This window comes from Pseudomonas sp. JS425, from assembly GCF_018223845.1.
Taxonomy (GTDB): domain Bacteria; phylum Pseudomonadota; class Gammaproteobacteria; order Pseudomonadales; family Pseudomonadaceae; genus Aquipseudomonas; species Aquipseudomonas asiatica.
The window spans coordinates 5,122,636-5,178,879 of sequence record NZ_CP073661.1; the positions used below are offsets into that span (position 1 = coordinate 5,122,636).

General features: G+C 62.7%; 54 protein-coding genes and 1 other RNA gene (2 of these 55 cut by a window edge). 15 read left to right on the plus strand and 40 right to left on the minus strand.

The features are described 5' to 3' along the window. Positions 1-371, plus strand: the 3' end of a protein-coding gene (locus KDB76_RS23595; RefSeq protein WP_013974101.1) for an ATP-binding protein. Its footprint begins 1,660 nt before the window's first position; 371 of the gene's 2,031 nt are visible here — the last part of the coding sequence; the start codon falls outside the window, past its left edge; its stop codon occupies positions 369-371. A 1-nt stretch (position 372) separates the two neighbouring features. Then, on the plus strand, positions 373-939 hold the full coding sequence (locus KDB76_RS23600; RefSeq protein WP_013974102.1) for a cob(I)yrinic acid a,c-diamide adenosyltransferase: 567 nt from the start codon (positions 373-375) through the stop codon (positions 937-939). Between the two features lie 125 nt (positions 940-1,064). On the opposite strand, the gene KDB76_RS23605 is transcribed toward KDB76_RS23600, so the two are convergent. The 4 genes from KDB76_RS23605 to secA form a co-directional block, all read right to left on the minus strand. Further along, positions 1,065-2,009: a Nudix family hydrolase gene (locus tag KDB76_RS23605; protein WP_013974103.1), complete on the minus strand. Its 945-nt coding sequence runs from the start codon at positions 2,007-2,009 to the stop codon at positions 1,065-1,067. Further along, positions 2,006-2,638, minus strand: a complete 633-nt coding sequence (locus KDB76_RS23610; RefSeq protein ID WP_013974104.1) for a glutathione S-transferase family protein — start codon at positions 2,636-2,638, stop codon at positions 2,006-2,008. Before KDB76_RS23610 ends, KDB76_RS23605 begins: the two co-directional genes overlap by 4 nt. Positions 2,639-2,781: 143 nt before the next feature. Continuing rightward, the gene (gene argJ, locus KDB76_RS23615; protein ID WP_023662147.1) at positions 2,782-3,999 is read right to left on the minus strand and encodes a bifunctional glutamate N-acetyltransferase/amino-acid acetyltransferase ArgJ; all 1,218 of its coding nucleotides are present in this window, start codon (positions 3,997-3,999) and stop codon (positions 2,782-2,784) included. 174 nt (positions 4,000-4,173) lie between these two features. Further along, positions 4,174-6,909, minus strand: coding sequence for a preprotein translocase subunit SecA (secA, locus tag KDB76_RS23620; protein ID WP_015271704.1), 2,736 nt, complete (start codon positions 6,907-6,909; stop codon positions 4,174-4,176). Positions 6,910-7,299: 390 nt separating this feature from the next. Between secA and KDB76_RS23625 the strand changes: the two genes are divergently transcribed. Further along, on the plus strand, positions 7,300-7,755 hold the full coding sequence (locus KDB76_RS23625) for a DciA family protein (RefSeq protein ID WP_023661964.1): 456 nt from the start codon (positions 7,300-7,302) through the stop codon (positions 7,753-7,755). A 47-nt stretch (positions 7,756-7,802) separates the two neighbouring features. Here the strand turns inward: KDB76_RS23625 and lpxC are convergent, their stop codons facing one another. From lpxC to rsmI, 18 genes are all read right to left on the minus strand, one after another. Then, complete coding sequence (gene lpxC, locus KDB76_RS23630; RefSeq protein ID WP_003260771.1) at positions 7,803-8,714, minus strand: UDP-3-O-acyl-N-acetylglucosamine deacetylase; 912 nt, start codon at positions 8,712-8,714, stop codon at positions 7,803-7,805. A 112-nt stretch (positions 8,715-8,826) separates the two neighbouring features. Continuing rightward, entirely contained in the window at positions 8,827-10,023 is a 1,197-nt protein-coding gene (gene ftsZ / locus KDB76_RS23635; protein ID WP_003260772.1) for a cell division protein FtsZ, read from the minus strand. 55 nt (positions 10,024-10,078) lie between these two features. Further along, positions 10,079-11,335 (minus strand): cell division protein FtsA, encoded by a 1,257-nt coding sequence (gene ftsA, locus KDB76_RS23640; RefSeq protein WP_015271706.1) that lies wholly within the window; start codon positions 11,333-11,335, stop codon positions 10,079-10,081. A gap of 14 nt (positions 11,336-11,349) precedes the next feature. After that, positions 11,350-12,219: a cell division protein FtsQ/DivIB gene (locus KDB76_RS23645; protein ID WP_012274056.1), complete on the minus strand. Its 870-nt coding sequence runs from the start codon at positions 12,217-12,219 to the stop codon at positions 11,350-11,352. Between the two features lie 4 nt (positions 12,220-12,223). Continuing rightward, positions 12,224-13,180: a D-alanine--D-alanine ligase gene (locus KDB76_RS23650; protein WP_023661967.1), complete on the minus strand. Its 957-nt coding sequence runs from the start codon at positions 13,178-13,180 to the stop codon at positions 12,224-12,226. Beyond that, the gene (gene murC, locus KDB76_RS23655) at positions 13,177-14,625 is read right to left on the minus strand and encodes a UDP-N-acetylmuramate--L-alanine ligase (RefSeq protein WP_013974110.1); all 1,449 of its coding nucleotides are present in this window, start codon (positions 14,623-14,625) and stop codon (positions 13,177-13,179) included. Before murC ends, KDB76_RS23650 begins: the two co-directional genes overlap by 4 nt. Continuing rightward, positions 14,618-15,697 (minus strand): undecaprenyldiphospho-muramoylpentapeptide beta-N-acetylglucosaminyltransferase, encoded by a 1,080-nt coding sequence (gene murG, locus KDB76_RS23660; RefSeq protein WP_013974111.1) that lies wholly within the window; start codon positions 15,695-15,697, stop codon positions 14,618-14,620. Before murG ends, murC begins: the two co-directional genes overlap by 8 nt. Continuing rightward, positions 15,687-16,898, minus strand: coding sequence for a putative lipid II flippase FtsW (ftsW, locus tag KDB76_RS23665; protein WP_169774641.1), 1,212 nt, complete (start codon positions 16,896-16,898; stop codon positions 15,687-15,689). Before ftsW ends, murG begins: the two co-directional genes overlap by 11 nt. Continuing rightward, entirely contained in the window at positions 16,898-18,244 is a 1,347-nt protein-coding gene (gene murD / locus KDB76_RS23670) for a UDP-N-acetylmuramoyl-L-alanine--D-glutamate ligase (RefSeq protein ID WP_038410490.1), read from the minus strand. The genes ftsW and murD overlap by 1 nt, the downstream gene beginning before the upstream one ends. A 6-nt stretch (positions 18,245-18,250) precedes the next feature. Then, complete coding sequence (gene mraY, locus KDB76_RS23675; protein ID WP_023661969.1) at positions 18,251-19,333, minus strand: phospho-N-acetylmuramoyl-pentapeptide-transferase; 1,083 nt, start codon at positions 19,331-19,333, stop codon at positions 18,251-18,253. Further along, entirely contained in the window at positions 19,333-20,700 is a 1,368-nt protein-coding gene (gene murF, locus KDB76_RS23680; RefSeq protein ID WP_023661970.1) for a UDP-N-acetylmuramoyl-tripeptide--D-alanyl-D-alanine ligase, read from the minus strand. The genes mraY and murF overlap by 1 nt, the downstream gene beginning before the upstream one ends. After that, positions 20,693-22,180 carry a UDP-N-acetylmuramoyl-L-alanyl-D-glutamate--2,6-diaminopimelate ligase gene (locus tag KDB76_RS23685; protein ID WP_024087705.1) on the minus strand — a complete coding sequence of 496 codons (1,488 nt, stop codon included), beginning with the start codon at positions 22,178-22,180 and terminating at the stop codon, positions 20,693-20,695. Before KDB76_RS23685 ends, murF begins: the two co-directional genes overlap by 8 nt. Continuing rightward, positions 22,180-23,922 carry a penicillin-binding protein 2 gene (locus KDB76_RS23690; RefSeq protein ID WP_162150115.1) on the minus strand — a complete coding sequence of 581 codons (1,743 nt, stop codon included), beginning with the start codon at positions 23,920-23,922 and terminating at the stop codon, positions 22,180-22,182. Before KDB76_RS23690 ends, KDB76_RS23685 begins: the two co-directional genes overlap by 1 nt. Beyond that, positions 23,922-24,215 carry a cell division protein FtsL gene (gene ftsL / locus KDB76_RS23695; RefSeq protein WP_003260787.1) on the minus strand — a complete coding sequence of 98 codons (294 nt, stop codon included), beginning with the start codon at positions 24,213-24,215 and terminating at the stop codon, positions 23,922-23,924. The genes KDB76_RS23690 and ftsL overlap by 1 nt, the downstream gene beginning before the upstream one ends. After that, positions 24,212-25,153 carry a 16S rRNA (cytosine(1402)-N(4))-methyltransferase RsmH gene (gene rsmH / locus KDB76_RS23700; RefSeq protein ID WP_169774642.1) on the minus strand — a complete coding sequence of 314 codons (942 nt, stop codon included), beginning with the start codon at positions 25,151-25,153 and terminating at the stop codon, positions 24,212-24,214. Before rsmH ends, ftsL begins: the two co-directional genes overlap by 4 nt. 2 nt (positions 25,154-25,155) lie before the next feature. After that, entirely contained in the window at positions 25,156-25,611 is a 456-nt protein-coding gene (gene mraZ, locus KDB76_RS23705; RefSeq protein WP_004575120.1) for a division/cell wall cluster transcriptional repressor MraZ, read from the minus strand. 308 nt (positions 25,612-25,919) lie between these two features. After that, positions 25,920-26,279: RNase P RNA component class A (gene rnpB / locus KDB76_RS23710), an RNA gene on the minus strand. A gap of 67 nt (positions 26,280-26,346) precedes the next feature. Next, complete coding sequence (gene rsmI, locus KDB76_RS23715; RefSeq protein ID WP_230397085.1) at positions 26,347-27,141, minus strand: 16S rRNA (cytidine(1402)-2'-O)-methyltransferase; 795 nt, start codon at positions 27,139-27,141, stop codon at positions 26,347-26,349. Between the two features lie 267 nt (positions 27,142-27,408). Here rsmI and KDB76_RS23720 point away from each other — a divergent pair, with 267 nt between their 5' ends. From KDB76_RS23720 to KDB76_RS23740, 5 genes are all read left to right on the plus strand, one after another. Beyond that, positions 27,409-29,226 carry a penicillin-binding protein activator gene (locus KDB76_RS23720; protein ID WP_024087708.1) on the plus strand — a complete coding sequence of 606 codons (1,818 nt, stop codon included), beginning with the start codon at positions 27,409-27,411 and terminating at the stop codon, positions 29,224-29,226. Further along, entirely contained in the window at positions 29,226-29,597 is a 372-nt protein-coding gene (locus KDB76_RS23725; RefSeq protein WP_013974121.1) for a YraN family protein, read from the plus strand. The genes KDB76_RS23720 and KDB76_RS23725 overlap by 1 nt, the downstream gene beginning before the upstream one ends. A gap of 86 nt (positions 29,598-29,683) precedes the next feature. Further along, positions 29,684-30,277: a phosphoheptose isomerase gene (locus KDB76_RS23730; protein WP_012274070.1), complete on the plus strand. Its 594-nt coding sequence runs from the start codon at positions 29,684-29,686 to the stop codon at positions 30,275-30,277. Then, positions 30,274-30,852 carry a BON domain-containing protein gene (locus KDB76_RS23735; protein ID WP_023662826.1) on the plus strand — a complete coding sequence of 193 codons (579 nt, stop codon included), beginning with the start codon at positions 30,274-30,276 and terminating at the stop codon, positions 30,850-30,852. Before KDB76_RS23730 ends, KDB76_RS23735 begins: the two co-directional genes overlap by 4 nt. A gap of 164 nt (positions 30,853-31,016) precedes the next feature. Further along, positions 31,017-31,235: a YgdI/YgdR family lipoprotein gene (locus KDB76_RS23740; protein ID WP_013974122.1), complete on the plus strand. Its 219-nt coding sequence runs from the start codon at positions 31,017-31,019 to the stop codon at positions 31,233-31,235. Positions 31,236-31,284: 49 nt separating this feature from the next. Here the strand turns inward: KDB76_RS23740 and KDB76_RS23745 are convergent, their stop codons facing one another. The 7 genes from KDB76_RS23745 to rplM all read right to left on the minus strand — a co-directional run bounded on the left by KDB76_RS23745 (position 31,285) and on the right by rplM (position 36,150). Further along, positions 31,285-31,716 (minus strand): ClpXP protease specificity-enhancing factor, encoded by a 432-nt coding sequence (locus KDB76_RS23745; RefSeq protein WP_024087709.1) that lies wholly within the window; start codon positions 31,714-31,716, stop codon positions 31,285-31,287. Positions 31,717-31,726: 10 nt separating this feature from the next. Beyond that, positions 31,727-32,350 (minus strand): glutathione S-transferase N-terminal domain-containing protein, encoded by a 624-nt coding sequence (locus KDB76_RS23750; RefSeq protein ID WP_023662824.1) that lies wholly within the window; start codon positions 32,348-32,350, stop codon positions 31,727-31,729. Between the two features lie 117 nt (positions 32,351-32,467). Beyond that, positions 32,468-33,247: a cytochrome c1 gene (locus KDB76_RS23755; protein WP_013974125.1), complete on the minus strand. Its 780-nt coding sequence runs from the start codon at positions 33,245-33,247 to the stop codon at positions 32,468-32,470. Continuing rightward, a complete protein-coding gene (locus KDB76_RS23760) occupies positions 33,247-34,458 on the minus strand; it encodes a cytochrome bc complex cytochrome b subunit (protein ID WP_003260795.1) in 1,212 nt (403 codons plus the stop codon). Before KDB76_RS23760 ends, KDB76_RS23755 begins: the two co-directional genes overlap by 1 nt. After that, on the minus strand, positions 34,458-35,051 hold the full coding sequence (gene petA, locus KDB76_RS23765) for a ubiquinol-cytochrome c reductase iron-sulfur subunit (protein WP_015271723.1): 594 nt from the start codon (positions 35,049-35,051) through the stop codon (positions 34,458-34,460). The genes KDB76_RS23760 and petA overlap by 1 nt, the downstream gene beginning before the upstream one ends. A gap of 263 nt (positions 35,052-35,314) precedes the next feature. Further along, positions 35,315-35,707, minus strand: a complete 393-nt coding sequence (gene rpsI / locus KDB76_RS23770; protein ID WP_003260797.1) for a 30S ribosomal protein S9 — start codon at positions 35,705-35,707, stop codon at positions 35,315-35,317. Positions 35,708-35,721: 14 nt separating this feature from the next. Beyond that, positions 35,722-36,150: a 50S ribosomal protein L13 gene (gene rplM / locus KDB76_RS23775; protein ID WP_003260798.1), complete on the minus strand. Its 429-nt coding sequence runs from the start codon at positions 36,148-36,150 to the stop codon at positions 35,722-35,724. 257 nt (positions 36,151-36,407) lie between these two features. Here rplM and KDB76_RS23780 point away from each other — a divergent pair, with 257 nt between their 5' ends. Further along, positions 36,408-37,448, plus strand: coding sequence for an NADP(H)-dependent aldo-keto reductase (locus KDB76_RS23780; RefSeq protein WP_038410127.1), 1,041 nt, complete (start codon positions 36,408-36,410; stop codon positions 37,446-37,448). A 262-nt stretch (positions 37,449-37,710) separates the two neighbouring features. Beyond that, complete coding sequence (locus tag KDB76_RS23785; protein WP_169774643.1) at positions 37,711-38,631, plus strand: GlxA family transcriptional regulator; 921 nt, start codon at positions 37,711-37,713, stop codon at positions 38,629-38,631. Positions 38,632-38,748: 117 nt separating this feature from the next. On the opposite strand, the gene zapE is transcribed toward KDB76_RS23785, so the two are convergent. The 3 genes from zapE to KDB76_RS23800 form a co-directional block, all read right to left on the minus strand. Then, positions 38,749-39,843: a cell division protein ZapE gene (zapE, locus tag KDB76_RS23790; protein WP_013974130.1), complete on the minus strand. Its 1,095-nt coding sequence runs from the start codon at positions 39,841-39,843 to the stop codon at positions 38,749-38,751. Between the two features lie 164 nt (positions 39,844-40,007). Further along, complete coding sequence (locus KDB76_RS23795) at positions 40,008-41,357, minus strand: tryptophan--tRNA ligase (RefSeq protein ID WP_003257163.1); 1,350 nt, start codon at positions 41,355-41,357, stop codon at positions 40,008-40,010. Between the two features lie 25 nt (positions 41,358-41,382). Beyond that, positions 41,383-42,018 carry an alpha/beta fold hydrolase gene (locus KDB76_RS23800; RefSeq protein ID WP_023662821.1) on the minus strand — a complete coding sequence of 212 codons (636 nt, stop codon included), beginning with the start codon at positions 42,016-42,018 and terminating at the stop codon, positions 41,383-41,385. Between the two features lie 135 nt (positions 42,019-42,153). Between KDB76_RS23800 and KDB76_RS23805 the strand changes: the two genes are divergently transcribed. Then, positions 42,154-42,588 carry a DUF1043 family protein gene (locus KDB76_RS23805; RefSeq protein WP_003257164.1) on the plus strand — a complete coding sequence of 145 codons (435 nt, stop codon included), beginning with the start codon at positions 42,154-42,156 and terminating at the stop codon, positions 42,586-42,588. Positions 42,589-42,748: 160 nt separating this feature from the next. Here KDB76_RS23805 and KDB76_RS23810 read toward each other — a convergent pair whose 3' ends face one another. Then, on the minus strand, positions 42,749-43,945 hold the full coding sequence (locus tag KDB76_RS23810; RefSeq protein WP_038410128.1) for a methionine gamma-lyase: 1,197 nt from the start codon (positions 43,943-43,945) through the stop codon (positions 42,749-42,751). A 127-nt stretch (positions 43,946-44,072) separates the two neighbouring features. Here KDB76_RS23810 and KDB76_RS23815 point away from each other — a divergent pair, with 127 nt between their 5' ends. Then, positions 44,073-44,552, plus strand: a complete 480-nt coding sequence (locus KDB76_RS23815) for an Lrp/AsnC family transcriptional regulator (RefSeq protein WP_013974134.1) — start codon at positions 44,073-44,075, stop codon at positions 44,550-44,552. 256 nt (positions 44,553-44,808) lie between these two features. On the opposite strand, the gene cysN is transcribed toward KDB76_RS23815, so the two are convergent. From cysN to KDB76_RS23830, 3 genes are all read right to left on the minus strand, one after another. Then, positions 44,809-46,710 carry a sulfate adenylyltransferase subunit CysN gene (gene cysN, locus KDB76_RS23820; RefSeq protein ID WP_023661810.1) on the minus strand — a complete coding sequence of 634 codons (1,902 nt, stop codon included), beginning with the start codon at positions 46,708-46,710 and terminating at the stop codon, positions 44,809-44,811. Positions 46,711-46,726: 16 nt separating this feature from the next. Further along, the gene (gene cysD / locus KDB76_RS23825; RefSeq protein ID WP_013974136.1) at positions 46,727-47,644 is read right to left on the minus strand and encodes a sulfate adenylyltransferase subunit CysD; all 918 of its coding nucleotides are present in this window, start codon (positions 47,642-47,644) and stop codon (positions 46,727-46,729) included. 247 nt (positions 47,645-47,891) lie between these two features. Beyond that, the gene (locus tag KDB76_RS23830; RefSeq protein ID WP_023661811.1) at positions 47,892-48,650 is read right to left on the minus strand and encodes a Nif3-like dinuclear metal center hexameric protein; all 759 of its coding nucleotides are present in this window, start codon (positions 48,648-48,650) and stop codon (positions 47,892-47,894) included. 167 nt (positions 48,651-48,817) lie between these two features. Here KDB76_RS23830 and algW point away from each other — a divergent pair, with 167 nt between their 5' ends. Beyond that, positions 48,818-49,978, plus strand: coding sequence for a Do family serine endopeptidase AlgW (gene algW / locus KDB76_RS23835; protein ID WP_015271734.1), 1,161 nt, complete (start codon positions 48,818-48,820; stop codon positions 49,976-49,978). Positions 49,979-50,111: 133 nt separating this feature from the next. Here algW and KDB76_RS23840 read toward each other — a convergent pair whose 3' ends face one another. The 4 genes from KDB76_RS23840 to KDB76_RS23855 form a co-directional block, all read right to left on the minus strand. Next, positions 50,112-50,876 carry an amino acid ABC transporter ATP-binding protein gene (locus KDB76_RS23840; protein ID WP_003251792.1) on the minus strand — a complete coding sequence of 255 codons (765 nt, stop codon included), beginning with the start codon at positions 50,874-50,876 and terminating at the stop codon, positions 50,112-50,114. Positions 50,877-50,886: 10 nt separating this feature from the next. After that, entirely contained in the window at positions 50,887-51,984 is a 1,098-nt protein-coding gene (locus KDB76_RS23845) for an amino acid ABC transporter permease (protein WP_013974139.1), read from the minus strand. A 10-nt stretch (positions 51,985-51,994) separates the two neighbouring features. Continuing rightward, the gene (locus KDB76_RS23850) at positions 51,995-53,173 is read right to left on the minus strand and encodes an amino acid ABC transporter permease (protein WP_023661812.1); all 1,179 of its coding nucleotides are present in this window, start codon (positions 53,171-53,173) and stop codon (positions 51,995-51,997) included. A gap of 67 nt (positions 53,174-53,240) precedes the next feature. Continuing rightward, positions 53,241-54,269, minus strand: coding sequence for an amino acid ABC transporter substrate-binding protein (locus KDB76_RS23855; protein ID WP_013974141.1), 1,029 nt, complete (start codon positions 54,267-54,269; stop codon positions 53,241-53,243). Positions 54,270-54,600: 331 nt separating this feature from the next. Between KDB76_RS23855 and KDB76_RS23860 the strand changes: the two genes are divergently transcribed. Both KDB76_RS23860 and rhlB read left to right on the plus strand, forming a co-directional pair. Further along, a complete protein-coding gene (locus KDB76_RS23860; RefSeq protein WP_013974142.1) occupies positions 54,601-55,257 on the plus strand; it encodes an alpha/beta fold hydrolase in 657 nt (218 codons plus the stop codon). Positions 55,258-55,358: 101 nt separating this feature from the next. Beyond that, on the plus strand, positions 55,359-56,244 hold the 5' portion of the coding sequence (gene rhlB / locus KDB76_RS23865; RefSeq protein WP_013974143.1) for an ATP-dependent RNA helicase RhlB. Its footprint extends 578 nt past the window's final position; 886 of the gene's 1,464 nt are visible here — the first part of the coding sequence; the start codon lies at positions 55,359-55,361; its stop codon lies beyond the right edge, outside the window.

The following is a 56,244-nucleotide window of genomic DNA, read 5'->3' on the forward strand; positions in this document are numbered from 1 at the left end:
AATTGGAGCAGGTGCTGCTCAACCTGCTGAAAAACGCGGCCCAGGCCATCCACCAGCGGCCACAGCCGAGCGAGCCCGGGCGCATCACCCTGCGCACCCGCTTGAGCCCGCCATGGGCGGAAATCCAGGTCGAGGACAACGGCGTCGGCATGCCCGAAGGGGTGCGCAAGCGCACCTTCGAGCCGTTCTTCACCACCAAGGAAATCGGCCAGGGTACCGGGCTGGGGCTGTCGGTCTCGTACTTCATCATCACCAACAACCACAAGGGGCAGATGGAAGTGCAGTCCACGCCCGGCCAGGGCACCTGCTTCACCCTGCGCCTGCCCCTTGGCCAGCCGGCAGCGGTGGCGCCGGCCAAAATGGAGAAATGACATGGGCTACCGCCTGTCGAAGATCTACACCCGCACCGGCGACAAAGGCGAAACCGGCCTGGGCGACGGGCGCCGAGTGCCCAAGGACCACCCGCGAATCGAGGCGATTGGCGAGGTGGACAGCCTGAACAGCCAGCTGGGTTTGCTGCTGGCGGGGCTGGCCGAACAAGGGCTGGATGAAGTGAGCGCGGTGTTGGCGCCGTGTCAGCACCGCCTGTTCGACCTGGGCGGTGAGCTGGCGATGCCCAGTTATCAGGCGTTGGACCTGGCGGAGGTGGAGCGGCTTGAGGCAGCGATCGATGTGTGGAATGAAGAGCTGGGGCCGTTGAAAAACTTCATCTTGCCCAGTGGCTCGGCGCTGGTGGCACAGGCGCATGTGTGCCGGAGCCTGGCGCGCAGTGCGGAGCGGCGGTGCCAGCAGCTGAATGCGCTGGAGCCGTTGGCGGGGGTTGGGTTGGCGTATATCAACCGGCTTTCGGATCTACTGTTCGTGGCCGCGCGGATCATTGGGCGGCGGCAGGGGGTGGCGGAGGTTTTGTGGCAGCCTGCTGAGAAACCAAACGGCTGATATTTCTGGGGCTGCTGCGCAGCCCATCGCCGGCAAGCCAGCTCCCACAGAGCCCGGTCTGTGCTGCCTCTGTGGGAGCTGGCTTGCCGGCGATGGGCCGCAAAGCGGCCCCAATTACAGGCGACTCAGATCTCAGGCCAGAACGCCCGGATCCCGGCCACACCCTGTGCCCCCGCTTCCCAGGCCTGCTCACGCTCACCCGGCCCTACCCCACCCAGCAGGTAGACCGGCTTGTTGAACCCGGCAATCAACCGCTGTGCCTCGTCCCACCCCAGCGGCACCGCCTCAGGGTGTGTCCGGGTTGCCTGCACCGGCGACAAGGTGACGAAGTCCACGCCCATCTGCTCCGCCAGCGCCAGCTCTTCGGCACTGTGGCAGGACGCCGCCAACCAGCGCTCCTTGGGGAACGGCCGGCCGTTGGCGGCATATTTGCGCAGTTGTGCAGCCGTCAGGTGCCAACCCGCGGCTGGGAAGTCACCCAGCCACTCCAGCGGCCCCTTGAGCATCAGCTGCGCCTTGCCCGCGCAAAGGCCGACCGCATCCACCGCCACATCGCGATACTTGGGATCGTACATGTCCGGGGCACGCAACTGGATCAGGCGAATGCCACTGGCCACTGCCTTCTGGATGCCCTTGAGCATCTGCGGCACTTCCAGGCCATCGGGGGTGATCAGGTACTGATCCGGCAGGCGCGCGGCTGCAACGATCGGCTTGTTGGCCTCGGGGAATTCGTATTGGGGCAAATCGCGTGGAGCAACCCATTCCAGCGGCTGCCCTTCGGCGCCATGCGGCTCGCCGGCGAATGCCTCGACTTCGCGCACATCCAGCAGCACCTGCTTGTCCGGGTAATCGTGGCTGACCTTGATCAGCGCGCGCGAACGGCTCACCTCGATACCCAGCTCCTCGCGCAGCTCGCGGGCCAGCGCCGCCTCGACGCCCTCACCCTCTTCTACCTTGCCGCCCGGGAATTCCCACAGACCGCCCTGGTGCTGGGTATCGGCGCGCCGTGCGATCAGAATACGGCCGTCAGTACCGCGAATGACAGCAGCTACAACATGAATCCGTTTCACCCTTCACGCTCCGCCAGGCCAGCCTTTTGCCAGGCCTGGAAGGCTGGCCACTGATAAATGGTTTCGATATAAGCCGCTGCCTCTGCTGGCACTTCCACACGGTAGGTGCGCAGGCGCACCGCCACCGGGGCGAAGAAGGCATCAGCCAGGCTCGGCCTGCCGAACAGGAACGGGCCGCTGTCCTTGGCCGCAAGGCGACATTCCGACCACAGTGCAACGATACGGTCGATATCGATTTGAACCTCCAGCGGCACACCGTCCAGCGCCTGGTCGCGGGACAGGTCGAACGGCATCGCGCCGCGCAGGGCGAAGAAGCCGCTGTGCATCTGCGCGCAGGCCGAACGGGCCTGGGCCCGGGCCGCCACGTCGGCAGGCCACAGCTGCGCGTCGGGGTGGCGTTCGTTGAGGTATTCGGCAATGGCCAGCGAGTCGGCGATCACACCGTGCTCGGTCTTGAGCAGCGGTACCTTGCCGGTAGCCGAAAAGGCGAGGATGCGCTGACGGGTGTCAGGCTGGTTCAGCTTGATCAGTGTTTCTTCGTAAGGCACGCCAGCCAGCTCGAGGGCCAGGGCGCCACGCAGCGACCAGGAGGAATACAGCTTGTCGCCGATGATCAGGTGATAGCTCATGGTTCGGCTCCATCGTTTGGGAATTCTGGGGCTGCTCTGCAGCCCTTTCGCGACACAAGGCCGCTCCCACATGGGGCGGTGTACGAAGGTCCTTGTGGGAGCGGCCTTGTGTCGCGATGGGCCGCAAAGCGGCCCCAGCTACATCAGGTACGGTACTCGGCGTTGATCTTCACGTACTCGTGGGACAGGTCGGTGGTCCAGATGGTTTCGCTGCACTGGCCACGACCCAGTTCGATACGGATGGTGATCTCTTCCTGGGCCATAACCTTGGCACCCTGGTCTTCGGTGTAGCTCGGGCTACGGCCGCCTTTGCTGGCAATGCACACGCTGTCCAGGTACACATCGATCAGGCTCACGTCCAGCTCCGGTACGCCGGCACGGCCGACGGCGGCGAGGATACGGCCCCAGTTGGGGTCGGAAGCGAACAGCGCAGTCTTGATCAGCGGCGAGTGGGCCACGGCGTAGCCGACGTCCAGGCATTCCTGGTGGTTGCCACCGCCGTTGACCTGCACGGTAACGAACTTGGTGGCGCCTTCGCCGTCACGGACGATGGCCTGGGCCACTTCCATGCACACTTCGAACACTGCCTTTTTCAGAGCTTCGAACAGTGCGCCGCTGGCTTCGGTGACTTCCGGCAGGTTGGCCTTGCCAGTGGCAATCAGCATGCAGCAGTCGTTGGTCGAGGTGTCGCCATCGATGGTGATGCGGTTGAACGACTTGTTGGCGCCGTCCAGCATCAGGTCCTTGAGCACCGCCGGGGCAACCTTGGCGTCGGTGGCGATGTAGCCGAGCATGGTGGCCATGTTCGGGCGGATCATGCCTGCACCCTTGCTGATGCCGGTGACGGTAACCGTCACGCCATCGTGCTGGAACTGGCGGCTGGCCCCCTTGGGCAGGGTGTCGGTGGTCATGATGCCGGTGGCAGCTTCAGCCCAGTGGTTTTCCGACAGGTTGTCGAGGGCGGCCTGCAGTGCGCCTTCGATCTTCTCGACCGGCAGCGGCTCGCCGATAACGCCGGTGGAGAATGGCAGTACCGACTCGGCCGGTACGCCGGCCAGTTCGGCCAGCTTGGCGCAGGTGCGCTCGGCGGCGGCCAGGCCTGGCGCGCCGGTGCCGGCGTTGGCGTTACCAGTGTTGGTCAGCAGATAGCGCACGGTGCCCTGTACACGCTGCTTGGACAGGATCACCGGCGCTGCGCAGAAGGCGTTGAGGGTGAACACGCCAGCCACGCTGGAGCCTTCGGCGCAGCGCATGACCACCACATCCTTGCGCCCCGGGCGCTTGATGCCGGCAGAAGCGATGCCGAGTTCAAAACCCGGAACCGGGTGCAGGGTGGGCAAAGGACCAAGACCAACAGCCATTAGAGCGCTCCTAGAAAATACGGTTGAGTTGCAAAAAGCGGGGCCGCTTCGCGCCCCATCGCGACACAAGGCCGCTCCTACATAGGATGGCGCAGCGTTGCGGCTGTGCGCTATCCCTGTGGGAGCGGCCTTGTGTCGCGATAGGGCCGCACCGCGGCCCCAATTCAGGTCAGATCACTCGATCTGCCCGTGGCAATGCTTGAACTTCTTGCCCGAACCACACCAGCACGGCTCGTTGCGGCCCAGCTTCTGCTCGTTGCGCACCGGTGCCGAGGCAACGGCCACTTCGGCGCCCTCCTCGTTCAGTTGCTCGCTTTCCAGGCCCGGAGCAGCGGCATGCTGGAACTGCATGCGGCTGGCCAGTTCCTCGGCCTCGCGGCGCAGGCGTGCTTCCTCTTCGACCGGGTCTTCGCGGCGTACCTGAACGTGCGACAGCACGCGGATGGTGTCGCGCTTGATCGACTCGAGCAGCTCCTGGAACAGGCTGAAGGATTCGCGCTTGTACTCCTGCTTCGGGTTCTTCTGCGCATAACCACGCAGGTGGATACCGTGACGCAGGTGGTCCATGGTCGACAGGTGGTCTTTCCACAGGTCATCCAGCACGCGCAGCAGGATCTGCTTCTCGAAGGTACGCAGGGCTTCGATACCGGCCTGGTCTTCCTTCTCGGTGTACGCGGTGGTGATTTCGTTCAGCAGCTTCTCGCGCAGGGTCTCTTCGTAGAGGTGATCGTCCTCGTCGAGCCACTGCTGGATCGGCAGCTTCATGGCGAAATCGCTGGCCAGCGAAGCCTCCAGGCCGGCCACGTCCCACTGTTCGGGCAGCGACTGCGGCGGAATGTGCTGGCTGATGGTAGCGTCCAGTACTTCCTTGCGGAATTCGACGATGGTGTCGCCGATGTTCTCGGCGGCCAGCAGGCTGTTGCGCATGTGGTAGATCACCTTGCGCTGCTCGTTGGCCACGTCGTCGTATTCCAGCAACTGCTTGCGGATGTCGAAGTTGCGGCCTTCGACCTTGCGCTGGGCCTTCTCGATGGCGTTGGTGACCATGCGGTGCTCGATGGCCTCGCCGGACTGCATGCCCAGCGCCTTCATGAAGTTCTTCACCCGGTCAGAGGCGAAGATACGCATCAGGCTGTCTTCCAGCGACAGGTAGAAGCGGCTGGAGCCCGGGTCGCCCTGACGGCCGGAACGGCCACGCAGCTGGTTGTCGATACGGCGCGATTCGTGGCGCTCGGAAGCGATCACGTGCAGGCCACCCGACTCGATCACCTGCTGGTGACGCTTCTGCCAGTCGGCCTTGATCTGGGCGATCTGCTCGGCGGTCGGGTTTTCCAGGGCTGCCACTTCGGCTTCCCAGTTACCGCCCAGCAGGATGTCGGTACCACGGCCGGCCATGTTGGTGGCGATGGTCAGGGCACCTGGCGCACCGGCTTGCGCGATGATCTCGGCTTCCTTCTCGTGGTACTTGGCGTTGAGCACCTTGTGGTCGATACCCTCCTTCTTCAGGAGGTTGGACATGTGCTCGGAGGTTTCGATGGTCGCAGTACCCACCAGCACCGGGCGACCCTGCTTCATGCTTTCCTTGATGTCGGCGATGATCGCGGCGTATTTCTCGTCGGCGGTCAGGTACACCAGGTCGTTGAAGTCTTTACGTGCCAACGGTTTGTTCGGCGGAATGACCATCACGTTGAGACCATAGATCGACTGGAACTCGAACGCTTCGGTGTCAGCGGTACCGGTCATGCCGGACAGCTTGGTGTACAGGCGGAAGTAGTTCTGGAAGGTAGTCGAAGCCAGGGTCTGGCTCTCGGCCTGGATGTTCAGGTTCTCTTTGGCTTCGATGGCTTGGTGCAGGCCTTCGGACAGACGGCGGCCCGGCATGGTACGGCCGGTGTGCTCGTCGATCAGCAGGACCTGGCCGTCCTGGACGATGTACTCGATGTTGCGGTGGAACAGCTTGTGCGCGCGCAGGCCTGCATAGACGTGGGTCAGCAGGCTCAGGTTATGCGCCGAATACAGGCTCTCGCCCTCGGCCAGCAGGCCGGACTGGGTGAGCATCTCTTCGATGAACTGGTGACCGGCTTCGTTCAGCTCGACCTGACGGCTCTTTTCGTCAATGGTGAAGTGGCCTTCCTGGGTGACCTGGCCTTCCACTTCCTCGATGTGCTGGGTAAGGCGCGGGATCAGACGGTTGATCTCGATGTACAGCTTGGAGCTGTCCTCGGCCTGGCCGGAAATGATCAGCGGGGTACGCGCTTCGTCGATGAGGATGGAGTCGACTTCGTCGATCACGGCGAAGTTCAGTTCACGCTGGAACTTCTCTTCCTGGCTGAACGCCATGTTGTCGCGCAGGTAGTCGAAACCGAATTCGTTGTTGGTGCCGTAGGTGATGTCGGACGCGTAGGCGGCACGCTTTTCTTCCGGCGGCTGGAAGGCCGAGACGATGCCGACCGACAGGCCAAGGAACTCGTACAGCGGGCGCATCCAGTTGGCGTCGCGGCGGGCCAGGTAGTCGTTGACGGTGACCACGTGCACGCCCTTGCCGGACAATGCGTTGAGGTACACGGCCAGGGTACCGACCAAGGTCTTGCCTTCACCGGTACGCATTTCTGCGATCATGCCCTCGTGCAGGGTCATGCCACCGATCAGCTGCACGTCGAAGTGGCGCATGCCCATCACGCGCTTGCCGGCCTCACGGGCCACGGCGAAGGCTTCAGGCAGCAACTGGTCCAGTGTCTCGCCTTTGGCCAGGCGCTCCTTGAACTCTGCGGTCTTGCCCCGCAGTTGCTCGTCGGAGAGGGCCACCATCTTCTCTTCGAGAGCATTGACGATGTTCACCGTCTTGAGCATGCGTTTGACTTCACGCTCGTTCTTGCTTCCAAAAAGTTTCTTTAACAAAGGCGCAAACATATCGGCAGGATCTTCCACACGTAGGGATGGAGGGCGGCCCCATGAGTCGCCCGTGCAGCCCTGAGGCCGCATGCGAACGAGCATTCTACCCGGAAACGATGGTGAGGAAAGTGGTGGATTTCCACGATGCTTGGACAGCGTTTTGGCGGGGGCTTGTTTTAGATAGGGGCATTTTCCCTGAGTTCAAGGTTCGGGAAGATGAAACGTATCGAGAATGAGTCTTGTCTTTTGTTATCTGTGCCGGCCACTTCGCGGGTAAACCCGCTCCCACAGGATTACCTACACATCAAGGGCAGTGCCGTGCGTGTAGGAGCGGGTTCACCCGCGAAGAGGCCAGTGCAGGCTATAGAGATGTTAGACTGCGGACCATGTAACCTCATGCGTACCCCCATGGCCTACAAACCCTCCCCCGCCCAGCCGCCCTCGGCCCTGCTCCGCCAGGTCCGCCCGCTGCGCCTGCTGCTGAACCAGGCCGAACGCCTGGAGCACCTGCAGCGCCTGCTGGAAAGCCAGCTGCAACCGGCCGCCCGCGAGCATTGCCATGTGGCGTCGTGGCGCGATGGCACATTGTTGCTGGTGGTGACAGACGGCCATTGGGCAACCCGCCTGCGCTATCAGCAGAAACGCTTGATGTCTGCATTACAGGCCATGGAGGCATTCGCCAACCTCAGGCGCATCCTGTACAAGGTCCAGCCCCCGCTGGTGCCAGCCAAGCGTGGTGGCAATGCCGCAGAACTGTCCAATAACGCAGCCGAGAGCCTGCGCGATACCGCCGAGGGCATCACTGACCCCAAGCTGCGCGCAGCACTGGAACGATTGGCCGCCCACGCCCGGGACAAGCCATAAAAAAGGCCACCCGAAGGTGGCCTTAATGAACTAGAGAGTGTTCGAACTTACACGGCCGCAACAGGGCGCATGTACGAGATCGGTGCCGTGCTGGCATCTTCGAAGGTGACCACTTCCCAGGCATCGGTTTCGGCAATCAGCTTGCGCAACAGCTGGTTGTTCAGCGCGTGGCCGGACTTGTAGCCCTTGAACTCGCCGATCAGGCTGTTGCCCAGCAGATAAAGGTCGCCAATGGCGTCGAGGATCTTGTGCTTGACGAATTCGTCATCGGAACGAAGGCCGTCTTCGTTGAGCACACCGGTCTCGTCGACCACGATGGCGTTCTCGACACTGCCACCCAGCGCAAGGTTGTGCTTGCGCAGGTACTCGATGTCACGCATGAAGCCGAAGGTACGGGCGCGGCTGACTTCCTTCACGAACGAGGTGCTGGAGAAGTCGACGACCGCACTCTGGGTCTGGCCCTTGAGGACCGGATGATCGAAGTCGATCTCGAAGCTCACCTTGAAGCCGTCGAAAGGCAGGAAAGTGGCGCGCTTGTCGCCCTCTTCCACGGTTACCTCACGCAGGATGCGGATGAACTTCTTGGCTGCGTCCTGTTCTTCCAGGCCGGCAGACTGAATCAGAAATACAAAGGGTCCGGCGCTGCCATCCATGATCGGCACTTCCGAGGCGGAGAGCTCGACGTAGGCGTTATCGATGCCCAGGCCCGCCATGGCGGAGAGCAGGTGCTCGACCGTATCGACCTTGACGTCACCGTTGACCAGCGTCGTCGACATGGTTGTCTCGCCGACGTTGGCCGCGCGCGCCGGGATTTCGACCACAGGGTCGAGGTCGGCGCGGCGGAAGACGATGCCGGTGTCAACAGGTGCAGGCTTGAGGGTCAGGTAAACCTTCTCCCCGGAGTGCAGACCGACACCTGTGGCACGGATGGTATTCTTCAGGGTGCGTTGTTTAATCATGGCATTGGCCGCTTCAGCGCAAATTGCGAACAGGTATCAACAAAGGCTGGGGATGATAACAGACCCAACCTTTGATGAATACCAATCACCTTTATACCCCTGATAAATTCCATTAATCAGCCTGACGACGCAGAAATGCCGGGATATCGAGGTAGTCCAGGTCATCCTGAGGGTTCAGTTTAGCGGCTGCAGCGGCACCTGCATGAGCCTGGTTGCGCATTACGGTCGGGCGCTCCAGGTCACGGTAGTTGACCGCAGGCTGCTCCTGGCGAACCGGCGCCGGGTTGGAGGCCTCGTACACCTGCTGGGCAGTCTGCAGGGTATTGTCGACCACCTTCACAGGCTTCTCGATGCGCGCGCCCAGGCCAGTAGCCACCACGGTCACGTGCAGCTCGTCACGCATGTCCGGGTCGATCACGGTGCCGACCTTGACCATGGCGTGGTCGGAGGCGAAGGCTTCGATGATGCTACCCACATCGGAGTACTCACCCAGCGACAGGTCAGGGCCTGCGGTGATGTTCACCAGGATGCCGCGGGCGCCCTGCAGGTTGACGTCTTCCAGCAGCGGGTTGCGGATCGCTGCCTCGGTGGCTTCACGCGCACGGTTCGGGCCGCTGGCGCAGCCAGTACCCATCATGGCCATGCCCATTTCACCCATCACGGTACGCACGTCGGCGAAGTCGACGTTGATCATGCCCGGGCGCTTGATGATATCGGAGATACCGCGCACGGCACCGGCCAGTACGTCGTCGGCCTTGGCGAAGGCGGACAACAGGCTGGCATCCTTGCCCAGGATGGTCAGCAGCTTCTCGTTGGGGATGGTGATCAACGAGTCGACGCTTTCGGCCAGCATGCGGATGCCTTCATCGGCGATCTGCATGCGCTTGCGGCCTTCGAACGGGAACGGACGGGTCACCACGGCGACGGTGAGGATGCCCATTTCCTTGGCCACTTCGGCGATGATCGGCGCTGCACCGGTACCGGTACCGCCACCCATGCCAGTGGTGATGAACACCATGTTGGTGCCCTGCAGCACTTCAGCGATGCGCTCACGGTCTTCCAGCGCGGCCTGACGGCCGACTTCCGGATTGGCACCAGCACCCAGGCCCTTGGTCACGCCAGTGCCCAATTGCAGGATGGTGCGCGCGCCGATGTTCTTCAGCGCCTGGGCATCGGTGTTGGCGCAGATGAATTCCACGCCTTCGATGCTGCTCTTGACCATGTGGTTGACGGCGTTGCCGCCACCACCGCCAACACCGATCACTTTGATGACCGGGCTTTGCGGGACGTTGTCTACGAGCTCGAACATTTTCCCTCTCCTTACAGTTCTCTAGTTGTCGCGCCTACCACTACTGCTTTGAAACTTAGAAATTGCCCTGGACCCAGCGCTTGAAGCGTTCAAGCACTGGAGCCTTCGGTTCATCGCCATAGCTGTTGTTGCTGCTGTTACCGGTCAGGGGCAGGTCTTCGGTCTGCTTCTGCAGGCCGTAGGTGAGCAAGCCCACGCCGGTGGAATAGATCGGGTTGCGAACCACGTCGCTGAGCCCCCGAACGCTGTGCGGTACGCCCAGGCGTACCGGCATGTGGAAGATTTCCTCGGCCAGTTCCACGGCGCCTTCCATCTTCGCGGTGCCGCCGGTGAGAACGATGCCGGCCGGCACCAGGTCCTCGTAGCCACTGCGGCGCAGTTCGGCCTGGATCAGGGTGAAGAGCTCGTCGTAACGTGGCTCCACCACCTCGGCCAGGGCCTGGCGCGACAGCTCGCGCGGTGGGCGATCGCCCACGCTCGGCACCTTGATGGTCTCGCCGGCGCCAGCCAGTTTGGCCAGGGCGCAGGCGTAGCGGATCTTGATTTCTTCGGCATACTGGGTCGGAGTACGCAGCGCCATGGCGATGTCGTTGGTCACCTGGTCGCCAGCAATCGGAATCACCGCGGTGTGACGGATCGCGCCCTCGGTGAAGATGGCGATGTCGGTAGTGCCACCGCCAATGTCCACCAGGCACACGCCCAGCTCTTTTTCATCGTCGGTCAGCACCGAGTAGGCCGAGGCCAACTGCTCGAGGATGATGTCGTCGATTTCCAGGCCGCAACGGCGTACGCACTTCTCGATGTTCTGCGCCGCGTTGACCGCGCAGGTGACCACGTGGACCTTGGCTTCCAGACGTACGCCAGACATGCCCAGCGGCTCGCGCACGCCTTCCTGGTTGTCGATCACGTAGTCCTGCGGCAGGGTGTGCAGCACGCGCTGGTCGGCCGGGATGGCAACGGCCTGGGCGGCGTCGAGTACGCGCTCCAGGTCGGCCAGGCTGACCTCGCGGTCGCGGATGGCGACGATGCCGTGGGAGTTCAGGCTGCGGATGTGATTGCCGGCCACGCCGACGAAGGCCGAGTGGATGCGGCAGCCTGCCATCAGCTGCGCCTCTTCCACGGCGCGCTGGATCGACTGCACGGTGGACTCGATGTTCACCACCACGCCTTTTTTCAGGCCGCGGGACGGATGAGTACCGATCCCGACGATTTCCAGGGTGCCGTCCTCGCCCACTTCACCCACCAGCGCCACCACCTTGGAGGTGCCGATGTCCAGCCCGACGATCATTTTGCCGCTATGCGCGTTTGCCATGGTCCTGCCTCTCTCTAATTCTTCGCAACGGCGGGTTGGGCCGTCGTCGGTGCAATCGGTTCCCGCCAACCAACGGCAAGTCCGTTGGAGTAACGCAGATCAATGCGGGCGATAGTGGTGATCTGGTCTTTGAGTGTCTTGTCGTAAATGGCAATGAAACGGCGCATCTTCTCCACCAGATGGTCGCGCCCCAGCAGCAGCTCGATGCCCGGCCCGGCGCTGCTCGCGCCCGTGGTCAGGAACCAGCTGCCTCGCTCGCGCAGCTCCAGGCGAGCGATGGAAAAGCCCAGGGGGCGCAGCATCTGGCTCAATACCTGATACTGCTGCATGACTTGTTGCTGAGCACGCTGCGGCCCGGCCAGCTGCGGCAGGTGCTCGTAGTTGGCCAGTTCGCGCGGGGTGAAGGCCTGGCCCTGGTTGTTGAGCAAGGCTTCGTCACCCCAGCGCGCTACCGGCAACTGCTCTTCCAGGCGGATCACCACCTCGTCGGGCCACACCCGGCGCACTTCGGCGTGGGCGATCCACGGCATCTGCTCGAGCTCTGCGCGCATCGCCGGCAGGTCGACACTGAAGAAGCTCGCTGCCACATAGGGCGCGATACGCTGCTGCACCGACTGCTGGCTGATGTAGCTGAGGTCGCCCTGCACGTCGATCTTGGTGATCGGCCGGTCGGCATATGGCATCAGGCGAATGGCGCCCTCGTAGGCGCCAAAACCGGCCGCCACCAACAGCACCGGCCACAGCAGGCGCTTGAGACCACCCAGGCTTGGCCGCGGCAGGCGCGCCGATACGGGCTCGTCGGCCACCAGCCTGCTGGCACCACGCGGCACCGGCTTGCTACGGCCGGTAACGGGTTGCTGCTGACGTATCATCGCGCCTTGCATGGTTTTAACCTCGCGTCGCCACGCTCTCGGCCAGGATTGCCAGCACCAGTTGCTGGAAGTCCAGGCCGGCCGCGCGGGCCGCCATGGGCACCAGGCTATGGTCAGTCATGCCGGGTGCGGTGTTGACTTCGAGCAGCCAGAACCGGCCCTGCTCGTCCTGCATCACGTCCAGCCGCCCCCAGCCTTCGATGCCGATGGCATCGCAGGCACGCGCGGTCAGGTCGATCAGTTCCTGTTCCTTGACGCTGTCCAGGCCGCACGGAATGCGGTACTGGGTATCGTTGGCGATGTACTTGGCGTCGTAGTCGTAGAACACGTGCGGCGTACCCAGGGCGATCGGCGGCAGCACCTGGCCGCGCAATACCGCGACGGTGAACTCCGGCCCGTGGATCCACTGCTCCACCAGTACCTGGGAATCGTATTTAGCTGCGTCCTGCCAGGCGGCGACCAGTTCCTGGGCGCTGTTCACCTTGGCCATGCCGATGCTGGAACCTTCATGGGCGGGTTTGACGATAAGCGGGAAGCCCAGTTCCGTACTGGCCTGCAAACAATCGCTTTCGCTCGCCAGCACTGCGTGGCGCGGAGTCGGAATGCCCAGGCTCTGCCACACCTGCTTGGTGCGCAGCTTGTCCATGGCCAGTGCCGAAGCAAGGATGCCACTGCCGGTATAGGGAATGCCCAGGCACTCGAGCAGGCCTTGCATGCTGCCGTCTTCACCGCCACGACCGTGGAGAATGATGAAGGCGCGGTCGATCTTCTCGCTTTGCAGGCGGTCGAGCAGGTCGTCCCCCACGTCGATGGCGACCACGTCGACACCGGCGGTGGTCAGCGCGTCGATCACTGCGGCGCCGGACTTGAGCGACACTTCGCGCTCGGCGCTCTTGCCGCCGTACAGCACCGCGACGCGGCCGAACGCCTTGACGTCCAGGGTCGAGTGCAGTTTGTCGTAGGCGCTGGTCATTTCGACTTCTCCTGCTTGGCGCCAGCGAACAGCGGGCTTTTCATCAATTGAGGGGCCAGGCCGCCGACATCACCGGCACCTTGGCAGATCAGGATGTCGCCAGCGCGCAGCAGTGGCTTGACCAGTGGCGCAAGGTCGACACCACGTTCGATGTATATCGGGTCCAGCTTGCCGCGCTGGCGGATGCTGTGGCACAGCTGGCGGCTGTCGGCGCCGGGGATCGGCTCTTCGCCAGCCGGGTAGACTTCCATCAGCAGCAGCACGTTGGCATCGCCCAGCACCTGGACGAAATCGTCGTACAGGTCGCGGGTACGGCTGTAGCGGTGCGGCTGGTAGACGATCACCAGGCGACGGCTTGGCCAACCGCCGCGCACGGCCTGGATCACCGCAGCCACTTCGGTCGGGTGGTGGCCGTAGTCGTCGACCAGCATCACGCTGCCGCCTTCGACCGGCAGTTCGCCGTACACCTGGAAGCGGCGGCCGACGCCCTGGAACCCGGACAGGCCCTGGACAATGGCTTCGTCGGTGATGCCTTCGTCGGTGGCGATGGCGATGGTGGCCAAGGCGTTGAGCACGTTGTGGTTACCGGGCATGTTCACCGACACCTCCAGCGGCTCGCGGTCGCGACGCAGCACGGTGAAGTGGGTCTGCATGCCCATCTGGCGCACGTTGATGGCGCGGATGTCGGCCTCGTCGCTGAAGCCATAGGTCACGGTCGGGCGCTTGACCTGTGGCAGGATCTCGCGCACCACCGGGTCGTCCAGGCACATCACGGCCAGGCCGTAGAACGGCAGGTTGTGCAGGAACTCGACGAAGGTTTTCTTCAGTTTGTTGAAGTCACCTTCGTAGGTCGCCATGTGGTCGGCGTCGATGTTGGTGACCACGGCTACCATCGGTTGCAGGTGCAGGAAGCTGGCATCGCTCTCGTCCGCTTCGGCAATCAGGTAGCGGCTGGTACCCAGCTGGGCATTGGTGCCGGCAGCGGTCAGGCGGCCACCGATGACGAAGGTCGGGTCCAGGCCGCCAGCGGCGAACACCGAGGCCAGCAGGCTGGTGGTGGTGGTCTTGCCGTGGGTGCCGGCAACGGCCACGCCATGGCGATAGCGCATTAGCTCGGCGAGCATCTCGGCGCGCGGCACCACCGGAATGCGCCGCTCGAGGGCGGTGGCGACTTCCGGGTTGGCTGGGTTGATGGCGCTGGAAACCACCAGCACATCGGCAGTGGCGGCGTTCTCGGCGCGGTGGCCGACGAAAATCTCGGCGCCGAACGACTCCAGACGCTCGGTGACCGGCGAAGCCTTCAGGTCGGAACCGGACACTTCATAGCCCAGGTTCAGCAACACTTCGGCAATGCCGCACATGCCCACGCCGCCGATACCGACGAAGTGGATACGGCGGATACGGCCCATCTTTGGCTGGGGCATGGCTTTCTGGCTTTCAACCATGGGCCACCTCCAGGCAGATATCGACCACGGTGCTGGTTGCGGCAGGTTTGGCCAGGCGCCGTGCGGTGCCTGCCATGACGTTGAGTTTCTCGGGTTGCATCAGCACCTCGTTCAGGCGTTCAGCGAGCTGCGCTGCGCCAGTTGTCGCTTGTGGCATCAGGAAGGCAGCGCCTTCCCGGGCCAGATATTGGGCGTTGTGGGTCTGGTGGTCGTCGATCGCGTGGGGCAATGGCACCAGCATCGAAGGCAGGCCCGCTGCCGCCAGCTCGCTGACGGTCAGGGCGCCGGCCCGGCACACCACAATGTCGGCCCAGCCATAGGCTTGGGCCATGTCCTTGATGAAGGGCTCTACCTGAGCCTCGACGCCCGCCTCGCGATAACGCTCGGCGGTGGCCGGCGCGTGTTGCTTGCCGGCCTGGTGGAATACCTCTGGCCGCAGCGCGGGGGGCACTTCGGACAGGGCCTTAGGCAACAATTTGTTCAATGGTTCCGCCCCCAGGCTGCCGCCCATCACCAGCAGGCGCGCACGGCGCTCGGCCAGCGGCGCGCGCAGGGCATCCATGAACAGCTCCGGGCGCACAGGATTGCCGGTGGTGCGCAGTTTGTCGCTGGCGGCGAAGGTGGCCGGGAAGGCTTCGCACACGCGGGCAGCCAGCGGCAGCAGCAGGCGGTTGGTAGTACCGGCGCGGGCGTTCTGCTCGTGGATCACCAGCGGTACGCCGCACAGGCGTGCGGCCACGCCACCTGGGCCGGTCACATAGCCACCGAAGCCGACCACGCATACCGGCTTGAGCTCACGCACGATACGCCGCGCCTGCAGCACGGCCTTGATCAGGGTCAACGGCGCCTTGAGCAACGACAGCTTGCCCTTGCCGCGAAGGCCACTGACCTGGATCAGATGCAACGGCAGGCCGGCCTGGGGCACCAGTTCGTTCTCGATGCCACGCGGGGTGCCCAGCCAGTGCACGCTGTAACCGCGCGCCTGGAATTCACGGGCGCAGGCCAGGGCCGGGAATACGTGGCCCCCGGTGCCGCCCGCCATGATCAGTACGTTCCTGCCGTCAGCGGCCATGATTGGTCTCCTCGGCAAAATCGCTTTCGCTGAATTCGTGCTCCTCACTGCCCAGGTGCGTACGGCTTTCCCACTCGATACGCAGCAACAGGCCCACGCAGGCACAGCAGATCACCAGCGAGCTGCCCCCGTAGCTGAGGAACGGCAGGGTCAGGCCCTTGGTCGGCAGCAGGCCGACGTTCACACCGATGTTGATCAGGAACTGGCCGATCCACAGGAAGGCAAGGCCGAACGCAACATAAGCGGCAAAGAACTGTTTGGCTTTTTCCGCCCACAGGCCGATATACAGGGCACGCACAGTCACGAATACGAACAGCGCGATAGTCAGCAGCGAGCCGACCACACCGAGTTCTTCGGCCAGTACCGAGAACACGAAGTCGGTGTGCGCTTCAGGCAGGTAGAACTGCTTCTGCACGCTGTTGCCCAGGCCAACGCCCAGCCACTCGCCACGGCCGAAGGCAATCAGCGCCTGGGTCAGCTGGTAGCCCGAGCCGAACTGGTCGGACCACGGGTCGGTAAAGGTAATCAGGCGCGCCATCCGGTAAGGCTGCGCCTGTACCAGGACGAACACCGCGACCACCGCCAATACCACCATCAGGCTGAAGCGGAACAGCCCCACCCCGCCGAGGAACAGCATGGCCGCCGCCGCGCCCATCATCACCACGGTGGCACCGAAGTCCGGCTCCATCAGCAGCAGGGCAGCCATGGGCAGCAGCACGATGAACGGTTTGAAGAAGCCCATCCAGGTTTCGCGCACCTCGGTCTGCCGGCGCACCAGGTAGCCAGCCAGGTAGATGACCACGAACACCTTGGCAATTTCCGAAGGCTGCACGTTGAAGAAGCTGAAGCCGATCCAGCGCATGGAACCGTTCACTTCGCGGCCGATACCCGGCACCAGCACCAGCACCAGCAGGCCGAAGGCCCCCAGCAGCATCAGGAAGCCCATGCGCTGCCAGGTGGCGATCGGCACCATCATGGTGGCGCCACAGGCGACCAGGCCGAGGAACACGTACACCAAGTGGCGGAACATGTGGTAAAGCGGGTTGCCAGACTGCACCGCAGCCACTTCCGAGGACGCCGAGGTGATCATCACCAGGCCCAGGCCCAGCAAAGCCAGGCAGCCGGCGAGCATCGCGAAGTCCAGGTCGATGCCACGGCCGCTGATCAGCGGCGACGGATAGGGCTTGAGGATGCCAAAGATCATGCAAGGCCTCCCGCTGCCTGGGCGAACAGGCGCCCGCGTTCTTCGAAGTTCTTGAACATGTCGAGGCTGGCGCACGCCGGCGACAACAGCACGGCATCACCCGCCCGGGCCAGTTCGGCGCATTGCTTTACAGCCTCGTCAAGAGACTTAACGCGGACCAGTTGCACGCCATCACCCAGGGCTTCGGCCAGGCGCTCGGCATCACGGCCAAGCAGCACCACGGCGCGGCAGAAGCGCTTGACCGGCTCGCGCAACGCGGCGAAGTCGGCGCCCTTGCCGTCGCCACCGGCGATCAGCACCAGTTTGCCTTCGATGTCGGAACCCAGGCCTTCGATCGCGGCCAGGGCAGCACCGACGTTGGTGGCCTTGGAATCGTCGTACCAGTTCACGCCGTTGCGCTCGCGCACCCACTGGCAACGGTGGGCCAGGCCGCCGAACTCGCGCAGTGCCTCGAGCATTGGTTCGAACGGCAGGCCGGCAGCGTGCCCCAGAGCCAGAGCCGCCAGGGCGTTGCTCTGATTGTGGGCGCCACGAATCTTCAGCTCACGTGCCGGCATCAGCGCCTGGAACTCGAACGCCAGGTATTTTTCGCCGTCCACTTCACGCAGGCCGAAGGCCTTGAAATCCGGTTGGTTGAGACCGAAGGTCCAGCATGGGCGGCCTTCCACCGGCAGCGGTCGGCTCAGGGCGTCCTGGCGGTTGACCACGACCTGACGGGCACCACGGAAGATCCGGTGCTTGGCCAGGTGGTAGGCCGGCAGGCCGCTGTAGCGGTCCATGTGGTCTTCGCTGATGTTCAGCACGGTGGCCACTTCGGCGTTGAGCTGGTCGGTGGTTTCCAGCTGGAAGCTGGACAGTTCCAGCACGTACAGCTCGACGTCATCGGCCAGCAGGTCCAGCGCCGGGGTACCGAGGTTGCCGCCCACCGCCACGCGCTTGCCCGCCTTGGCGGCCATTTCGCCGACCAGGGTAGTGACGGTGCTCTTGGCGTTGGAGCCGCTGATGGCAATGATCGGAGCCTTGGCGTGGCGGGCGAACAGTTCGATGTCACCGGACAGCTTCACCCCACGCGCGGCCGCCTGCTGCAAGGCCGGGGTGGCAAGGGCCAGGCCGGGGCTGACGTACAGCTCGTTGGCGCGGCACAGGAAGTCCACGTCCAGTTCACCACAGCGCACTTCCACCTGCGGGTAATCACGGCGCAGGGTGTCCAGTTCCGGCGGTTGCTCGCGGGTGTCGGCGACCGCAAAGGCAATGCCCCGGCTCGCCAGGAAGCGAACCAGGGACATGCCGCTCTTGCCGAGGCCGACAACGATGCGGAATTGGTCGGAAGCGATCAAGGACACGCTCATCTACCTCAGTTTCAGGGTTGCAAGGCCGATCAGCACCAGGATCACGGTGATGATCCAGAAGCGGACGATCACCCGTGGCTCTGGCCAGCCCTTGAGTTCAAAGTGGTGGTGGATCGGCGCCATGCGGAACACGCGCTTGCCGGTCAGCTTGAAGGAGGCAACCTGGATCACCACCGACAGGGTTTCCATGACGAACACGCCGCCCATGATGAACAGCACGATTTCCTGGCGGACGATCACGGCGATGGTGCCCAGCGCAGCGCCCAGCGCCAGCGCACCGACGTCACCCATGAATACCTGCGCTGGGTAGGTGTTGAACCACAGGAAGCCCAGGCCGGCACCGATCAGCGCGCCGCAGAACACGATCAGCTCGCCCGAGCCCGGCACATAGGGGATCAGCAGGTATTCGGCGAACTTAACGTTGCCCGACAGGTAGCAGAAGATGCCCAGAGCGCCGCCGACCATCACCGTCGGCATGATCGCCAGGCCGTCGAGGCCGTCAGTGAGGTTGACCGCGTTGCTCGAACCGACAATGACGAAGTAGGTCAGCACGACGAAGCCGATGCCCAGCGGAATGGTGACATCCTTGATGAACGGCAGGATCAGCGTGGTTTCGACGCTGGTCGGCGCGGTCTTGTAAAGGAAGATGGCTGCAGCCAGGCCGAACACCGACTGCCAGAAGTACTTCCAGCGGCTTGGCAGGCCACGCGAGTTCTTTTCGATCACCTTGCGGTAGTCGTCGACCCAGCCGATGGCACCGAATGCCAGGGTAACGATCAGCACCACCCACACGTAGCGGTTGGTCAGGTCGGCCCACAGCAGCGTGCTGACGGCGATGGCGGACAGGATCAGCGCCCCACCCATGGTCGGGGTGCCGGACTTGGACAAGTGCGATTGCGGGCCGTCGTTACGCACGGCCTGGCCGATCTGGCGGATTTGCAGGGTACGGATCATCCACGGCCCCAGCCACAGCGCCAGGGACAACGCGGTCAGCACACCCAGAATCCCGCGCAGGGACAGGTACTGGAAGACCGCGAAGCCTTTGTGGAACTGTTGCAGATACTCGGCCAACAGCAGCAGCATTAATGTTTCTCCCCGCTGGCACCGCACAATGCCGCCACGACGTTTTCCATCGCAGCGCTGCGCGAGCCCTTGATCAAGATAGTGGTGTCGCTGGCATTCTCGGCGCCAACCGCGTCGATCAGCTCAGCTTGAGTAGCGAAATGGCGGCCATTGGCTCCGAACGCCTTGACCGCGTGTGTCATGTTGGAACCCACTGCGTACAGGGCGTCGACCTTGCCACGCGCGTAGTCACCCACCTGACGGTGGCCTTCTTCCGCCCATTGCCCCAGTTCGCCGATATCCCCAAGCACCAAGACGGTGCGCCCGGAAAAGCCGGCGAGTATATCAATGGCCGCGCACATGGAGGTGGGATTTGCGTTGTAACTGTCGTCGATCACCCGCACGCCGTTCGGCGCAATCTGCGCCACGGTACGGCCCTTGACCGGTTGCACGGCAGCCAGGCCTGCGGCGATGCCGCTCAGGCTCAGACCAACGGCATGGGCAGCGGCAGCGGCGGCCAGGGCATTGCTGACGTTGTGCTCACCGAGCACATTGAGTTGCACGTCTACCGTGTCGCCAGCGCCATGCAGCTTGAACGACGGGCAACCACGGGCATCGCGGCCGATGTCAGAGGCATGGAAATCGGCCTTTGGATTGTTGCGGGCAAAGCTGAAGACCTTGTGCGCGCCGGCACGTGCCTTCCATATATCAAAGGCCTTGTCGTCCAGGTTGAGGATGGCGATACCGCCCTCGCCCAGGCCTTCGAGAATCTCGCCCTTGGCTTCGACGATCTTTTCCGGGCCGCCGAACTCGCCAACGTGGGCGGTGCCGGCGTTGTTGATGATGACCACCTGGGGCCGGGTCAGGCCGACGGTGTAGCGGATCTCGCCAATGCGCGAGGCGCCCAGCTCGATCACCGCGGCGCTGTGCTCGGGGGCGATCTCCAGCAGGGTCAGCGGCGCGCCGAGGTCGTTGTTCAGGTTGCCGCGGGTGGCGTGCACCAGGCCACGGGTGCGCAGGATGCTGGCGAGCATCTCCTTGACCGTGGTCTTGCCGCTGGAACCGGTGATGGCCACCACCGGCTTGTCGAAGGCAGCACGGTTCAGCGCGCCAAGCTGGCCGAGGGCCAGGCGGCAATCGGCGACCAGCAGCTGCGGCAGGTCGACATCGGCCACTTCACGCTCGACCAGGGCAGCGACAGCGCCCTTGGCCTTCACATCGGCCAGGTAGTCGTGGCCATCGAAGCGCGGGCCAGCCAGGGCGACGAACAATTGCCCGGCGCCAACACTGCGGCTGTCGATGCTGACGCCGGTGAAGGTGGCGTCAGCACCGATTTGTTGACCACTCAGTGCTGTGGTCAGCTGGCTGAGTGACATCGGCTTAAGCATGTGGAGCCTCCCAGGCTGCAAGTGCCTTTTCGGCCTCGGTCAAATCGGAGAAATCATGGCGCTCGCCATTGATCTCCTGGTAATCCTCGTGCCCCTTGCCGGCCAGCACGATCACATCGTCGGCAGCGGCGGTGGCGATCAGGTGCGCGATGGCTTCGCCACGACCGGCAACGAACTCGACTTCGACAGGCTTGGTGAAACCCGGGCGGATGTCGTCAAAGATGCGCAGCGGGTCTTCAGTACGCGGGTTGTCGTCTGTTACCAGCACGCGGTCGGCCAGGCGCTCGGCCACTTCAGCCATCAGCGGGCGCTTGCCGCGGTCTCGGTCGCCGCCGCAGCCGAAGAGGCACAGCAGCTTGCCGTGCGCATGCGGGCGCAGGGCTTCGAGCACTTTCTCCAGGGCGTCCGGGGTGTGCGCATAGTCGACCACCACCAACGGCTTGTCGCCCCCACCCAGGCGCTGCATACGGCCGATAGGCCCCTGCAGTTTCCGGGTGACCTCGAGGATTTCGTCCAGCGCATAGTCCAGCGCCAACAGAGTCGCCACGGCGGCGAGCATGTTGCTCAGGTTGAAGCGGCCCAGCAACTGGCTGCGCAGGGTACGTTCGCCCTGGGCGGTGACCAGGGTGGCGCACACGCCATCGTCATTGAACACGGCTTCACGGCAGTACAGCGAGGCCTCCGGGTTCTCCAGGCTGTAGCTGAGCAACCGGGTTTCGATATGGTCGACACTCGGGCGGCGGGCAAAATCGGCGGCCAGGCGACGGCCGAAATCGTCATCCAGGTTGACCACCTGGCAACGCAGGCTCGGCCAGGCGAACAGCTTGGCCTTGGCGGCCTCATAGGCCTCCATGCTGCCGTGGTAGTCCAGGTGGTCGCGGGACAGGTTGGTCATGACCGCAATGTCGAATTCCAGAGCGGCGACCCGGCCCTGCTCCAGTGCGTGGGAGGAAACCTCCATGGCCACGGCTTTGGCGCCACCTTTCTTGAGGTCATTGAGGGTCGACTGTACGGCGATCGGGTCGGGCGTGGTCAGGCGGCCACTCTGCAGCTCACCATAGAAGCCGGTACCCAAGGTGCCGATCAGGCCACAACGCTGGCCAAGCAAATCCAGCGCCTGAGCCACCAGCTGGGTGACGCTGGTCTTGCCGTTGGTACCGGTAACGCCCACCAGATTCAGCTGGCGGCTTGGTTCGCCATAGAAGCGACCTGCGATATCCGAAAGCTGGGCGATCAGGCCCTTGACCGGGATGAGCGGCACATCGGTGATTGGCAGGACGCTCGCGCCCTGCTCTTCATAGGCTACGGCGGCAGCGCCACGCGCCAGGGCATCGGCGATATGCTCGCGGCCATCGACCTTGGCACCCGGAACAGCCAGGAACAGATCACCCGGGCGCACATTGCGGCTGTCCAGCGTCAGTTCACGGATCAACGGGTCACGGCTGGCGTGAGCGAAAAGCTTGCTCAATGGCATTGTCATCATCCACGCCCTCCCTTGGCGGTTGCAGCTGCATTGACTTGCGATTGTTCGACGGGTGCCGGTGGCGGCAGGTTGTCTGGCGGAACGTTCATCAGGCGCAGTGTGCCGGACATGACCTTGCTGAATACCGGTGCCGAAACCAAGCCACCGAAGTAACCGCCCTTGCCAGGCTCATCGATCACCACGACGATGGCGTAGCGCGGGTCGCTCATCGGCCCGAAGCCGGCGAACAGCGAGCGGTAGGCGTTTTCGGTGTAGCCCTTGGAGCCCACGGTGGCTTTACGCGCGGTACCGGACTTGCCGGCCACGTGGTAGAACGGCACCTGGGCGCGGAACACGCCGCGCGGTGCTTCGATCACCTGTTGCAGCATGCCCTGAATGGTTTCGGCGGTTTCCTTCGGAATGGCCTGCACCGCTTCCGGGGCCTTGTCGACCTTGAGGATCGACAGCGGCACCATCTTGCCGTCGTTGGCCAGCGCCGCGTATGCATGCACCAGCTGCAGAGCGGTCACCGACACGCCATAGCCATAAGACAGGGTCGCAGTCTCGGCCTTGCGCCACTCGCGATGGTTGGGCAGGTTGCCGACGCGCTCGCCGGGGAAGCCAAGGCCGGTGTACTGGCCCAGGCCGACCTGGGACATGACCCGGTAGATGGCCTCGCCGCCGATGTCGAAGGCGATCTTGCTCATGCCGACGTTACTGGAGTTGATCAGGATACCGGTCAGGTCGAGGATCGGGCCTTCGCTCTTGGACACGTCCTTGATGGTGTAGCGACCAATTTGCAGGCTGCCCGGGTACACCTCGACCTTGTCGGTCGGCTTCCAGCGACCACTTTGCAGCGCCGCGCTCATGGAGATCGGCTTGACCGTGGAGCCCGGCTCGAACACGTCGATGATCGCGCGGTTACGCATGGCGGCCGGGAACATGCTGCGGCGGTTGTTGGGGTTGTAGGTCGGCTGGTTGACCATGGCCAGGACCTCACCGGTCTTGACGTCCATGATCACCAGGCTGCCGGCCTTGGCGTCCTGTTCGGCAATGGCGTTGCGCAGCTCGCGGGTGGCCAGGTACTGCAGGCGCAGGTCTATCGACAACGCCAAGGTCTTCCCGGCCTTGGCGTTCTTGGTTACCTGGATGTCCTTGATCAGCCGGCCGCGCCGGTCCTTGATCACCTGCCGCTTGCCGGGTACGCCAGCCAGCCATTCGTCATAGGCCAGCTCCACCCCTTCGCGACCGTGGTCGTCGAGGTCGGTGAAGCCGACCATGTGCGCGGTGACATCACCGGCCGGGTAGAAGCGGCGGAATTCTTCCAGGCCATACACGCCCGGCACTTTCAGGTCGAGCACATGCTGGCCCTGCTCCGGGGTCAGGCCGCGGACCAGGTAGATGAACTCTTTGCTGGCCTGCTGGGTCAGGCGCTCGGTCAGCTGCTGCGGGTTCTGCCCCAGTGCTGCTGCCAGCTGCGGCCAGCGGTCCTTGGAGGCCTGCATTTCCTTGGGGTTGGCCCACAGGGTGGTGACCGGGGTACTGACCGCCAACGGTTCACCGTTACGGTCGGTGATCAGGCCGCGGTGAGCCGGGATAGGGATGTGACGCAGGCTGCGCGCATCGCCCTGCCCCTTGAGGAAGTCACGGTCGACTACCTGCAGGTCGATGATGCGCCAGCAGATGGCACCGACCATCAGCGCCAGCAAGCCGATCACCACGCGGAAGCGCCAGGGGTAGAGTGCGCCTTCGAGCTTCATCATGGCGCCACCATCCGCACTTCGTCAGCCGAAGGTACGCGCATCTTCAGTTGCTCGGAAGCCAGGTTCTCGATGCGACTGGCGGCGGTCCAGGTGCTTTGTTCGAGAATCAGCCGGCCCCATTCGGCCTGGGCCTTGTCACGTTCGTTCAATTCGCCGTACAGCGTGTTGAGCAACTGACGGTTCCAGTGCGCGCTGTAGGACACGGCGATGGCCGAAACCAGCACGGCAACGAACAGCAGAAGCATCAGGAAGCTTCCGCCTGGCAAAGGTTTGGCAAACAGCCTGCTCACCGCAGCTTCTCCGCCACCCGCATAACGGCGCTGCGCGCCCGCGGGTTGGCCTTGAGCTCGGCGTCGGAAGCGAACTGAGCCTTGCCGATGAGCTTGATTTTCGGCTCGAAGACCTTGTGCTGTACCGGCAGGTTGCGCGGCAGGTTGTCAGCCTCGCCCTTGGCCAGCTTGCGCATGAACAGCTTGACGATGCGGTCTTCCAGCGAATGGAAGCTGATCACTGCCAGGCGGCCGCCCACTTCCAGCGCATCGATCGCGGCCTCCAGGCCTGCCTCGAGATCACCCAGTTCGTTGTTGACGTGAATGCGCAGGCCCTGGAAGGCGCGGGTCGCCGGGTTCTTGCCCTTCTCCCAGGCCGGGTTGGCCACCTTCAGCACCTCGGCGAGGTCGCCGGTGCGGGTGAACGGTTGCTGTTCGCGGCGCTGCACCACGGCGCGAGCCATGCGCTTGGCGAAACGCTCTTCGCCGTACTCCTTGAACACACGGGCTATTTCTTCTTCAGGTGCAGTGGCGATGAACTCGGCGGCGCTGATGCCCTGGTCCGGGTTCATGCGCATGTCGAGCGGGCCATCATTGAGGAAGCTGAAGCCCCGCTCGGGGTCATCCAGCTGCGGCGAGGAAACGCCCAGGTCCAGCAATACGCCGCTGACCTTGCCATCCAGGCCACGCTCGGCCACTTCCGCCCCCAGCTCGGCAAAGCTGCGCTGCACAATGACAAAGCGGCCGTCTTCGGCCGCCAGCGCTTGCCCCGTGGCAATCGCCTGTGGATCTTTGTCGAAACCCAGCAGCCGCCCTTGCGGCCCGAGCTTGCTGAGAATCAGCCGGCTGTGCCCGCCACGGCCAAAGGTGCCGTCCAGATAGCAACCGTCGGCGCGCAGGGCCAATGCCTCGACAGCTTCGTCGAGCAGGACGGTAATGTGGTTGAAGCCGCTATCTATGGTCACAGGATCAGGTCACGCAATTCGTCGGGCATGGCGCCCGGTTGTTGAATAGCTGCAAGGTCTGCTGCCGAAACCGCGTTCCAGGCATCTTCATCCCACAGCTGGAATTTGTTCAGTTGCCCCACCAGCATCGCCTTCTTGTCGAGCTTGGCGTACTCACGCAGACGGGGCGGCACCAGGAAACGCCCACTGCCATCGAGCTCCAGGTCAACCGCGTTACCGATCAGCAAACGCTGAAGGCGGCGGTTTTCCTCACGCAACGATGGCAAGGCACGCAACTTGGCTTCTATCTGCTCCCACTCATCGAGGGGATAAACACACAAGCAGGGGTCAACGGCGTCGATGGTCACGATCAGCTGACCATTGCAACGCGAATCGAGCTCGTCACGGTACCGGCTCGGCATGGCGAGACGGCCCTTGGCATCGAGGCTGACGGCGTTGGCTCCGCGGAACACGGCTGCGATTCCCCACAATGTTAGCTTTTTTGTGTCAGAAAACCCACTTCATCCCACTTTCTGCCACTTGCGCACACTATAGGAATCCGCCCGCAGCACCGTCAAGGCACGTTCGGAAGGAAAAGCCTTACAGGACCGAGATTTAGCGCAATAAAGGAATGCGGAAGGACTACCGAGCAGAAAAAAACACGAGAAAAATCAAACCCACGCAGGCGAATGGAGTTCGAAGTTAAAGTGAATTATTAAGAGTAAGATTTTTTCGGTATTACCAGAGGACATCTGCTATCGAATAAAGCAGGGAGGGAAAGGTGGAGAGTCGATCTGTAAGCCGGGTTTTGTCGAGGACAGTCATTCCTCTACGACGGCCATCACTGGACGCCTCTAGCAACCTACCCGGTTCCGACGCGGGCCACGCCTGATGGAACCCTATTTGGTCTTGCTCCGAGTGGGGTTTACCTAGCCACGAACTGTTGCCAGCCGTGCGGTGCGCTCTTACCGCACCTTTTCACCCTTACCGGCACCGAAGTGCTTAGGCGGTTATTTTCTGTGGCACTTTCCGTAGGCTCGCGCCTCCCAGGCGTTACCTGGCACTCTGCCCTATGGAGCCCGGACTTTCCTCCCCCTGCTGTTGCGGAACAAAAGCAGGCAGCGACTGTCCGATCGACTCTCCGCCGCCAAGATTAACGGCACGCGCGCCCAAGAACAAGCAATACCGGCATTTATATCAATATGCCACTATTCGGCTTTCTGCTTTTCCAGTGCAAGTTGATACAGCAGGTTCTTGCGCACCCCGGTAATTTCCGCAGCCAGCGCCGCCGCCCGCTTGAGTGGCAGCTCGGCCAGCAGCAGGTCGAGCACCCGTTGCGCCTCGGCACTGACCGCCTGTTCGCCCTCCGGCGCACTCCAGCCACCGACCAGTACCACGCACTCACCGCGCTGCTGGTTGCTGTCACCAGCAACGAACGCGCGAAGCTCGGCCAGGGGCAGGCCCTTGAGGGTCTCGAAGGTCTTGGTCAGTTCACGCGCCAATAGCGCCGGGCGCTCGCCACCGAATACCGCCTCCATGTCTTCAAGGCATTCCAGGATACGGTGCGGGGCCTCGTAGAAGATCAGCGTGCGCGGCTCTTCCTTTACCTGCTCCAGGCGCGCCCGCCGTCCCGCCGCCTTGGCCGGCAGGAAGCCTTCGAAGATGAAGCGGTCCGACGGCAGGCCGGCTGCCGACAGCGCGGCGATCAGAGCGCAGGCGCCCGGCACCGGCACCACATTTACCCCCGCAGCACGCGCCTGGCGCACCAGGTGGTAACCCGGATCGGAAATCAGCGGCGTGCCGGCATCGGAAACCAACGCAACGTTCTCGCCCGCCAGCAGCTTGGTGAGAAAACGCCCGCCCTCGTCACGCTCGTTGTGCTCATGGCATGCCGCCAGCGGCGTGTCGATGCCGAAGTGCTGCAGCAGACGGATCGAATGACGGGTATCTTCCGCCGCGATCAGGGCCACGTCCGCCAGCACCTTCAGCGCCCGGGCACTCATGTCGTCGAGGTTGCCGATAGGGGTTGCGACCACATACAGCGTCCCCACCGTGGATTTCGAAGCCCCTGCCACATCAGTCACTGCGCACACCTGTCGTTCGGATCAAAGGCGCCATTGTAGCCCGAGCGCCTGCAACAGGGCGCAAAGAACTTCGCCGACGACCGATGGCAGGCCTCCTATAGTGAAGGATCGACACGGCAACATCGCGCCCCGGCCAGCGCTTGGGTACAATTGCCGGCCACCTTGATCGAGTAACAGGACCTTTACATGATCGCTTGCCTGCGGCTGTTCACAGCCCTCTGCCTTGCTGCCTTGCTGGCAGCCTGCGCCAGCTCGCCCTCATCCAGCCTGGGCGAACTGCCACGCACCCCGGACGCCAGCATCGAGCAACTGCTCGAAAAGGCTGCTTCCAGCAAGTCCGCGGAAGACGCCGCGCTGCTGCGCCTGAGCGCAGCCGACCTGGCCTACAGGCAGAAGGACTTCCCACGCGCCGCACGCATCCTCGAGCAGGTGCCGCTGGACACGCTCAAGCCGGCCCAGCAAGTGTTCGCCAGCACCCTCGGTGCCGAGCTGGCCATGAGCCGCAACCAGCCCAAGGCTGCCCTGGCCGCCCTGGCCCACCCCAGCCTGCAGCGCGTCGCCGAACTGCCGGAAGAACAGCAAGCGCGCACCTACAGCGTGCACGCGGCCGCCCTCGAAGCCGATGGCCAGGCCCTCGCCGCCGCGCAACAGCGCGTGCTGCTGGGCCCGCTGCTCAGCGGTCAGGCCGCCAGCGCCAACAATGACGCCATCTGGGCACTGGTCGCCTCGCTGCCGGCAGAGCAACTGCAGCAGCCAGGCAACGACCAGACCCTTGCCGGCTGGACCAGCCTGGCCTTCGCGGTAAAAAGCGCCGGCACCCTGGAACAGCAGCAAGCGGCGATCGACGCCTGGGTCAAGCAGCACCCGGACCACCCGGCCGCCCAGCAACTGCCGCTGGCTCTGACCAAGCTCAAGGAGCTGGCCAGCCAACCGCTGACCAAGATTGCCCTGCTGCTGCCTCAGGAAGGCCCGCTTGCCGGTGTTGCCCGCGCCCTGCGTGACGGTTTCATGGCTGCACACTTCCAGGCCCAGCAAGCCGGCCAGCAGGCGCCAGCCGTGCAGGTATTCGACAGCTCGCGCATCGGCTCGCTCGACGACTTCTATCGCCAGGCCCAGGCCGCAGGCGTACAGCTGGTCATCGGCCCACTGGAAAAACCGCTGGTCAAGCAACTGGCTGCCAAGCCACAACTGCCGATCACCACCCTGGCCCTGAACTACGCCGACGCCGGCCAGAAGGCTCCACCGCAGCTGTTCCAGTTCGGCCTCGCTGCCGAAGACGAAGCCCGTGAAGTGGCCCGTCGCGCCCGCGCCGATGGCATGGTCCGCGCAGTTGCCCTGGTACCGAGCGGCGAATGGGGCGATCGCGTGCTTGCCGCCTTCCGCCAGGACTGGGAAGGCAACGGTGGCACTCTGCTCGCCGCCGAGCGCATTGCCCAGCCGGTCGCACTGGCCCAGCAGATTGCCGACCTGTTCCAGCTGCGCCAGAGCGAAGGCCGCGCCAAGAGCCTGCAGAGCACGGTAGGTGGCAGCATCGCCGCGCAGCCGTCGCGCCGCCAGGACATCGACTTCATCTTCCTCGCCTCGACCCCGCAACAGGCCCAGCAGATCAAGCCGACCCTGAACTTCCAGTACGCCGGTGACGTACCGGTCTACGCCACCTCGAACCTGTACAGCGCCAGTGGTGACGTCAACCAGTACAACGACATGAACGGTATCCGCTTCTGCGAAACCCCGTGGCTGCTGGACACCAGCAACAGCCTGCGCCAGCAGGTCGTGCAGCAGTGGCCGCAAGCGGCCGGCAGCCTTGGCCGCCTGTATGCCATGGGCGTCGACGCCTACAGCCTGGCGCCGCGCCTGGGCCAGCTGAAAGCACTGCCGGACAACCGCGTACTGGGCCTTTCAGGCAGCCTGAGCATGAACGCCAACCAGCGTGTCGAGCGCCAGCTGCCTTGGGCCGAGTTCGTCCGCGGCCAGGTCCAGCGCCTGCCTGATACCGCCCGCTGATGGCAGCAGCGTCGCCCACCAGCGCCGGGCAGGCAGCGGAAACCCAGGCCCTTGAGTACCTTCAAGGGCAAGGCCTGCAACTGCTGGCGCGCAACTGGCGATGCAAAGGCGGTGAGCTTGATCTGGTCATGCTCGACGCCGATACAGTAGTATTCGTCGAAGTCCGCTACCGGTTGCACGCGGGCTTCGGTGGCGCCCTCGGCAGTATCGACGGGCGCAAGCAGAAACGGTTGGTGCTCGCCGCCAGCCTGTTCCTGCAGAAGGAGCCCCACTGGGGTAACCACCCCTGCCGCTTCGACGTAGTCGCCCTGCAGGGCAGCCACCATGCAGGCAGACCGCTTCAATGGCTGAAAAACGCCTTCGAATGCTGAACCCATTCCGATTTTTTTGCTCTATGTTTCGCGGGCTGGTCGTTGTTGCGCGTAGCAAAGGCCACCGCCCCACTTAAGGTCACCAGATGGACATGCAATCCCGAATTCGCCGGCTATTCCAGGCCAGCATCGATACCAAGCAACAGGCAATGGACATCCTGGCACCGCACATCGAGCAGGCCAGCCTGGTCATGGTCAACGCGCTGCTCAACGAGGGCAAGATGCTCGCCTGTGGCAACGGCGGCTCGGCCGGCGATGCCCAGCACTTTTCCTCCGAGCTGCTCAATCGCTTCGAGCGCGAACGCCCGAGCCTGCCGGCCATCGCGCTGACCACCGACAGCTCGACCCTGACCTCGATCGCCAACGACTACAGCTACAACGAAGTCTTTTCCAAGCAGATCCGCGCGCTGGGCCAGCCCGGTGACGTGCTGCTGGCGATCTCCACCAGCGGCAATTCGGCCAACGTGATTCAGGCGATCCAGGCCGCACATGACCGCGAAATGATTGTCGTAGCATTGACTGGTCGCGATGGCGGCGGCATGGCTTCGCTGCTGCTGCCCGAAGACGTGGAAATCCGCGTGCCTTCGACGGTTACCGCGCGTATCCAGGAAGTCCACCTGCTGGCGATCCACTGCCTGTGTGATCTGATCGACAGCCAACTGTTCGGGAGTGAAGAATGACCCCTACGCGCCTCGGCCTTATGGCCCTGACCCTATGCCTGAGCGTCACTGGTTGCAGCTCGGTGCTGACCTCTACCCGCAATTCGCCAATCGAGGACGATCGCGGAACGCGCACCATCGGCAGCAAGATCGACGACTCGCTGATCGAAACCAAGGCCTCGGTCAACATCGCCAAGGCCAGCCCTGACCTGGACAAAGGTTCGCACATCGTTGTCAGCAGCTACAACGGCATCGTCCTGCTGGCCGGCCAAACACCGCGCGCCGACCTCAAGAGCCTCGCCGAGCAGACTGCCAGCCAGGTACAGCGCGTCAAGAAAGTGCACAACGAGCTGCAGGTGATGCAGCCCTCCTCCATCCTGGCGCGCAACAACGACGCCTGGCTGACCACCAAGATCAAGACCCAGATGCTGACCGACAATGCCGTGCCCAGCTCGCGCATCAAGGTAATTACCGAGAACGGCATCGTTTACCTGCTTGGCCTGGTGACCCAACAGGAGGCCAACTCGGCCACTGCCGTGGTACAGGGCGTTTCGGGCGTGCAGAAGATCGTCAAGCTGTTCGAGTACATCGACTGATTCACTGATTACCTGCACCGGCCTCTTCGCGGGTAAACCCGCTCCCACACGAATCTCACAGCTTTCGAGGCTTGTTGTATTCCTGTTGGAGCGGGTTTACCCGCGAAAAGGCCAGCACAAGCAACAACACTGCCCCACGTTTCAGAAAAACCAGGAAACACCGCATGAAAAAGCTTCTGCTGCCTGCCCTGCTATTCGGCACTTTCGCCACCCTGGCCGGCTGCTCTACACCAAGCCTGATCACCCTCAACGATGGCCGTGAATTCCAGGCCGTCGACGTACCGAAGTTCGACCGTGACGCCGGCTTCTACGAGTTCCAGCAACTCGATGGCAAGCGTACCCGCATCAACAAGAACCAGGTACGCACCATCAGCGACCTGTAAGCAGGGCTGGCAGTAAAGAAAAGGCGACCCGGTTGGATCGCCTTTTTTATTACTTGACCACTTTCAGACTTGGTCGACCAGTCGGGCGTGGCGGCTGGCCACCACCCTCTGGCGGGCCATCGTCATCCGGCTGCACATCATCATCTTCCTGCTCATCGTCATCCATCATGGACGACTCCAGCTCGAAGACCATACCTTGGCCATTCTCGCGGGCGTAAATACCCAGGATGGCGCCAACCGGCACGTACAGCGAGTGGGCCACGCCACCGAAGCGGCCCTCGAAGCTGACCGCCTCGTTGTCCATGTGCAGGCTGCGCACGGCACTTGGCGAGATGTTCAACACGATCTGGCCATCACTGGCGAAACCGTCCGGCACCTGGACCTTCGGGAATTCGGCATTGACCAGCATATGGGGCGTGCAATCGTTGTCGACGATCCACTCGTACAGTGCTCGAACCAGATAGGGGCGACTGGAGTTCATCAACGGCTCCTTAAAGCTTGCGCATTTCACGTTCTACGGAGGACAGGCTCGCCTGGAAAGGCTCGCGGGCAAACTGCCGCTCCATGTATTCCAGCAGCGGCTTGGCTTGCCGCGGCAACTCGATGCCCAACACCGGCAGACGCCAGAGTATGGGCAGTAGACAACAATCGACCAGGCTTTGCTCCTCACTCATGAAGCAGGCGAACTCGCCGAACAACGGCGAGACCCCGGTCAGGCTCTCACGCAACGCCTTGCGCGCTTCGGCTCGGTCAGCCTCGCTGCTGCGCGGATCGAGCACGGTATCGGCCAGGGAGCACCAGTCGCGCTGGATGCGGTGCATCAGCAAGCGACTGTTCCCCCGCGCAACCGGGTACACCGGCATCAGCGGCGGATGTGGATAACGCTCCTCGAGGTATTCCATCACCACGGTCGATTCATACAGCGCCAGGTCACGGTCGACCAGGGTCGGCACGCTGCCGTAAGGGTTCACCTCGGCCAGCTTGGGCGGCAGGCGACTGGGGTCGACATCGATGACCTGCACGCTGATACCCTTCTCGGCGAGCACGAGGCGTACCCGATGAGAATAGTGATCAGCGGGGTCGGAATAGCAGGCTAACCTGTTGGTTACGCCCATGTAGCGCCTCCTCGCACGGGATGCTTGTAAAACTGTAAATGAAAACGCGCCCGTGGGGACCTGGCAGATCTGCCAGGCCACCACGGGCGCGTTCAACAACCAGAAACTACTGCGTGATCAGTGCACGTCCTTCCAGTATTCACGCTTGAGCAAATAGGCGAATACGAAGAAGAAAGCCAGGTACAGCAACACGTAGGTACCGATGCGCTGGCTTTCCAGTTTGACCGGGTTGGCCGAATAGGCCAGGAAGGTCACCAGGTTCTTGACCTTCTCGTCGAACTGCTCGGTCGTCAGGGTACCGGAATTCGGCGTAATGGTCAGCTGGTCGCAGGCTTCATGGGTCAGCGGGCTACCAGTCAGTGGGTCGAATTGCTTCTTGCCATCGGTTACGGTCTGCACCTGCTTGCAGCCAACCACCTGGTTACCCTGCAAGCCGACCAGCACGTTAGGCATGCCGACGTTCGGGAACACCTTGTTGTTCACCCCATAAGGCCGCGACGGGTCCTCATAGAAGCTGCGCAGGTAGGTGTACAACCAGTCGGTACCACGCACTCGGGCCACCAGGGTCAGGTCGGGCGGTGCAGCGCCGAACCAGGTCTTGGCGTCACTGGGCTTCATGCCGATCTGCATGTGGTCACCGATCTTGGCACCGGTGAACACCAGCTTCTCGAGCATCAGCTCGTGGGGGATGCCCAGGTCATCAGCAACCCGCTCGTAACGCTGGAACTTCGCACTGTGGCAACCCATGCAATAGTTGGCAAAGGTACGCGCACCGTCCTGCATGGCGGCCTTGTCGCTCAGGTCGATGTCGACCTTGTCCAGCTCCAGGCCCGTTTCGGCAGCGAAGGAAAAGGCAGGCATCACTGCCAGCAAAAATACTGCAATCAACTTTTTCATCAGCCAGTCACCCTTTCCGGAACCGGTTTGGTCTTCTCGAGCCTTGTGTAGAACGGCATCAGCAGGAAGTAGGCGAAGTACAACACCGTGCACACCTGCGACAGCAAGGTACGCCCAGGTGTCGGCGCCAGCACGCCCAGTATGCCGAGGATGACGAAGGCCACACAGAACACCAGCAGGAAGAGCTTGCTGATCCAGCCCTTGTAGCGCATGGAGCGGACCGGGCTGCGGTCGAGCCAGGGCAAGACGAACAACACGGCAATGGCCGCACCCATGGCAATGACGCCCATCAGCTTGTCAGGCACCGCACGCAGGATCGCGTAGAACGGCGTGAAGTACCACACAGGCGCAATGTGCTCGGGGGTCTTGAAGGCGTTCGCCTGCTCGAAGTTAGGTTTCTCCAGGAAGTAACCGCCCATTTCCGGGAAGAAGAACACCACGGCGCAGAACACGAACAGGAACACCACCACGCCGACAATATCCTTGACGGTGTAGTACGGGTGGAACGGGATACCGTCCAGCGGGATACCGTTTTCGTCCTTTTTCTTCTTGATGTCGACGCCATCGGGGTTGTTCGAACCCACTTCATGAAGGGCGAGGATGTGCAGGACCACCAGGCCGAGAATCACGATCGGCAAGGCAACCACGTGCAGGGCGAAGAAGCGGTTCAGAGTGATACCCGAGATCAGGTAGTCACCACGGATCCATTGGGTGAGGTCGCCACCGATCACCGGAATGGCACCGAACAGCGAGATGATCACCTGGGCACCCCAGTACGACATCTGGCCCCACGGCAGCAGGTAGCCCATGAAGGCTTCGGCCATCAGCGCCAGGTAAATCAGCATGCCGAACAGCCACACCAGTTCACGCGGCTTCTGGTAGGAACCGTAGAGCAGGCCGCGGAACATGTGCAGGTAGACGACGATGAAGAACGCCGATGCACCGGTGGAGTGCAGGTAGCGCAGGATCCAGCCGTATTCCACATCCCGCATGATGTACTCGACCGAGGCGAACGCCTCTTCTGCCGAGGGCGTGAAGCTCATGGTCAGCCACACACCGGTGACGATCTGGTTGACCAGCACCAGCAACGCCAGCGAGCCGAAGAAGTACAGGAAGTTGAAGTTCTTGGGTGCGTAATACTTGCTCAGGTGGTCTTCCCACATCTTGGTCGCGGGGAAGCGAGCATCAATCCAGTCCATGAACTTGCTCATCATGCGTTCTCCTGGTCAACGCCGATGACGACGATCTCGTCCGACTCGTAAGAGTGCGGTGGCACGGGCAGGTTGAGTGGCGCCGGCTGCGACTTGTAGACACGGCCGGCCAGGTCGTAGTGGGAACCGTGGCACGGGCAGAAATAGCCACCGACCCATTTCGGGCCAAGGTCGGCGGGTGCGACTTCCGGGCGGAAGGTGGGCGAGCAGCCCAGGTGTGTGCACAGGCCAACAAGGATGAGGATTTCCGGCTTGATCGAACGAACCTGCGGATCGACGTAGGTGGGCTGCACCGAGGCCTTGGACTCGGGGTCAGCCAGATCACCTACGACCTTTTTCAGGTTACCGAGGATCTCGTCCGTTCGCCGCACGATGAACACTGGCTGACCGCGCCACTCGGCCACCATCTGCTGCCCGGCCTCGACCTTGGCGATATTGACCTTCACCGGTGCACCCGCGGCTTTCGCCTTGGCACTGGGAAACCATGACCCCACGAACGGTACCGCAGCCCCCACTGCCCCCGCCGCCCCGACTACGGATGTCGCGGCTACGAGGAAGCGGCGCCGGCCTGCGTTGACGCCGTCATTGCTCATTCAGTCCTCTCCCATCAGCTTGCTTGACCAGTTGGACCTGGCCTGTACTTAGGTAATGTCTGTGGCACTAAAAATTGGCCGCCATGGTAAGAAACAAATCCACACACTGACAAGGTGATTACCCGGGGAACGGGCTACAACCCTCGCTTTGCTTGATCTGCGTCTATGCGGCAAGTCGTCACGGACATGCTGACAGGTTAGTTCAAGACATAAAAAAAGCCCGGTTCCAAAGAACCGGGCTTTTTTCGACTGCCGAAGCGGTATTAACGCTTGGAGTACTGAGGACGCTTACGCGCTTTACGCAGACCCACTTTCTTACGCTCGACTTCACGAGCGTCGCGGGTGACGTAGCCAGCACGACGCAGAGCGCCACGCAGGGTTTCGTCGTATTCCATCAGAGCGCGGGTGATACCGTGACGGATCGCACCGGCTTGACCGCTGACACCACCACCGGAAACGGTGACGTAGATGTCGAACTTCTCAACGGTTTCGGTCAGCTCGAGCGGCTGACGAACAACCATGCGAGCGGTTTCGCGACCGAAGAACACGTCCAGAGAACGGTTGTTGATGGAAATGTTACCAGTACCCGGACGCAGGAATACGCGAGCGGTTGCGGTCTTGCGACGGCCAGTGCCGTAGTTTTGAGTCGCCGACATAATGAACTATCCCGTTAGATCTTCAGTTCTTGAGGCTGCTGAGCAGTGTGTGGGTGAGCAGCACCCGCGTACACTTTCAGCTTGCGGTACATGTCGCGACCCAGCGGGTTCTTCGGCAGCATGCCTTTGACCGCAGTTTCGATAACACGCTCAGGGGCCTTGGCGATCAACTTCTCGAAGTTGATTTCCTTGATACCGCCCGGGAAACCGGAGTGGGAGTAGTACATCTTGTCGGAAGACTTGGCACCAGTCACACGAACCTGCTCGGCGTTGATAACGACGATGTAGTCGCCGGTGTCAACGTGAGGGGTGTATTCTGGCTTGTGTTTGCCACGCAGACGGCTAGCGATTTCGGTAGCCAGACGACCCAGGGTCTGGCCAGCGGCGTCGACTACGAACCACTCGCGCTTTACTGTTTCCGGTTTAGCAGTAAAAGTTTTCATTCTCTAAAGCCTCAGAGGCCGCCCAGCGAAAAATAGACGGCGAATCTTACTGGATAGTGCACAGCTTGCCAAGGGCAAGCGCGCAGCCGAACGCTGACGCTTTTGGGGGCTCGGGTCAGGCACGCCAATGTTCGACGGGGTTCTTCCTGCGTGGTGGTGCATCACTTCCGCCACACGGAGAGGTGCCGAATTATCCAGATTGCGCGAAAAATTTCAACCTGCTTTGATGGGCTTCTTTGCCAAGGAGTGTCTATCCGATGGAATACCGCCAGCTCGGCCGTACCGACCTCAATGTCAGTGCCCTGTGCCTTGGAACCATGACCTGGGGCGAGCAGAACGTTCAGGCCGAGGCCTTCGAGCAGATTGCCCGGGCCAAGGCCGCCGGGGTCAACTTCATCGACACCGCCGAGATGTACCCGGTGCCGCCCCGCCCCGAAACCTACGCCGCCACCGAGCGCATCATCGGCAACTGGTTCCGCGCCAATGGCGATCGCGATGACTGGGTGCTGGCCAGCAAGGTCGCCGGCCCCGGCAACGGCATCAGCCACATCCGCGACGGCCAGCTCAAGCACAACCGCCAGCACCTCGTCGCCGCGCTGGACGAGAGTCTCAAGCGCCTGCAGACCGACCGCATCGACCTGTACCAGCTGCACTGGCCCGAGCGCAGCACCAACTTCTTTGGCAAGCTGGGCTACCAGCATTTGCCACAGGACCACTTCACCCCGCTGGAAGAAACCCTTGAAGTACTCGACGAGCAGGTGCGCGCAGGCAAGATCCGCCACGTCGGCCTGTCCAACGAAACGCCGTGGGGCACCATGAAGTTCCTGCAACTGGCTGAAAGCCGCGGCTGGCCGCGAGCAGTATCGATCCAGAACCCTTACAACCTGCTCAACCGCAGCTTCGAGGTGGGCCTGGCGGAAGTGGCCATCCGCGAGCAGTGCGGCCTGCTGGCCTATTCGCCGCTGGCGTTCGGCATGCTCTCCGGCAAATACGAGAACGGCGCACGCCCGGAAAACGCACGCCTGACCCTGTTCAGCCGCTTTGCCCGCTATTCCAACCCACAGACCGTGGCGGCCTGCAGCCGCTATGTGCAGCTGGCCCGCGAGCACGGCCTGGACCCGGCGCAGATGGCCCTGGCATTTGTCACCCGGCAGCCGTTCGTGACCAGCAACATCATTGGCGCGACCAGCCTCGAGCAGTTGGACAGCAACCTTGCCAGCCTCGAGCTGAGCCTGAGTGATGAACTGCTGGCGGCGATCGAGGCGATTCACCAGGAGCAACCGAACCCGGCGCCTTGAGCCGGACCCTGTGCTGGTTTCTTCGCGGGCTCGCCCGCTCCCTGCCCCTCAGGCCTGCGGGTTACCTGTGGGAGCGGGCAAGCCCGCGAAGAAACCAGCGCGGTGTAGCAGGCTAGACACAATCGCCAAAAAATAAGACGATCCAGCCGGTGATTGACCACTCTACCCTATAAGAACAATGACAATGATGTTTACCCAACCCTCCGCGTCGCTGCGGCGCGTCAGCATCCTGGCCATTGACAAGGTGTTCGCTTCGACCTTGATGCAGGCCAAGGATTTCTTCCACCTCGCCAGCTTGCGCTACAGCAAGCAACTGGGCCTGGGCCTGCAGCCCATGTTCGAGATTCGCCTGGTGAGCCCAGACGGCCAGCCCGTGGACAGCTTCAGCAATGTGCAGTTGCCGGTCGAAGGCGGCCTAGACGACGCCGACGTGATCATCCTCCCGGCCTTCTGGGATGACTTCGACAACCTGCTGCAACGTTATCCACAGGTACTGCCTTGGCTGCGTGAACAGCATGCCCGCGGCTCGGTGCTGTGCGCCGAGGCCAGTGGCGTATTCTGGCTGGCCGAGTCCGGCCTGCTCGATGGCAAGGAAGCGACCACCTACTGGCGCTTCTTCAACAGCTTTGCCGAACGCTTCCCGAAGATCCGACTGAACCAGGACAAGCATCTGACAGATGCAGACAACCTCTATTGCGCCGGCGGGACCACTTCAGCCTGCGACCTGTACATCTATCTGATCGAACGCTTCTGCGGCGCCAACGTGGCCCGCGCCGTGTCCCGCGACATCCTCTACGAAGTGCAGCGCAACTACACCCCGGGACGCATGGGCTTTGGCGGGCAGAAGCTGCACCAGGACCTGATCATCCTGCAGATACAGCACTGGCTGGAAGAACACTTCGCCGACAAGTTCCGCTTCGAGGACGTGGCTCGCAACCACGGCATGAGCATTCGCAATTTCATGCGGCGTTTCCAGAGCGCTACGGGTGACAAGCCGCTGCACTACCTGCAACGGTTGAGGATCGAGACGGCCAAGGGCTTGTTGTCGAGCACGCGCAAGAGCATCAAGACCATCAGTTATGAGGTGGGCTATGACGATGCCAGTTTCTTTGCGCGGCTGTTCCGCCAGCATACCGAGTTGTCGCCGAACCAGTATCGGCAACAGTTCATGCAAGAGGCTTGAGGCCAATGGGGCTGCTCTGCAGCCCATCGCGACACAAGGCCGCTCCTACAGGGAATCGCGTAATCCTGTAGGAGCGGCCTTGTGTCGCGAAAGGGCCGCAAAGCGGCCCCGGTAATTTCAAGGCTTGTGCGCCCGCGCCAGAAACTCGTGCGACTGCATCTCCAGCAAGCGACTCAGGGTACGCTGGAACTCGAAGGCCAAGCGCCCACCGGTATACAGGTCCTTCAGCTCCACCTCGGCCGAGATGATCAGTTTGACGTTGCGGTCGTAGAACTCGTCCACCATGTTGATGAAGCGGCGGGCGATGTCGTCGGTGGTGACACCCATCTGCTCCACGTTGCTCAACAGCACGGCATGGAAGATCTTGCCCAGTTCGATGTAGTCGTTCTGGCTGCGGGGGCCGTCGCACAGGGCGCGGAAGTCGAACCAGGCCACGTCGTCACAGGTAAGCAGGGCATTGATCGGGCGATTCTCGATCATCAGCACGTCGTTCTGGACCGCCTGGGTGCACTCGGGGGTCAGTGCCTTGAAGCTTGCGCGCAGGCTCTGGTGAGCCGCTTCATCGAGCGGGTAATGGTAAAGCTCGGCCTGCTCCAGGTGACGCAGGCGGTAGTCGACCCCGCTGTCGACGTTCACCACCTCGGTGTACTGCTTGATCATGGCGATGGCCGGCAGGAAACGCGCGCGCTGCAGGCCGTCCTTGTACAGGCCGTCCGGCACGATGTTGGAGGTAGCCACCAGCGATACGCCGTTCTTGAACAACTCTTCCATCAGGGTGCCGAGAATCATCGCGTCGGTAATGTCCGACACGAAGAATTCGTCGAAACAGATGACCTTGGCTTCTTCGCTGAAGCGCTTGGCAATGATGGTCAGCGGGTTCTTCTCGCCCTTGAGGGTTTTCATCTCCTCGTGCACACGCTTCATGAAGCGGTGGAAGTGCGTGCGCATCTTCTGCTTGAACGGCAGCGCCTCGAAGAAGGTATCGACCAGGTAGGTCTTGCCGCGCCCTACCCCACCCCAGAAGTACAGGCCCTTGACCGGGGTCTGCTCCTTCTTGCCGAACAGCTTGCCGAACACACCCGGCTTGTTGTTCTGCGCGTGTACCAGGTCATCGTACAGGCGCTGCAGGTGACGCACCGCAGTTTCCTGCGCCGCGTCATGGAAGAAGTCGGGACGTTTCAGATCTGCTTGATATCGTTCTAGGGGCGTCATGATTCGTTAGCGAGGCAACAAAAAACGGGCCGTCACTGTAGCGACAGGCCCGCTTAATGGCAATCAGACTTGCGTCAATATGCCTCATCCAGACCAACTAAGTGCTGGATGGCACCGGCTTTGCCGGTGTTCGCGGGCAAAACCGCTCCTACAGGCGAAATGCCTCAGTCCGGTTGTGGCGCAAGCGCTGCACGCAGGCTTTCGATGGCCGAATCACGGGCTTCGGCGCTGTCGAACTGCGGCCCCTCGGCAACCTGTTCACCGTTCAGCCACAGACCGAAACCCAGGCCTTCGACGCGTACATCCGCCTCGCCACCTTGCTGCAGCTGCTTGCTCACGGCGCCGGCGCTCTTGCCGTCGGCGAAGCTGCGCGACAGCAGCAGTTGCTCGCCATCAGCGGCAAGCAGGCGGAAGCGGAAGCTGCCGTCTTCATCGCGGAAGCTGACGAAACGCGCACTCTTGGCGGCCTTCTTCTTCACTTCGGTGCTGGCCTGCACGCTGCTACGGAACGAACGCAGGCCAACAGCCTCGCGCAGCTGCTCGAGGAATGGCGTGGCGATCTTGCGAGCCTTGGCAGCGCCGGCCAGCAGGATGTCTTCCAAGTCCGCCGGGCGGGCGATCAGCTGGTGGTAGTACTCGCGCTTCTCGGCCAGCTGGCCGTCCAGCAGCTGGAACAGCCGCTGCTTGGCCTCGCCCCAGCCCAGGCCCTGCAGCAGCTCTTCACGGAACTCGGCGCACTGCGCCGGCGTCGAGAAGGCCTGGAACAGGGTGAACAGGTGAGCGTTGTCCGGGTCTTTCGCCTCGCCAGGCGCACGCGAGTCGGTGACGATGCGCGAGATGGCGTCTTTCATCTCCTTGGCGCTGGTGAATAGCGGGATGGTGTTGTCGTAGCTCTTGGACATCTTGCGCCCGTCCAGGCCCGGCAGGGTCGCCACGCTCTCCTCGATCACCGCTTCCGGCAGGGCGAAGAAGTCCTTGCCCTGGCCGAACAGGTGGTTGAAGCGCTGACCGATGTCGCGGGCCATTTCCACGTGCTGGATCTGGTCACGACCGACCGGCACCTTGTTGGCGTTGAACATCAGGATGTCCGCAGCCATCAGCACCGGGTAGCTGTACAGGCCCATGGTCACGCCGGCATCCGGGTCCTCGCCATTTTCCAGGTTCTTGTCCACCGAGGCCTTGTAGGCGTGTGCACGGTTGAGCAGGCCCTTGGCGCTGACGCAGGTCAGCAGCCAGGTCAGCTCGGGGATTTCCGGGATATCGGACTGGCGGTAGAAGGTCACCTTGTCCGGATCGAGACCGCCGGCCAGCCAGGTGGCGGCAATTTCCAGACGCGAACGCTGGATGCGCAGCGGGTCGTCGCACTTGATCAGGGCGTGGTAGTCGGCCAGGAAGTAGAACGAGTCGACACCGGGCTGCTGGCTGGCACGGATCGCCGGGCGGATGGCGCCGGCGTAGTTGCCCAGGTGCGGAGTGCCGGTGGTGGTGATACCGGTGAGAATGCGCGTGGTCATGGGTGTTCGCTTATTCAGGCTTGGCTCAGTTCGAAAGGCGCGGCAGCAGCAGATCCTTCAGATCGGTCAGCTTGCCATGGAAGAAGTGTCCGCATTCTGCCACTTTCAGCAGCTCATGGGGGCGCGACAGGCTGTCGGACCATTCGTAAACCAGCTGCGGCGCGACGACTTCGTCGGCGTCCGGCTGCACCACGGTGATCGGGCAGCGCTGCGGCAGCGGGAAATCCGCCGTCAGGCGCATGACCGCCGGGGCGATCATGAACAGCTGCTGCAGCTCTACTCCAGTGGCCTCCAGGCGGCCGGCCAGGCTGGTGGCGACAAAACCACCGAACGAGAAGCCCATCAGCACCAGCGGCAGGCCCAGATGCTTTTCGCGCAGCCAGGCCGCAGCGGCTTCGGCATCGGCCACCTCGCCAGCGCCCATGTCATGGGTACCTGCGCTCTGCCCGACGCCACGGTAGTTGAACCGCAAGGTCACGTAGCCGGCGTCACGGGCGGTGCGTTGCAAGGTCGAGACCACCTTGTTGAGCATGGTGCCGCCCTGGACCGGGTTGGGGTGGCAGATCAGCACCGCGCCACGTGCATTGGCCACGTCCAGGTACAAGGCTTCCAGCTGGCCGCTGGGGCCATCGATGAACAAGGGGGTTTCGCGGACAAGCAAGGCACTACTCCGTGACCTCGGGAGGGGTCGATTCGTCTAGATGAGGAATTCTGTTCTGATTTGCGATCGCTCGCGGTATACAGCGCAGGTCTGAGCCGTTAACGTAAAGCAAAGCCGTTTATAGAGGAAGGACTCGTGGAACTCTCGCTCCTTGTTTGGTTGTTGCCGACCCTGGCCCTGGTCATCGGTGTGGTGGTTGGGTTCGTCGTCGCTCGCCTGCTGCCCAATGCCGCGCCGAGCAGCACCCAGCGTCAACTGGATGATATCCAGAAGCGCTTCGACAGCTATCAGAACGAAGTGGTTACTCATTTCAACAGCACTGCCGTGCTGGTCAAGAAACTGACCCAAAGCTATCAGGACGTGCAGGACCACCTGGCCGAAGGCGCCAACAGCCTGGCCCTGGACGACGTCACTCGCCAACGCTTGCTGGCAGCCCTGCACTCCGAGGCAGCGCAAGGCCCACGCGACCGTTTGACCCCGCCGAAGGACGCCGAAGTGCCACGCGACTACGCGCCGAAAGCACCGAACTCGCCGGGCATGCTCGACGAGAGCTACGGGCTCAAGCGCTGATCTGCAGAAAATGACAAAGGCCTCGCAAGAGGCCTTTTTCATGGGCTGGATTCACTGGGCTCTTCGCGGGTGAACCCGCTCCCACAGGGGCGGCGCAGGTTTCAAATACTGCGCCTGACCTGTAAGCGGGTTTACCCGCGAAGAGGTCGGCCCAGGCAACCTAGCTGCAGGCCTGCAATGCCTGCTCGACATCCGCTAGCAGGTCCTCCACGTCCTCCAGCCCCACCGACAGGCGCACCAGCCCCTCCGATATCCCGTGATGGGCCCGCTCCTTCGCGGTATAGCTTGAGTGCGTCATGCTCGCCGGATGCTGCGCCAGCGACTCGGCATCGCCCAGGCTCACCGCCCGCGCAAACAGTTGCAGGGCATTCATGAATCTGCGCCCGGCCTCGATCCCCCCCTTGAGCTCGAACGCGATCATCCCGCCCGGCAAACGCATCTGCCGCTGCGCCAGCTCGTACTGGGCAAACGACGGCAAACCCGGGTAGTGAATCAGCTCCACCTGCGGCTGCCGCGCCAGAGCCTCGGCCACCTGCTGGGCATTTGCGCAATGGCGGTCCATGCGCAGGGCCAAGGTCTTGATACCGCGCATCAGCAGCGACGCATCGTGGGGTGACAGCACCGCCCCGGTCATGTCCTTCAGCCCTTCCAGGCGAATGCGGTCGACCAGCGCCTTGCGCCCCACCACCAGACCGGCAGTGATATCGCCGTGGCCACTCAGGTACTTGGTCGCCGAATGCACCACCAGGTCCGCCCCCAGCTCCAGCGGCCGCTGCAGGTAAGGCGTGCAGTAGGTGTTGTCGACCACCACATGCGCATCGTGCCCGCGCACCGCTTCGGCCACCGCGGCGATATCCACCAACTGCATGTTGGGGTTGGCCGGCGTTTCGAAGTAGATCATCCGCGTTTTGCTGTTGATCGCCGCTTTCAGGGCCTTGGCATCGTTCAGGTCGACATGGCGGATCTTCACCCCGAATTCGCCAATGCCATGGTGCAGGAAAGCAAAAGTGCAGCCGTACAATGTACGCCCGACGATCAGCTCATCACCAGGGCGCAACAGGGTCCAGATCGTCGAGGTGATGGCCCCCATGCCCGACGCCAATGCCAGCCCCGCCTCGCCGCCCTCCAGCGAGGCCATGCGCTGTTCCAGCAGGGCCAAGGTAGGGTTGGAAATGCGGCTGTAGAAATGCCCCGGCTCCTCCCCGGCGAAGCAAGCAGCACCGTATTCGACTGTGGGGAAGGCATAAGTAGCGGTCTGGTACACCGGCGGCACCAGGGCGCCACCGTGGGAAAGCGGATCGTAGCCATGGTGAATGGCCCGCGTGGAAAAACCGGTGTTGTTATGGGAGTCGCGCATGGCAACAGCCTCTTGTGGTTTGCTATAAGCTTATGCCACCGAGCTGCCCGATTTTTTCCAAAATGGCCCACGCATACGCGTGCTTGTTGGAACAAAAACAATAATTACCGGACCAGAAGGGTAAAACATGCCTTCACGCCTCGACCGTACCGACCGCGCCCTGCTCGCTGCCCTGCAGGACAACGCCCGCCTCACCGTTGCCGAACTTGCCGACCAGGTAGCGCTAACCACCTCGCCGTGCTGGCGGCGGGTCAAGTTGCTGGAGGACAACGGCTACATCACCGGCTACCAGGCCATTCTCTCGCCCAAGTCACTGGGGTTTGGCGTCACCGCGTTCGTCAGCATCATGATGGACTCGCACACCAAGGACATGGCACTGGCATTCGAACAGCGGCTGATGGAAATTCCCGAGATTGTCGCCTGCCACAACATCTCCGGGCGCTACGACTTCTTGCTTGAGATCCTGGCGCGGGATCTGGAGTCGTTTGGCGAGTTCACCCGGGAAGTGCTGCAGCGGTTGCCGGGGGTGAAGGAGATCTACTCGAGTTTTTCCTACAAGGCAGTGAAGGAACGGCGGGTGATACCGGTTTCGGAAAAACACATCTGAACGAAATGCACAGTCCGTGCGGGAACAACTGCCTTGCTCAAAATCCAAAGCTCACGCAATCCTTTGTGGGAGCGGCCTTGTGTCGCGAAAGGGCTGCGCAGCAGCCCCAGCAATTTGTGCATCAGTGCTGAGACCCGGGGGCTGCTGTGCAGCCCTTTCGCGACACAAGGCCGCTCCCACAGGAGACCCGCGCATGTATGCCGGGCATAGAAACAAAAAACCCCGCCGAGGCGGGGTTTTTCTTGCAGGCTAGCGCTTAGATCGCGCCACGCTGGCGCAGCACGTCCAGCACCTGCTTCACGCCCTCATCCACGCTCGTGGCCTGGGTATCGATCACAAGGTCGGCATCCAGCGGCACATCGTACGGGAAGCTTTCGCCCGGGATGTTGTCGCCACCAGCAGCGTACAAGCCTTGCGGGTCACGCTCACGGCAGGCCAGCGGCGAGGCCTGGACGTAAACGGTCACCAGGCGCTCCTTGCCGATCAATGCCTTGGCCTGTTCGCGGCCTTCTGCATCCGGGGCCACGAACGCGGCCAGAGTCAGCAGACCGGCTTCGTTGAACTGGCGCGCCACATGGGCGGCGCGGCGCCAGTTCTCGGTGCGGCCGGCACGGTCCTGCGGCAAGCCTTTGTTCAGGTCATGGCGCAGGTTCTGGCCGTCGAGCACGTACACTGCACGGCCCATGTCGAACAGCTTGCGCTCCACGGCGTAGGCCAGGGTGCTCTTGCCGGCGCCGGACAGGCCACTGAACAGCACGGTGGCAGGCTGCTGGCCGAAGCGCAGGGCGCGCTCTTCGGTGGCCACATGGCACAGCTTGCCATGATGGCCGGTGCTGCCGTGCGGCAGGACTGGCGGGGCGATGATCATGCCGGCGCCGACCGTGCCGTTGGTCAGCCGGTCGATGACGATGAACGCACCGGTGGTGCGGTTGCTTTCGTAACCGTCCAGGGCGATCGAGGCGTCCAGGGACACCTTGACGCGGCCGATCTCGTTCAGTTGCAGCGCGCTGGCAGCGCCCTGCTCCAGGGTGTTCACATCGACCTTGTGGGTGATGCTGGCAATCGAGCCCGGCACGTAGCTGGTGGCGCGCTTGATGTCGTATTTCTTGCCTGGGAGCATCGGCTCCTCGGCCATCCACACCAGCATGGCGTCGAACTGGTCGGTGACCGGCGGGACGTTGTCGGCATGTACCAGCAGGTCACCACGGGAGATGTCGATCTCGTCTTCCATGGTCAGGGTCACGGCCTGGCCAGGGCCTGCGTTTTCCAGCTCGCCTTCGTAGGTGACGATGGACTTGACGCGGCTGCTCTTGCCCGACGGCAGCACGACGATTTCATCGCCCTTGTGCACCACGCCGCTGGCGATGGTGCCGGCGAAACCGCGGAAGTTCAGGTTCGGACGGTTGACATACTGCACCGGGAAGCGCAGGTCGGTGAAGTTGCGGTCGGCCGACACTTCGACGGTTTCGAGGATTTCCATCAGCGTCGGGCCGGCGTACCACGGCGAACGCTCGCTGTGGTTGACCACGTTGTCGCCCTTGAGCGCCGACATCGGCACGAAGTGCAGGCTGCTCGGGGTCAGGTTGATGGCTTCGGCGAACTTCAGGTAGTCGGCCTTGATCGACTCGAAGACGTCCTGATCGAAGCCCTTGAGGTCCATCTTGTTGACCGCGACGACGATGTGCTTGATGCCCAGCAGCGAGGCAATGTAGCTGTGGCGGCGGGTCTGGGTCTGCACGCCGTAGCGGGCATCGACCAGAATGATCGCCAGGTCGCAGGTGGACGCGCCGGTAGCCATGTTGCGGGTGTACTGCTCGTGGCCCGGGGTGTCGGCAATGATGAACTTGCGCTTGGCGGTGGAGAAATAGCGGTAGGCGACATCGATGGTGATGCCCTGCTCGCGCTCGGCCTGCAGACCGTCGACCAGCAGCGCCAGGTCGACTTCCTCGCCGGTGGTGCCGACCTTTTTCGAATCGCGGGTGATAGCCTCGAGGTGGTCCTCGTAGATCATCTTCGAGTCGTGCAGCAGGCGCCCGATCAGGGTGCTCTTGCCGTCATCCACGTTGCCGCAGGTGAGAAAACGCAGCAGTTCTTTGCGCTCGTGCTGAGCCAGATAAGCGAGGATGTCTTCGCTGATCAAATCGGATTGGTGCGACATGGAGTAACCCTGAAAATTAGAAGTAGCCCTGACGTTTCTTGTCTTCCATGGAACCGGCGCCATCGTGGTCGATGACTCGGCCCTGGCGCTCGGAAGTGCGCGTCAGGAGCATTTCCTGAATGATGTCGGTGAGCGTCTCGGCTTCCGACTCGACAGCGCCCGTGAGCGGGTAGCAGCCAAGGGTACGGAAACGCACCTTTTTCTTGACGATGCGCGCTTTCTCTTCATCGGTGAGATGTTCGAGGATGCGCTCGTCGTCGATCATGATCAGAGTGCCGTTCTTCTCGATGACTTCACGCTCGGCGGCGAAGTACAGCGGCACGATCGGGATGCCTTCGAGGTAGATGTACTGCCAGATGTCCAGCTCGGTCCAGTTCGACAGCGGGAAGACGCGGATCGACTCGCCCTTGTTGACCTTGCCGTTGTACACGTTCCACAGTTCCGGGCGCTGGTTCTTCGGGTCCCAGCGGTGCTTGCTGTCACGGAACGAGTAAACGCGCTCTTTGGCCCGCGACTTCTCTTCGTCGCGGCGCGCACCACCGAAGGCGGCATCGAAACCATGCTTGTCCAGCGCCTGCTTCAGGCCCTGGGTCTTCATGATGTCGGTGTGCTTGGAGCTGCCATGGGTGAACGGGTTGATGCCCTGCGCCACACCCTCGGGGTTGACGTGGGTGATCAGCTCCAGGCCCATTTCCTCGACCATCTTGTCGCGGAAGCTGTACATCTCCTGGAATTTCCACTGGGTGTCGACGTGCATCACCGGGAACGGCAACTTGCCTGGGAAAAAGGCCTTGCGCGCCAGGTGCAGCATCACGGCGGAATCCTTGCCGATCGAGTACAGCATCACCGGGTTGTCGAACTCGGCGGCCACCTCGCGGATGATGTGGATGCTCTCCGCCTCCAGCTGTTTCAAGTGCGTCAGTTTGTCGACCATGGCTACTCACGAAAAACGATCTTATGGACGGCCTGCGGGCCGTGTTCGAGCGAGCCACTTTATCACAGCGGCTGCTTCTATTTAGGAGGCCGGCTAGATCGAAAAAGTCTAACGATATGACTGCGGGTTTGGGCCAGCAGGCCTGGCCTATTCGCGGGTAAACCCGCTCCCACAGGGATCCCGCAGGCCTGGGATCAACACTGTCCCTGTGGGAGCGGGTTTACCCGCGAAGAAGGCGACGCCGATGTCAGATCGGGTTCGGGCAATCGATGAACAGGTGCTCCACGGCAAAGCGCCGCGCCAGGTATTCACCCAGCGCCTGCACCCCATACCGCTCGGTGGCATGGTGCCCGGCGGCAATGAAGCTGACGCCATTCTCGCGGGCGCTATGGTAGGTCTGTTCCGACGCCTCGCCGGTCAGGTACAGGTCCACCCCGGCCGCAATCGCCGTGTCGATGTAGCCCTGCCCGCCCCCGGTACACCAGCCGACCCGCCGGATCATCTGCTCACCTTCGACCAGCAGAGGCTCACGCCCCAGCACCTCCCGCACCCGCCGGGCGAAATCGAGCGCGGTCATCGGCTCGGCCAGCGAGCCGACCAGGCCGACCACCTTGGGGTTCTCCGGGTCCAGCGGCCCTTCGACGGTGATGTCCAACTGCCGTGCCAGCTGCACGTTGTTGCCCACATCCGGGTGAGCGTCCAGCGGCAGATGAAACGCGAGCAGGCTGATATCGTTGTTCAGCAGCGTTTTCAGCCGGCGCTGCCGGATACCGGTGATGCAAGGGTTCTCTCCCTTCCAGAAGTAGCCATGGTGCACCAGCACCAGGTCGGCCTCGGCTTCGACTGCCGCATCCAGCAACGCCTGGCTGGCGGTAACGCCGCTGACGATGCGGCTGACCTGCGGCCGGCCTTCGACCTGCAGGCCGTTGGGGCAATAATCCTGGATCTTCGCGCTGCCCAGGTAACGCTCGGCTTCCTCGACCAGGGTGTTCAGAGCGACGGCCATGAAAATCTCCTCGAAATCTGCGTTTTTCTCGGGCACAACGCCCATGCAACGCCCGTATAATGCCGGCCATTATGGGCCGTCGCCGGCACTGGGGGAACCGGTGTATGATCGCGCGCGCTCATGCCCACCGCACGGTCACCATCCCCGGCTCTTTCCAGGATTCATTCATGTTCAAGGCTTTGCGTTATTTTGGCTGGCCCCTGCTTACCGGCGTACTGATCGCCATGCTGATCATCCAGCGCTTCCCGGAGTGGGTCGGCCTGCCCAGCCAGGACGTCAACCTGCAACAGGCACCGCAGACCACGCGGATCATGCAGGGCCCGGTATCCTATGCCGACGCGGTAACCCTGGCCGCCCCGGCGGTGGTCAACCTGTACACCACCAAGGTGGTGAACAAGAGCGCCCACCCGCTGTTCGAGGACCCGCAGTTCCGCCGTTTCTTCGGCGACAACCTGCCCAAGCAGCGCCGCTGGGAGTCGAGCCTGGGCTCGGCGGTGATCATGAGCCCCGAGGGTTACCTGCTGACCAATAACCACGTCACCAGCGGCGCCGACCAGATCGTCGTGGCCCTGAAGGATGGCCGCGAGACATTGGCCCGGGTCATCGGCAGCGACCCGGAAACCGACCTGGCGGTGCTGAAAATCGACCTGAAGAGCCTGCCGGCGATCACCATCGGCCGCTCCGACAACATTCACATCGGCGACGTGTCGCTGGCCATCGGCAACCCGTTCGGGGTCGGCCAGACCGTGACCATGGGTATTATCAGCGCCACTGGCCGCAACCAGCTGGGCCTGAACAACTACGAAGATTTCATCCAGACCGACGCGGCGATCAACCCGGGTAACTCCGGCGGTGCGCTTGTGGATGCCAACGGCAACCTGATCGGCATCAACACGGCGATCTTCTCCAAGTCCGGCGGTTCGCAAGGTATCGGCTTCGCCATCCCGGTGAAACTGGCACTGGAGGTGATGAAGTCGATCATCGAGCACGGCCAGGTGATCCGTGGCTGGCTGGGCATCGAAGTACAGCCACTGAGCCAGGAACTGGCCGAATCGTTCGGCATGAAGGACCGCCCGGGCATCGTGGTGGCGGGCATCTTCCGCGAAGGGCCGGCGGCAAAGGCCGGGCTGCAGCTGGGTGACGTGATCTTGAGCATCAACGGCGAGCCGGCCGGTGATGGGCGCAAGTCGATGAACCAGGTGGCGCGGATCAAGCCCAACGAGAAGATCACCATCGAGGTGATGCGCAATGGGCAGCAGTTGAAGCTGATCGCCGAGGTGGGCCTGCGGCCGCCACCGGCGCCGGCAGTCGCCAAGGAAGAGAAGTAAGGCTGCGATCTGGTCTCTGGGGGGCTGCTTCGCAGCCCATTCGCAGCACAAGGCTGCTCCTACAGGAGATCGCATTTCCCTTGTAGGAGCAGCCTTGTGCTGCGAATGGGCCGCAAAGCGGCCCCCGGCTACATCAATGCAGGATCTGGCTCAGGAACAACTTGGTCCGGTCACTGCGTGGCCGGTCGAAGAAGTCATCCGGCGCTGCCTGCTCGACGATCTCGCCCTTGTCCATGAAGATCACCCGGTTCGCCACGGTCCGGGCAAAGCCCATCTCGTGGGTCACGCAGAGCATGGTCATGCCATCCTCGGCCAGGCCCACCATGGTATCGAGCACTTCCTTGACCATTTCCGGGTCCAGCGCCGAGGTCGGTTCGTCGAACAGCATGATCTTCGGTTTCATGCACAACGCGCGGGCAATCGCCACACGCTGCTGCTGACCACCGGACAACTGCCCCGGGTACTTGTGCGCCTGCTCCGGAATACGCACCCGCTCCAGGTAGTGCATGGCGATTTCCTCGGCCTTGCGCCGCGGCATCTTGCGCACCCACATCGGCGCCAGGGTGCAGTTTTCCAGGATGCTCAGGTGCGGGAACAGGTTGAAGTGCTGGAACACCATGCCCACTTCGCGGCGGATGGCCTCGATCTGCTTGAGGTCGTTGGTCAGCTCCACACCATCGACCACGATGCGCCCCTGCTGGTGCTCTTCAAGGCGGTTGAGGCAACGGATGGTGGTGGACTTGCCAGAGCCGGACGGCCCGCACAGCACGATGCGCTCGCCCTGGCGCACGTTCAGGTTGATGTCCTTGAGCACATGGAACTGGCCGTACCACTTGTTCACGCCCTGCATCTGGATGATGCCTTCGGGGCCGGCAGGCTGCTTGATCGCTTCACTCATTTCGAAACTCCTAACGCTTGTGGCCAGTGTCCAGCTTGCGCTCCAGATGCATGGAGTAGCGGGACATACCGAAACAGAAAATCCAGAAAACCAGGGCGGCGAACACATAGCCCTCGGTAGCCATGCCCAGCCAGGCCGGGTCGGCGGCGGCTTGCTTGACGCTGTTCAGCAGGTCGAACAGGCCGATGATGATCACCAGGCTGGTGTCCTTGAACAGGGCAATGAAGGTGTTGACGATGCCGGGGATCACCAGCTTGAGCGCCTGCGGCAGAATCACCAGGCCCATCGCCCGCCAGTAGCCAAGGCCCATGGCCGCGGCAGCTTCGTACTGGCCCTTGGGGATGGCCTGGAGGCCGCCACGCACCACCTCGGCGATATACGCCGACTGGAACAGGATCACGCCGATCATCGCCCGCAGCAGCTTGTCGAAGCTCATGCCCTCAGGCAGGAACAACGGCAGCATCACCGATGACATGAACAGCACGGTGATCAGCGGCACGCCGCGCCAGAACTCGATGAAGGTCACGCACACCACCTTCACCGCAGGCATTTTCGAGCGCCGCCCCAGGGCCAGCAGGATTCCCAGCGGCAATGCGCCGACAATGCCCACGGTGGCAATCACCAGGGTCAGCATCAGCCCGCCCCACTGGCTGGTAGGTACGCTTTCCAGGCCCAGCATGCCCCCGTGCAGCAGGGTGTAGGCAAGCAGCGGGTACACCACCAGGAAGCCAAGGCCGTAGAAGGCCTTGCGTGGGAAGCGTTTGATGAACAGCGGGGCGGCGCCAAGCACGGCAAGCCACACGGTCAGGTCCACGCGCCAGCGCAACTCGGCCGGGTAGTAGCCGTACATGAACTGGCCGAAACGCTGCTGCACGAACACCCAGCAGGCGCCCTCCTTGGTGCAGTCGGCGCGGGTGGTGCCGACCCAGTTGGCATCAAGCAACGCCCACTGCAGCAGCGGCGGCACGATCAGCCAAACCAGGTAGATGGCAAACAGGGTCAGCAGCGTATTGAGCCAGCTGGAGAACAGATTGGCACGCATCCATGCGAGCACGCCGACGGTTTTCACCGGTGGCGGCATGTCGGGTTTGAAAACATGGGCATTCACTGGCGTATCCTCACCGCTCGATCAGCGCAATGCGCTTGTTGTACCAGTTCATCAGCAGCGAAATGCTGATGCTGATGGCGAGATAGACACTCATGGTGATGGCGATCACCTCGATGGCCTGGCCGGTCTGGTTGAGCACGGTACCGGCGAACAGCGAGACCATCTCCGGGTAGCCGATACCGGCCGCCAGCGACGAGTTCTTCGCCAGGTTCAGGTACTGGCTGGTCAGCGGCGGAATGATCACCCGCAGTGCCTGGGGGATGATCACCTTGCGCAGGGTCGGCCCCTCGCGCAGGCCCAGCGAACGCGCGGCCTCGGTCTGGCCATGGCTGACCGAACGGATACCGGAGCGCACGATCTCGGCGATGAACGCAGCGGTGTAGATGGTCAACGCCAGGGTCAGCGCCAGCAGCTCGGGAATCAGTACCCAGCCACCGACGAAGTTGAATCCTTTCAATTGCGGCACTTCCCAGTGCACCGGGCTGCCGAACAGCAGTGCGCAAACGCCTGGGATGGCGATGAACAGCGCCAGCCCCACCCAGAACTTGTGGAATGGCTCGCCCGTCTCGTCGAAGCGCTTGTTGGCATAACGCACCATCACCACGATGGCCAGCAGCGCCAGGACCAGGGCCACGACGAACGGCCAGAAGCCTTCGGCCATGGACGCGCCGGGCATGTTCAGGCCCCGGTTGCTGATGAAGAAGGTGTCGTCGATATTGATGCTGCCCCGCGGTCCCGGCAGGGTCAGGAACACGGCGAAGTACCAGAACAGGATCTGCAACAACGGCGGAATGTTGCGGAAGGTTTCCACATACACGGTCGCCAGCTTGTTGATCATCCAGTTCGGCGACAACCGCGCCACACCGATGATGAAGCCAAGGATGGTCGCCAGCACCACGCCGATGAACGTCACCAGCAAGGTGTTGAGCAGGCCGATGACGAACACCCGCGCATAGCTGTCTGATTCCACGTAGGGGATCAGGTGCTGGGCGATGCCGAAGCCGGCACTGCGGTCGAGAAAGTCGAAGCCCGAGGTGATACCCCGGTGTTGCAGGTTGGCTTGCGTGTTGTGGAACAGATACCAGCCCAGACCGACCACGAAGACTATCGTGAGAATCTGGAACAGCCACGCGCGCACACGTGGATCGCTCAGGGATAAACCCTTTTGTGCGCCGATTCGATTTTGCATGAAGTGCCCCGGAAAGTAGGGTTCCGAACAGCCTGCGGCGGCGGGATGCCGCCGCAGGGTGCAGCCATCAGCGCACAGGTGGCGCGTACTGGATGCCGCCGTTGTTCCACAGGGCGTTCATGCCACGGTCGATCTTCAGGTCGGTGCTCTGGCCCAGGTTCTTCTCGAACACTTCGCCGTAGTTACCGACTTGCTTCACGATTTGCACTACCCAGTCCTTGGGCAGCTTGAGGTCCTTGCCGTACTCGCCATCCGCGCCCAGCAGGCGGGCGACGTCCGGGTTCTTGGTGCTTTTGGCTTCGGCCTCGACATTCTTCGAGGTGATGCCCGCCTCTTCGGCGTTGAGCATGGCGAACAGGGTCCACTTGACGATGCTGAACCATTCTTCGTCGCCTTTACGCACCACCGGGCCCAGCGGTTCCTTGGAGATGGTTTCCGGCAGTACCACGTACTCGGTCGGCGCGGCCAACTTGGAGCGCTGGGCGAACAACTGCGACTTGTCGGAGGTCAGCACGTCGCAACGGCCCGATTCCAGCGACTTGGCACTTTCATCCGAGGTGTCGAAGGTGATCGGGGTGTACTTCAGGCCATTGGCGCGGAAGTAGTCCGACACATTCAGCTCGGTGGTGGTACCGGCCTGGATGCAGATGGTCGCGCCATCGAGTTCCTTGGCGCTGGATACACCCAGCTTTTTGTTGGCCAGGAAGCCAACGCCGTCGTAGTAGGTAACACCGGCGAATACCAGGCCCATGCCGGCATCACGCGAGCTGGTCCAGGTGGTGTTGCGCGACAGCACGTCGACTTCGCCCGACTGCAGGGCGGTGAAACGTTCCTTGGCGTTGAGCTGGCTGAACTTGACCTTGGTGGCGTCGCCGAACACGGCGGCGGCCACAGCGCGACACACGTCGGCGTCGATGCCAACGATCTTGCCCTGCGCATCAGGTACCGAGAAGCCTGGAAGACCGTCGCTCACGCCACACTGGACGAAGCCCTTCTTCTTTACCGCATCCAGGGTGGCGCCGGCCTGGGCGTTGCTCACGGCGCCCAGCGCGGCGGCAGCGGTCAGGACTGCCAGGGTGGTTTTCAACATCTTCATTCACAACCTCCAAATCGCTCTTGTTGTATCGAGCCGGAATTGCACCGCACCCTTTTGAGGCGTATCCGACCCGTATTGGCTTGTTATTGGGTCAATGGCGCAATGGACTGTTCTGTGACAGCCTTCGCGTGCAAAGGGTGTTACCGTCACGGCCTGCCCTTTGCATCATTGGGTGAATTGCAAAGCGCGTACCAAAATTTGCGGCTGTAGCGTTTAAGCGCTCGTCAAGTAGGGAAAGTTGTATCGTTGCGACATTCTTTTTCCGACAATCATTTCCAGCGCCTTCTTTTCACGCACGCCATAACAAGACCCGCACACTTTCGGAGCAGTCATGACCAACCCACTGATTCTCGAACCGCAGAAAACCGCAGACGCCTGTGTGATCTGGTTGCACGGCCTGGGTGCCGACCGTTACGACTTCCTACCAGTGGCCGAATTCATGCAGGAACGCCTGCTCAGCACCCGTTTCGTCATGCCCCAGGCTCCCACCCGCCCGGTAACCATCAACGGCGGCTACGCCATGCCCAGCTGGTACGACATCAAGGCCATGACCCCGGCCCGCGCCATCGACGAGGCGCAGCTGGAGGAATCGGCCGAACAGGTCATTAGCCTGATCAAGGCCGAGCAGGCCAAAGGCATCAGCCTGTCGCGGATTTTCCTGGCTGGCTTCTCCCAGGGTGGCGCGGTGGTTCTGCACACTGCCTATATAAAGTGGCAAGAAGCGCTGGGTGGCGTGATCGCCTTGTCCACCTACGCCCCCACCTTCAACGACCAGCATCAGTTGAGCGCCTGCCAGCAACGCACCCCGGCCCTGTGCCTGCATGGTGTGCACGACCCGGTGGTGATCCCTTCCATGGGCCGCACCGCCTTCGAGTACCTCAATACCTGGGGCGTTGCCGCCCGCTGGCACGAATACCCGATGGAACACGAAGTGGTGGTGGAAGAGTTGAGCGACATCCACGACTGGCTGAGCAAGCAATTGCAATAAGCCAGGGCTGTCTGTAGTTGTAAGGCTATTCCACTACGCCGCGCCTGAATCTTGCATTACACTGCCCGGCGTACATTCCTTAACCAGTTGATGAGACGATCGTGCTCAAGGCACTCAAGAAAATTTTCGGCAAGGGAGACGCCGCGCCACAGGCCGTCGCTCCTGCTGCCAGCGTGACGCCCCCTGCGCCCGCACCCGCCAGCGAGGCCCGGCCTGCGGAAAAACCGGCCGCACCACGCGCCACCCCCACTCCCCAGGCCGAACAGCCTGCCGCCGTTACGCCAGCCGCCGACAAGCCGGCCAAGGACAAACCGCGTCGCGAGCGCAAGCCCAAGCCGCAGGCCAGCCTGTGGAAACCGGAAGACTTCGTGGTCGAGCCACAGGAAGGCAAGACCCGCTTCCACGACTTCAAGCTGTCCAACGAACTGATGCATGCCATCCACGACCTGGGCTTCCCGTACTGCACGCCTATCCAGGCACAGGTGCTGGGTTACACCCTGCGCGGTCAGGACGCCATCGGCCGGGCCCAGACCGGTACCGGCAAGACTGCGGCGTTCCTGATCTCGATCATTTCCCAGCTGCAGCAGACGCCGCCGCCGAAGGAACGCTACATGGGCGAGCCACGTGCGCTGATCATCGCGCCCACCCGTGAGCTGGTGGTACAGATCGCCAAGGACGCCATCGCCCTGACCAAGTACACCGGCCTGAACGTGATGAGCTTCGTCGGCGGAATGGACTTCGACAAGCAGCTCAAGGCCCTGGAAGCGCGCCATTGCGACATCCTGGTGGCCACTCCGGGGCGCCTGCTGGACTTCAACCAGCGCGGTGAGGTGCACCTGGACATGGTCGAAGTGATGGTGCTGGACGAAGCCGACCGCATGCTCGACATGGGCTTCATCCCCCAGGTGCGCCAGATCATTCGCCAGACGCCGCCGAAAAGCGAGCGCCAGACCCTGCTGTTCTCCGCCACCTTCACCGACGACGTGA

What these genes read in the sequence shown, in the direction of transcription:
- KDB76_RS23600 (WP_013974102.1), top strand. Translation starts at nt 373, where the DNA reads ATGGGCTACCGCCTGTCGAAGATCTACACCCGCACCGGCGACAAAGGC.
- KDB76_RS23610 (WP_013974104.1), bottom strand. Translation starts at nt 2,638, where the DNA reads ATGAGCTATCACCTGATCATCGGCGACAAGCTGTATTCCTCCTGGTCG.
- argJ (WP_023662147.1), bottom strand. Translation starts at nt 3,999, where the DNA reads ATGGCTGTTGGTCTTGGTCCTTTGCCCACCCTGCACCCGGTTCCGGGT.
- secA (WP_015271704.1), bottom strand. Translation starts at nt 6,909, where the DNA reads ATGTTTGCGCCTTTGTTAAAGAAACTTTTTGGAAGCAAGAACGAGCGT.
- KDB76_RS23625 (WP_023661964.1), top strand. Translation starts at nt 7,300, where the DNA reads ATGGCCTACAAACCCTCCCCCGCCCAGCCGCCCTCGGCCCTGCTCCGC.
- lpxC (WP_003260771.1), bottom strand. Translation starts at nt 8,714, where the DNA reads ATGATTAAACAACGCACCCTGAAGAATACCATCCGTGCCACAGGTGTC.
- ftsZ (WP_003260772.1), bottom strand. Translation starts at nt 10,023, where the DNA reads ATGTTCGAGCTCGTAGACAACGTCCCGCAAAGCCCGGTCATCAAAGTG.
- ftsA (WP_015271706.1), bottom strand. Translation starts at nt 11,335, where the DNA reads ATGGCAAACGCGCATAGCGGCAAAATGATCGTCGGGCTGGACATCGGC.
- KDB76_RS23645 (WP_012274056.1), bottom strand. Translation starts at nt 12,219, where the DNA reads ATGCAAGGCGCGATGATACGTCAGCAGCAACCCGTTACCGGCCGTAGC.
- KDB76_RS23650 (WP_023661967.1), bottom strand. Translation starts at nt 13,180, where the DNA reads ATGACCAGCGCCTACGACAAACTGCACTCGACCCTGGACGTCAAGGCG.
- murC (WP_013974110.1), bottom strand. Translation starts at nt 14,625, where the DNA reads ATGGTTGAAAGCCAGAAAGCCATGCCCCAGCCAAAGATGGGCCGTATC.
- murG (WP_013974111.1), bottom strand. Translation starts at nt 15,697, where the DNA reads ATGGCCGCTGACGGCAGGAACGTACTGATCATGGCGGGCGGCACCGGG.
- mraY (WP_023661969.1), bottom strand. Translation starts at nt 19,333, where the DNA reads ATGCTGCTGCTGTTGGCCGAGTATCTGCAACAGTTCCACAAAGGCTTC.
- murF (WP_023661970.1), bottom strand. Translation starts at nt 20,700, where the DNA reads ATGCTTAAGCCGATGTCACTCAGCCAGCTGACCACAGCACTGAGTGGT.
- KDB76_RS23685 (WP_024087705.1), bottom strand. Translation starts at nt 22,180, where the DNA reads ATGACAATGCCATTGAGCAAGCTTTTCGCTCACGCCAGCCGTGACCCG.
- KDB76_RS23690 (WP_162150115.1), bottom strand. Translation starts at nt 23,922, where the DNA reads ATGAAGCTCGAAGGCGCACTCTACCCCTGGCGCTTCCGCGTGGTGATC.
- rsmI (WP_230397085.1), bottom strand. Translation starts at nt 27,141, where the DNA reads ATGAGTGCCCGGGCGCTGAAGGTGCTGGCGGACGTGGCCCTGATCGCG.
- KDB76_RS23720 (WP_024087708.1), top strand. Translation starts at nt 27,409, where the DNA reads ATGATCGCTTGCCTGCGGCTGTTCACAGCCCTCTGCCTTGCTGCCTTG.
- KDB76_RS23725 (WP_013974121.1), top strand. Translation starts at nt 29,226, where the DNA reads ATGGCAGCAGCGTCGCCCACCAGCGCCGGGCAGGCAGCGGAAACCCAG.
- KDB76_RS23730 (WP_012274070.1), top strand. Translation starts at nt 29,684, where the DNA reads ATGGACATGCAATCCCGAATTCGCCGGCTATTCCAGGCCAGCATCGAT.
- KDB76_RS23735 (WP_023662826.1), top strand. Translation starts at nt 30,274, where the DNA reads ATGACCCCTACGCGCCTCGGCCTTATGGCCCTGACCCTATGCCTGAGC.
- KDB76_RS23740 (WP_013974122.1), top strand. Translation starts at nt 31,017, where the DNA reads ATGAAAAAGCTTCTGCTGCCTGCCCTGCTATTCGGCACTTTCGCCACC.
- KDB76_RS23745 (WP_024087709.1), bottom strand. Translation starts at nt 31,716, where the DNA reads ATGAACTCCAGTCGCCCCTATCTGGTTCGAGCACTGTACGAGTGGATC.
- KDB76_RS23750 (WP_023662824.1), bottom strand. Translation starts at nt 32,350, where the DNA reads ATGGGCGTAACCAACAGGTTAGCCTGCTATTCCGACCCCGCTGATCAC.
- KDB76_RS23755 (WP_013974125.1), bottom strand. Translation starts at nt 33,247, where the DNA reads ATGAAAAAGTTGATTGCAGTATTTTTGCTGGCAGTGATGCCTGCCTTT.
- KDB76_RS23760 (WP_003260795.1), bottom strand. Translation starts at nt 34,458, where the DNA reads ATGAGCAAGTTCATGGACTGGATTGATGCTCGCTTCCCCGCGACCAAG.
- petA (WP_015271723.1), bottom strand. Translation starts at nt 35,051, where the DNA reads ATGAGCAATGACGGCGTCAACGCAGGCCGGCGCCGCTTCCTCGTAGCC.
- rpsI (WP_003260797.1), bottom strand. Translation starts at nt 35,707, where the DNA reads ATGTCGGCGACTCAAAACTACGGCACTGGCCGTCGCAAGACCGCAACC.
- rplM (WP_003260798.1), bottom strand. Translation starts at nt 36,150, where the DNA reads ATGAAAACTTTTACTGCTAAACCGGAAACAGTAAAGCGCGAGTGGTTC.
- KDB76_RS23780 (WP_038410127.1), top strand. Translation starts at nt 36,408, where the DNA reads ATGGAATACCGCCAGCTCGGCCGTACCGACCTCAATGTCAGTGCCCTG.
- KDB76_RS23785 (WP_169774643.1), top strand. Translation starts at nt 37,711, where the DNA reads ATGCAGGCCAAGGATTTCTTCCACCTCGCCAGCTTGCGCTACAGCAAG.
- zapE (WP_013974130.1), bottom strand. Translation starts at nt 39,843, where the DNA reads ATGACGCCCCTAGAACGATATCAAGCAGATCTGAAACGTCCCGACTTC.
- KDB76_RS23795 (WP_003257163.1), bottom strand. Translation starts at nt 41,357, where the DNA reads ATGACCACGCGCATTCTCACCGGTATCACCACCACCGGCACTCCGCAC.
- KDB76_RS23810 (WP_038410128.1), bottom strand. Translation starts at nt 43,945, where the DNA reads ATGCGCGACTCCCATAACAACACCGGTTTTTCCACGCGGGCCATTCAC.
- KDB76_RS23815 (WP_013974134.1), top strand. Translation starts at nt 44,073, where the DNA reads ATGCCTTCACGCCTCGACCGTACCGACCGCGCCCTGCTCGCTGCCCTG.
- cysN (WP_023661810.1), bottom strand. Translation starts at nt 46,710, where the DNA reads ATGTCGCACCAATCCGATTTGATCAGCGAAGACATCCTCGCTTATCTG.
- cysD (WP_013974136.1), bottom strand. Translation starts at nt 47,644, where the DNA reads ATGGTCGACAAACTGACGCACTTGAAACAGCTGGAGGCGGAGAGCATC.
- KDB76_RS23830 (WP_023661811.1), bottom strand. Translation starts at nt 48,650, where the DNA reads ATGGCCGTCGCTCTGAACACCCTGGTCGAGGAAGCCGAGCGTTACCTG.
- algW (WP_015271734.1), top strand. Translation starts at nt 48,818, where the DNA reads ATGTTCAAGGCTTTGCGTTATTTTGGCTGGCCCCTGCTTACCGGCGTA.
- KDB76_RS23840 (WP_003251792.1), bottom strand. Translation starts at nt 50,876, where the DNA reads ATGAGTGAAGCGATCAAGCAGCCTGCCGGCCCCGAAGGCATCATCCAG.
- KDB76_RS23850 (WP_023661812.1), bottom strand. Translation starts at nt 53,173, where the DNA reads ATGCAAAATCGAATCGGCGCACAAAAGGGTTTATCCCTGAGCGATCCA.
- KDB76_RS23855 (WP_013974141.1), bottom strand. Translation starts at nt 54,269, where the DNA reads ATGAAGATGTTGAAAACCACCCTGGCAGTCCTGACCGCTGCCGCCGCG.
- KDB76_RS23860 (WP_013974142.1), top strand. Translation starts at nt 54,601, where the DNA reads ATGACCAACCCACTGATTCTCGAACCGCAGAAAACCGCAGACGCCTGT.